The organism is Roseburia sp. OF03-24, from assembly GCF_003463035.1.
Lineage (GTDB): Bacteria > Bacillota > Clostridia > Lachnospirales > Lachnospiraceae > Roseburia > Roseburia rectibacter.
In genome coordinates this window covers 58944-116614 of the sequence record NZ_QSCK01000011.1, presented here as the reverse complement: position 1 = coordinate 116614, position 57671 = coordinate 58944, and the positions used below count along the sequence as shown (strand labels likewise).

Here is a 57671-nt window from a genome sequence, read left to right as displayed (position 1 = left end):
TCAGGCAGGAGTACGGAATGCTTTGTGGTATGGTGGGGATTTTTTTAAACATCCTGCTTTTCTGTGGTAAATTTTTGGCAGGGACGATCAGCCGCTCGATCGCTGTAACTGCAGATGCATTTAACAACCTGTCTGATGCAGGATCTTCGGCAGTCACACTGATCGGATTTAAGTTAGCCGGGGCAAAACCGGACCCGGAGCATCCGTTCGGACATGGACGGATTGAATATGTGTCAGGACTGGTTGTTGCGGCAGCTATCCTTCTGATGGCATATGAGCTGATCCGTGATTCGCTGGTAAAGATCATTCATCCGGAAGAAACCGAGTTTTCTGTAATGGTGGTTGTGATCCTTATTGTTTCGATTCTCGTAAAATTGTATATGTATCTTTATAACAGCGGGGTGGCAAAAAAGATTGATTCTGCGGCAATGAAGGCAACAGCAACCGACAGCCTGAGTGATACCTGTGCAACGGCAGTGGTACTTGCAGCAACTTTGATCGGACATTTTACAGGGCTTTATGTGGACGGCTATTGTGGTGCGCTGGTGGGTGTATTTATCTTGTGTGCAGGCATTGGTGCAGCAAAAGATACGTTAAATCCACTTTTGGGACAGCCACCGGAAGAGGAATTTGTACAGAAAATTGATCAGATCGTAATGGCACATGAGGAGATATGCGGGATTCATGATCTGATCGTGCATGATTATGGTCCTGGAAGACAGATGGTGTCGCTGCATGCGGAAGTTCCGGCAGAGGGAAATATCTTAGAGATACATGATATTATTGATAATGTTGAAAATGAATTAAAAGAAAAGTTAGGCTGTGATGCGACGATACATATGGATCCGATCGTGACATCAGATGAACATGTCAGTGAGATGAAAGCTGCAGTGACATCCATTATCAAGGGAATCGATGAGCAGATCAATATGCATGATTTCCGTGTTGTGACGGGGCTTACACATACGAATATTATTTTTGATGTTCTGATACCATATAAATTTCATATACAGGATGACGAGCTGGTTGCACGCATTACATCACAGGTGAGAGATCGTCTTGGAAATAACTATTATGTCATTATAAAAGTCGATCATTCTTATGTATAAAAGAGCAGGGTAATTCAGGTTTTTACAAAGGAGAAGCGTATGCAGACACAAAACAGGGAACTGATCCTTTTGGTAGATGATGATCCGGGTAATCTGAAAAGAGCACAGACAATTCTTGGGGAAGAATTTCGAATTTCTGCGACTACATCCGGGAAAATGGCATTATCACTTCTTTCAAAAGTGACGCCGGATCTGATCCTTCTGGATGTAAATATGCCGGAAATGAACGGATTTGAAACACTGACAAAGATTCGCGAACTTGAAAATGGGGCTGCGATACCGGTTGTGTTTCTGACCGGTGATAATGATGCGGAGACAGAGACAAAATGTTTTGAAGCAGGGGCGATGGATTTTGTCGGAAAACCATTCGTCTCACAGGTATTAGTAAGCCGTGTGAAACGGATTCTGGAGAATAAACAGTATCAGAATCATTTAGAAGATATGGTTGCATCACAGGTTGCCCAGATCACGCGCATGCAGGATGAGGTGATCACCGGCATCGCAAACCTGATCGAAAGCCGTGACAACAGCACAGGACTTCATGTAAAAAATACGCAGAACTATGTGCGGATTCTGACGAGGGCGCTGCGTGAGCGGGGACTTTATGCAGATATACTTGATTATAATTATGAACTCAATACGGTAAAAGCATCGGTACTTCATGACATTGGAAAAATTAGGACGCCGGATGCAATCCTTTTAAAACCGGGAAGGCTTACTGACGAGGAGTTTGCTGTCATGAAAAAGCATACCGTAGATGGCTGTGAGATCATTGACGGGATCATAGGAACTGTGGAACATGAGGAATATGTGGATATTGCCAGAAAAATAGCAAGACACCATCACGAAAGATGGGATGGTACAGGATATCCGGATGGATTAGCCGGGGAGGAGATTCCGTTATGTGCAAGGATCATGGCGCTTGCAGATGTTTTTGATGCACTTTATCAGGAACGGTGTTACAAAAAAGCAATCCGTCCAGCATCGAAAGTATTTGAAATAATAAAGGAAAACAGCGGTTCCCAGTTTGATCCGAACCTTGCAGAAATTTTTTGTGAATTGCAGCAGGAAATTACGGATATCAGTGAATGAGGGGAAACGTTATGAAAAGAGAAATCGGGAAGGACAGAGCGGGACTGATCCCGTACATACTTTATACCATATATACGGTTTATATGGTAATGGCAGCAGTTTACTTAAAATGGCCTAGCTGGGTAGCTGCAGTGGTAGTCTGCGGACTTTTGGCAAGCATCGGGCTTCGGATTCTGTTAGGACGATCCGCAAAACTGGCAAAATTATTTTGTTCGGTAATGATCTGGATGAACATTATTTTATATACAGTTTTTACGGATGGATCGTCTCTTACCATGGCAACGGTTGCGGCAAGTGTCGTGATGTTGTCTCTTTTTGATCTGATCGAGATTAATTATATTTCGTTGGCAGCAACGCTTCTTTTGTTTGGTCTTGATACATTCCTGTTAGATAAAGTTAATTATGATAATCCGGTACGGGAAATGGAATTTTTTATGCAGTTTCTTGCGATCATCATCCTCGAACTCATGGAAAATAAACAGTTAAAGAACCGTATACAGCATGAAATCGAACTTGACGAGGCAATGCGTGAACTTGAAGAAGCGGAACATGCAAAAGATGATTTTATGGCAAATATTTCACATGAGATCCGCACACCGTTAAATTCGATCATCGGAATCGGCTCAGAGTTACTGGATGCGAAAGTGGATGATACGACCAAAGAGCAGTTATATGATATTACGGTCGCAGGCAGGAATCTGATGTCCTTAGTGTCTGATATTCTGGATTTCTCAGAACTTGAAAATGATACTATGGAGCTTGTGGAGGAGCCTTATAATATCACATCTGTGATCAATGATGTGGTAAATATGGCACATGTGTGGAATAAAGAAAAGAATCTTGAGATCATTGTGGATTGCGAGGCAGATATCCCGAATAATCTGCTTGGGGACAGTCAGAAGATCTACCGTATGATTTTAAATCTGATCAACAATGCGATCAAGTTTACGGATGCCGGAGGTGTCATTTTGTTTGTTGGCGCCCGCAAGGAACCATATGGTATCAATCTCATGGTGAAGGTAAAAGACACCGGAATCGGCATGAGTGAGAAAAATATAGATGCACTGGAAAATACATACAATCAGGTAGATACAACACGCGACAGACGAGCCGGAGGTGTTGGTTTAGGACTTGCGATCTCACGCAAAATGATCGCAAAGATGAATGGACATATGCATATCGAGAGTGTTCCTGATGTGGGGACAACCGTTTCCATTATCATACCGCAGAGAGTACTGACGGATATGCCGCTTGTATCTGTACGTGATGCAGGGGATAAAAAGATCGTTTTTTATATGAATCTCGAAAGATATCGCTTTGGGCAGCTTCGTGACGGTTATCTTGAATGTATACAGAGGATGATCGATCAGCTTCATGTAGATGCTGTGCGCTGCTCTACGATGCATGAGTTAAAGAACCGTATCGAACATGAAACATTTCAGTTCCTGTTTGTTGCGGATGTGGAATATTTTGAGGAACAGAGTTACTTTGACAGCCTGACCGACAAAATGAAAGTAGTTGTCATGGCAAACAGGGATTGTGATCTGCAGAAAGTCGGATCAGAAGTACAGCTTATTTACCGCCCAATCCATGTGTTCTCAATTGCCACTGTTTTAAATGGCGAAAAACTTCAGCAGGATGCTTATGATGAAAGGTGGCACCATGACAGATTCCGCGTAAAGGGAGCAAAAATTCTCGCTGTGGATGACAGTGCCATGAATTTAAAAGTTGTTTCAAGCCTGCTTAGCCATTATGGAATTACGATCGATACGGCACTAAGCGGCAAAGAAGCCATAGAGAAAATAAGTGACAGAAGCTATGATCTTGTGTTTATGGATCACATGATGCCGGAAATGGATGGTGTGGAATGTATGCACAGGATTCATGAACTGCCAGGTTTTCGGGAGAGAAAGATACCGGTCATAGCACTGACTGCCAATGCGATAGGCGGAGCCAGAGAGATGCTGATAAGAGAAGGATTTGATGATTTTGTTGCGAAACCGATTGAAAAGTCAGCAATGGAACGTGTCCTCCGCAAATATTTAAGTGCATTTATTGAAAAAGATACAGGGGAAGCAGAGAAAAATAAAACGGAAGTGGCTGAGAAAATATCTGGTCAGTCCAAAGAGGAACAGAGTAGAAGTAGTGAAGTATCCGGCGAGTCAGAAGAAAGACAGAATGGAAGCAAGAAAGTATCCGGCGGGTTATCAGAAGAAGAGAATTTTGAGGTGGCAGGTATTGACCATAAGTTAGGACTTTCCTATTTTGACGATAATGAAGCGGATTATATGGAGATCGTACAGTGTTTTTATGAACAGGGAAGAAGCCAGATCCAGACACTGCAGGAGTTGTATGATAAAAAAGACTGGGAAAATTATAAGATCAACATACATTCTCTGAAAGGACAGAGCCTGACGATCGGCGCAAAAGATCTTTCTGCAAAAGCAAAGAGAATGCAGGAAGCATGTGAGCATAAAAATGAAAATTATATCATACAAAACCATGTGGAGCTGATAGCAGATTATTGTGCGATTCTCGATGGACTGTCAAAATATGTAACGGCAGAGGGAGAAGAAAAGACCTTGTTACAGAAATTAGCGGCTGCGATCGATAATTTTGATCAGGAGGAGGCAATAAAACTGCTGGAAAACGTAAAAAATGAAGCAGGCAGTTCACTGACGGATTCGGATGCACAGATTATTGCTGATATGACAGAACAGATTGAACTGTTTGATTTTATCAGTGCAGCAGAAACATTAAAAAAATGGAGAGGTGACGTGCAATGAATAAGTTAAGTGACAGAATTATCCGGGTACTGATCCGGAAAGATGTTTCCATTCATGCACAGTTATTCCGGTTTATGTCACTGCTTGGAACGATTGCAATGGCAGTAGGCGGAGTTTATACGCTTGCCGAAGGGATGGAAATAAAAAATGTTATTGCATTGTTTGCCGGGGCATTTTTTATGGGAGTGCTTTTCTGGGCGGGAAAGAAATTTAAGCAATATGATATCTGTTCCTTTATTCTGATGCTGGGACTGAATGGGATTTTCCTGCCGGTTACATTTATGCGTTCCGGGGGTTTAAAAAGCGGTATGCCGCTCTGGTTTGTACTCGGTTTTATCTCACTCTTTTTTCTGCTCCGCGGAAAAGGACTTATTGCGGGAACAGTCATAACGATCATTGCAGATGCGGTCTGTTTTTATATAGCGATGGTTTATCCGGAGAAAATTGTTTATATGGAATCAGAATCTGTGGTTAACGTCGACATTATTGTAAGTACTGTTATAACTGTTTTTCTGACCTGTGCATTTATGTTTATTCAGATCACACTCTATGAGTATCAGCGAAAAGAAAATGAAAAACAGCAGGCAAAGCTAGTTGCTGCAATGAATACACAGAGCCGTTTTCTTGCCAATATGAGTCATGAGATCCGTACGCCGATCAATACGATCATAGGGTTAAATGAAATGACACTGCGGGAGGAGAATCTGTCGGACGATATTATTGAAAATGCCAATAATATCCAGAGCGCAAGTAAGATGCTGCTATCCCTGATCAATGATATTTTAGACCTGTCGAAGATCGAGGCTGGAAAAATGGAGGTTGTTCCGGCACGTTATGAGACAGGTAAGCTTTTCAGTGAGATCGTAAATACGACCTGGATACGTGCACATGAGAAAAATCTGGAATTTTGTGTCAACGTATCCGAAAAACTGCCGTCAATGTTATACGGCGATGAAATGAGGATCAAACAGGTTCTGACAAATATTTTAAGTAATGCGATCAAGTACACGCAAAAAGGATCTGTTACGTTGTTTGTGGAAGGGGAGCAGACAGGGACGGATGAAATCCTTTTAAAAATGTCCGTGATCGATACCGGTATGGGAATCCGGCAGGATGATATGAAATATCTGTTTGACAGTTTTAAACGGGTCAATGAGGGCAATACGAAAGGAATCGAAGGAACAGGACTTGGACTTTCCATCTGCAGCCAGCTCGTAAATCTGATGGGCGGTCAGATCACGGTTGACAGTATTTATCAGAAGGGTTCCACTTTTACGATCACGATTCCACAGAAGATCGTGAATGCTGCACCGCTTGGAAATCTCAACTACAACAGTTCATCGAGACATCAGAGGTCTTCCTACAAAAAGAGTTTTGAAGCTCCGGAAGCAAAAGTACTTGTTGTGGACGATAATGATATGAATCTGCTTGTTGCCAAAAAGCTGCTCCGGGAGACAAAAGTCCAGCTTTCCTTAGCACACAGCGGAATGGAATGCTTAAAGCTGACGGCGAAAAATAATTATGATGTGATCTTTATGGATCATATGATGCCGGAAATGGATGGAGAAAAAACCATGGATCTGATACGCAATCAGGAAGGCGGATTCTGCCGGAAAACACCGATTATCGCCCTGACGGCAAATGCAATGTCAGGAGCGGAAGAGAAGTATCGTAAAATGGGATTTTCCGATTATCTTGCGAAACCGATCAATGGCATTCTTTTTGAGGCAATGCTGCTTCGTTATCTGCCGAAGGAGCGTATTGAATATATGGTTGCTCCGGATGAGATCAGTGAAATGGACGGATTCCGTATTTTAGGGCAGAAGAAAAAACAGAAACTGATCATCAGTACAGATAATGTGGTAGATCTGCCGAATGATGTGGTAAGGCAGCTTGGAATACCGATGATGCATTATTTTGTAAACACGGAATACGGTCATTTTGAGGATATGGTGGAAATCCATTCGGACAGCCTGCTTTCTTATATTGAAAAAGATCAGTATGCAAAATCAGAAGCACCGACAGTCGGGGAGTATGAGACATTTTTTGGAAATCTGCTTGAGGAGGCAGAGCAGGTGCTTCACATCTGTATTGCTTCCGGATCGGGAAAGGGATTTGAGAATGCAGGAAAGGCAGCAGCCGGATTTTCCCATGTGCAGGTCTATGATTCGGGACATTTATCCAGTGGCACAGGACTGATGGTAATGCAGGCGGCAAACATGTCATTGAAAAACAGGGATATGGATGAGATAATACAGAAGTTAGATGAGATGCAGAAAAAAGTGCAGACAAGTTTTATACTTGACAGTTCTAAGCAGCTTTACCGCAGCGGGCTCTTAAATAAGCAGGTTTGGAAACTGACAGAGATGCTGCAGTGTCATCCGGTTTTGTCACTGCACAAAAAGAAAATAGTGCCGTCCGCGATCTTTTTTGGTGATACGGAGAATGTTTATAAAAAATATATTCGTGCGCAGATGGCGCGGTTTGCCTCCATTGATCAGAGAGTTTTGTTTATAACGTCTGCAGGGTGTTCAAAAGAGACGAAAGACATGATCTTAGAGGAAGTGCAAAAATATAAGCAATTCGATCAGGTATACATGCAGGAGGCGTCGGCGGCAATCACGAGTAACTGCGGAGCGGGGTGTTTTGGACTTATTTATATGTTAGAGTAAGATTTTAATGGTGCTGTTTGCATCATAAATATAGTACGAAAGGAAGGATGAGGAATGAAAAGTGTAAAGAAAAAGATAACGGCAATGTTGTTAACAATTCTTCTTATATTTAGCGGGAGCATGATCGCAGTGGATGTTATGCAGCCAGTCACTGTTGCAGCGGCATCTGCTGTAAAGCTGAATAAAACGAGCCTGACGATGACAAAGGGAAAGACATATCAGCTTAAATTAAGACCGGCGCAGAAAAAAGTGAAATGGTCATCTTCAAAGAAAACAGTAGTCAGCGTTTCAAAAAGTGGAAAACTGACTGCAAAAAAAGCAGGAAAAGCAACAATTACGGCAAAGGTCGGGAAAAAGAAATATACCTGCAAAGTAACGGTAAAAAATAAGCCGGCGGCTGTTCTGACAAAAGCAGATAAAGAGAAAGCAGAAGTTCTAAAGCTGATCAACAAGGAGAGAAAGGCGCAGGGAAAATCTTCTCTGAAAATGAATGATACCTTAAATGCTGCAGCAGATAAGCGGGCAAAAGAGCTTACACAGCTGTTTTCGCATACAAGACCAAACGGAGAGAGCTGTTTTTCTATTTTAAGTGAAAAGAAGTATCAGGTAAATTATCGCAGTGCAGGTGAAAATATTGCGGCAGGTTATACCGATGCAGCAGATGTTATGAATGGATGGATGAACTCACCGGGACATCGTGCTAATATTTTAAGCGATTCTTATGATCAGGTTGGAATCGGTTATTATTATGATGCGAATGCGCCATATCGTTATTATTGGGTGCAGATCTTTATGGGAAGCTGGTAAAAAAGTATTGACATTTTAAGAAAGAGTGTTATACTCGGACACATAAAAACAGAATATGATCTTCAGGGCAGGGTGAGATTCCCTACCGGTGGTATAGCCCACGAGCCGCAAGGCATGATTCGGTGTAACTCCGAAGCCGACAGTATAGTCTGGATGAAAGAAGATATGGATAAGCAGGATTGAAAGGATCGTTTTAAACGATCGGTAAGAATGCATACAAGGCTCTGGAATAGTTTTATTTCAGAGCCTTTTTGTTTGTGACAATAGAATTTCGCAGAGCGTGTATTCTATCGTCATGAATCAACAAAGATTGCAGACTCTGTCTTGCAGAAAGGGGAATGTATTCATGCAACAGGAAAGATATATGCGCCGTGCAATGGAACTTGCAGAACTCGGCAGAGGATGGACAAAGACAAATCCGGTGGTTGGTGCGGTTCTTGTAAAAGGGGACAGGATCATCGGGGAAGGCTATCATAAAAAATTTGGCGGACTTCACGCAGAGAGGGAAGCGCTGGCGGATTGCAGGAGCAGGGGAGAAGATCCGGCGGGAGCAGACCTTTATGTGACATTAGAACCGTGCTGTCATTACGGGAAAACGCCTCCATGTACACAGGCGATCATAGAAGCTGGCATCAGCCATGTGTTTGTCGGGGCGAAAGATATTAATCCACTTGTGGCGGGAGGCGGAATCCGGCAGTTAAGGGAGCAAGGCATCCTGGTGACGGAAGGAGTTTTACAGGAGGAATGTGAGTACCAAAATCGGGTATTTTTTCATTATATCCAGACAAAACTGCCCTATGTGAGGATGAAATATGCGATGACACTGGATGGAAAAATCGCGTCGGCATCCGGAAAATCGAAATGGATCACCGGGGAGGCGGCAAGAGAACAGGTACACCGCATGCGACATGAAATGACCGGAATCATGGTTGGGGCAGACACGGTAATCGCGGATGATCCAATGTTAAACTGCCGTTTGCCACAAACGAAAGACCCGGTCAGGATCGTTTGTGATACGACACTGCGGATACCGCTTAAGAGCCGTATCGTGCAGACCGCAGAGGAGCAGAAGACCATCATTGCAACCTGCTGTCAGGATGAAGCAAGGATCAGGGAATATCAGAAATATGCATGCCGGATCATAGTGACAGAGCGTGCGGATGGAAAAGTAGATTTAAAAGAACTGATGCGGCAGCTTGGAGCAGACGGGATCGAGAGTGTATTACTTGAGGGCGGTGCCATGCTGAACTGGTCGGCGTTAGAAGCCGGAATCGTCAATGAGGTGTATGCGTATGTGGCACCGAAACTGTTTGGTGGTGCAGCTGCCAAAAGTCCGGTTGCAGGAATGGGCGTGGATCATCCCGATGATGCGTACCATCTGGTCAATCAGAGGATACAGCAGGTGGGGGAGGACATTCTGATCACCGGGGAGCTGAAAAATAAATGAGAGGGAAATAGATACATAAGGTTTGAACATACCGTAAAAAGGCAGGGAGGGGAGGAAATTTGTTTACAGGAATTGTGGAAGAGGTCGGAAGAATCATAACAGCGGACCGGAAAGGCAATTCTGCCAGACTGAAAATAGAGGCAGAAAAAGTATTGGAGGATATCAAAATTGGTGACAGCATTGCCGTCAACGGAATCTGTCTTACCGTGACATCTTTTGGAAAAAACTATTTTACCGCCGATGTGATGCACGAAACGCTGCGGAGGTCATCGATTGGAGAAGCAGCGTCAGGCAGCCCGGTGAATCTGGAGCGCGCGATGGCGGCGAACGGCAGATTTGGCGGTCACATCGTGACAGGACATATTGACGGAACCGGAACGATCTGTGAAGTCATATCAGATGAGATCGCGATTTATTATTCCATTAAAGCGCCTGAGAAGATCATGCACTACATTGTTGAAAAGGGTTCTGTCGCAGTGGATGGGATCAGCCTTACCATTGCAGAAACGACACAGACCACTTTTATGGTGTCTGTTATCCCGCATACGGCGCAGTGTACGGTTTTGGCTCACAAAAAGGCGGGGGATAAGGTAAATCTGGAAAATGACTGTATCGGGAAGTATATAGAACATTTTTTGAACTGGAAGGAAGAAAAAATAACGGAGAGTAAGATCACGAAGGAGTTTTTATTTTCTAATGGATTTTGAAAACTCAGAAAAATCAAGTGAAAGTTCTTGCATGGAAAGGGAGAAGTATAATGAGAGAATTTGATACAGTGGAACAGGCATTAGAAGAATTGAAAAAAGGAAAGATCATTCTTGTGACAGATGATGAAGATCGTGAGAATGAAGGGGATTTTATCTGCGCGGCAGAGTTTGCAACGACAGAAAATCTGAATTTTATGGCAACACATGGAAAAGGACTGATCTGCATGCCGATGTCAAAGGAGATCTGTGAAAAATTAAGACTCCCGCAGATGGTGGCAGACAATACGGATAACCATGAGACCGCATTTACCGTATCGATCGATTATGTCGGCACAACGACTGGAATATCGGCGGAGGAACGCGGTATGACGGCAAGGCATTGCATCAGTGAGGATGCAAAACCGGAAGATTTTCGCAGACCGGGACACATGTTTCCACTGCTTGCAAAAAAGAATGGTGTGTTAGAACGTAACGGTCATACAGAAGCAACCGTTGACCTGATGCGTCTTGCCGGATTAAAAGAGTGTGGTTTATGCTGTGAGATTATGCGTGAGGACGGAACAATGATGCGTACAACAGAGCTCATGGAATTGGCAGAAAAGTGGAACATCTGTTTTATCACGATCGCGGCAATTCAGGAGTACCGCAAAAAACATGAGAAACTGGTAGAGTGCGCAGCAGTCGCAAAACTCCCGACAAAATATGGAGAATTTAAAGCGTATGGTTATCAGAATATTTTAAACGGGGAACATCATGTTGCGCTGGTAAAAGGTGAGATCGGAGACGGAGAGGATGTGCTATGCCGTGTACACTCCGAGTGCCTGACGGGAGATGTATTCGGATCTTTGAGGTGTGACTGCGGGGAACAGCTTGCTGCGGCAATGGAACAGATCGAAAAAGAAGGCCGCGGAATCCTGCTTTATATGCGGCAGGAGGGAAGAGGCATCGGATTACTGAACAAGCTGCGCGCCTATACATTGCAGGAGAAAGGAATGGATACGTTAGAGGCGAACCTTGCGCTCGGTTTTGCGGGGGATGAGCGGGAGTATTACATCGGAGCACAGATTTTAAAAGATCTCGGTGTAAAAACGCTGCGGCTTCTGACCAATAACCCGGATAAAGTTTACCAGTTGAAAGATTATGGCATGGAAATCAAAGAGCGCGTGCCGATCCAGATGAAGGCGACACCGTATGATCTGTTTTATCTGCGGACGAAACAGGAAAAGATGGGGCATATGCTTCGTTTTGAATAAGAGGATAAATATAATATTAAGTATCTATGGTGTCAACCTGACACCAACGTTATAAAAAGGAGATTAAAAAATGAACGTTTTAGAAGGAAAATTAACAGGAGCAGAGGACATTAAGATTGGGATTGTGGCAGCGAGGTTTAATGAATTTATCGTGTCAAGGCTGATCGGGGGTGCACTTGACGGGTTGAAGCGTCATGATGTACCGGAGGAGCAGATTGATCTGGCATGGGTGCCGGGAGCGTTTGAGATACCGGTGATCGCAGAGAAGATGGCGGCAAGTGGAAAGTATGATGCAGTGATCTGCCTTGGGGCAGTGATACGCGGGGCAACGAGCCATTATGATTATGTGTGCAATGAAGTTTCCAAAGGGATTGCAAGCGTTTCCTTACAGAGCAAAATTCCGGTTATGTTTGGCGTTCTCACGACAGATAATATTGAACAGGCAATCGAGCGCGCAGGCAGTAAGGCAGGAAATAAGGGGTATGAATGCGCTGTGGGTGCGATTGAGATGGTGAACCTGATGCGTGTGATGAAGAACTAAAGAAGAGACCAGGCGGTGCCAGATGTTTCTGGATTCTAAGCTGCCTTAAAAATGGTTCGTTCCCGGATTCTAATTAAAAGGGAGCATCCCAAAGTTTGTGTAAACCTCCAAACTGATGTAAGATAAAATTACTCAGTTTGGAGGTTATTTTTATGGCAAGAAGAAAAGACAGCCCACAAAAAGCAGCAATGAGAGAAATTTGAAGATTTATCTTTAGAAATCATATCATCAATCACGCCAGTCTGCATCTGATTCCCATTTACATTCCGTAATCTGCATATTTGAAAATGTTGCCTTATATGAGCCTTCTGTCGGGCTGCATGCATATATTCCATAAGTAATTTTTTCTGCACCTTCCCACATATGGAAAATACGCATTTGTCTGAAATTTATGCCATCCTCACTGCATTCAATACAGTAGTCACTGTCCCTTCGTGAAAAACGATACCACATACTTTTAATATCAGAGGATATGTCTGTTGTTGCCCAGTCAGAATATCCATGATTGGTTACAACGCTTCCCAATCGCTGTATTTTTTTATTCTCATATTCTATAGATGCCTTAAACCAATTATCACTATTTAAATACATAGCCACACCACACTGGTCAAAACGACAGGTACTCTCGAATTCTGTTTTAACAATAAAAGAAAAGTACTTGTCCGTTGTTTCAACTTGAAATACTGGAGCATTATCATTTTGAAAACCATAATAAGTGCGTGCCCATAAGTCGGTACCCCTTTCTGTAAGAATTACAACTTTATCCTCACTAATTTGTACCTGCTTTGGTTGACGTATCCATTTAGGATTGTTTTTCAAAAATTCCATCTTTTTTCTCACTTTCTTTTTTATTTTAATAAGCAGCTATATTTAGTGCCTACTTTTCACTGTATTATAATTAGTAATTTTCTTTTGTCTTCTGCAAAGAATGACTCCTATAAGTAGCAACACTGGAAAAATAATTCCTGCCAAAATTCCCATCTTTAGGTTATCCCCAAAAGCTCCTGATACCATTCCAACCAATGTAGGACCTCCTGAACAACCTATATCTCCACCTAATGCCAGCAATGCAAACATGGCTGTTCCCCCTTTGGGCAAAGCTGCTGATGCCTTGCTGAAAGTTCCAGGCCACATGATTCCCACTGAAAGCCCACAGACAGCGCAGGCAATCAGATTTAATAGCGGAATCGAGAATAATGAAATCCCTAAATAGGATAAAATACATAAAAAACTACTATAAATCATAAAGTGTTCCAAATTGATACGGTCACCATACTTACCATAAAACAATCTTGATATTCCCATTAGAACCGCAAATGCCATCGGCCCTGCTAAGTCGCCGGCTGTCTTTGAAATTCCAAGACCTTTTTCTGCAAAAGCAGAGGCCCATTGACTTACTGCTTGCTCACTTGCTCCTGCACATATCATCATAATCAACAAAATCCAAAAAATTTTCATCCGAAACAATTCCTTTAATCCAAGTCCGGTATCTCCATCCTCAAGCAATGGTGCAATGGGAACCTTTGAAAAAACAAAAGCATTTCCAATTGGAATAACCGCCCAAATAATGGCTAATATTTTCCAGTTATCTATACCGACTACATAAAAGAACACTGTTGATATGAGTACAACTCCGGCGTGTCCCCAGCAATAAAAAGAATGCAACAGGCTCATTGCTTTTTCCTTATTGTCGGATGGACAAGCCTCAACAACTGGACTGACTAGGACTTCCAAAAGTCCACCACCTACCGCATAGATCATTACAGCAATCAAAATTCCAATAAAGGAAACTGGTAAAATCTCTGGTAAAACTGTAAGAAGGAATAATCCTGCCGCTGCTAGAACATGAGCTATAATCATTGATATCCGATATCCTATTTTATCAACAAATCTGACAGAAAGAAAATCAACCAGTAGTTGTATCCCAAAATTAAAAGTCACTAACAATGTAATTTGGGAAATTGGAATATGATAGCATTTCTGAAAAAACAAAAAAAGCAGTGGTGTAAAATTATTAACGATAGCTTGTACAATATAACCTACAAAACAGGCTGTAATTGTCTTATTATATTGGCTTTTCATTTTGTCCTCCTCTAATAAATGTGATTATATCGTAAACTTTATATCTAGTCATTGTATAAAATCATATATTTATGGTACAATATAACAAATTTTATTATTTATGAGGAAATATAGCATGGAGACTTTTAAGATAATTACAGATGAAACACTACGAGAAACCATCCAGCATGGCAACAATCGTTATCCATTTGCATACTATCCTGATAATATTTGGAAATTTGACTTCCATCGCATTGACTGGCATTGGCATCATGAATTAGAATTTCTTTATACTGCTGAAGGTACTGCGCTCTGCCTTATAGGTACAAGTAAAATAGAACTACATAAAGGTTGCGGCATATTTATCAATAGCGGTGTCCTGCATCGTTTTGAAGCACAAAGCAGTACATTTGCACCTAATATTGTTTTTTCGCCAACCCTATTAGCACCCGAAAACAGCCTCATTTACGAAAAATATATTCTTCCTGTGATAAGCTCGTCTGTTCCATATCAAGTTTTCAGTCCATCCAACACATTTGGAAAACAGGTGCTACAACTTTTGTCGCAAATTTGTACTATTCAGGAAACTAAGCCGGATAATGAATTATGTACTATACAACTTTTATTTCAGCTTTGGAACATATTGCAAAAAAATATGGACTGGACTTCTGATTCTAACAGTATTCATCGATTAAATCACAAACAAGCAAGATTACAAGCTATGATGCAGTATATTCATGATCACTACATGGAAGAGATTACATTGGAGACGATTGCGGCATCGGCATCTATCAGCAAAAGTGGAGCTTTACACATTTTTCAAACTGGCATCCACTGTTCTCCGGTAGCATATCTAATTCAATACAGACTAGCACAGGCTGCTGAACAACTTTATATCACTCAAAAATCGGTTTCTTCCATTGCAGAAGAAACCGGATTTACAAGTTCCGGATATTTCTGCCGGAAGTTTAGACAATATTATCATATGAGTCCAAATGAATACAGAAAGAAGAAAACAGAGGAAATTTCTTAATTTCTACTTTCTGTAATCATACAATATTTGGAGATGATGTTGTTTTTCGTTTTATTATCTGTATCAATTATGCTGACAATATACTATTTATGCATCATATTTACAATGTTCAAAAGATAAAAGTATTCTATATGCAAATGGATAGATTTATATATTTAATCTATCTGTTTGCAATTTTAATAATAACTCCTTGTATCCCGCCAGCCTTTCATATACCCGGGAGTTTGACAGTTGAATATTAGAAAATATACTCGCAGGTCGCATAAAACCTGCTTTTTTTGCGTCAATTTTCTTGTTTTACTATATTGCAATGTGTTGTATAATAAGCTATGGGAGGATTTTTGTATGCGAGTTACGACATCTAAATCAAAAAATTGGAGGGTATCTTTTTCCACAAGCTTTTTATTATCAGCTTCAGTTGGATAAGGCCTGCCGAAAACTTAGGGATAAGCATAAATTCAAATACGATATCAATGCCATTCTTTCTGACTTGATTTATGCAAGGATTTTAGAACCAGCCAGCAAACGTTCTTCTTTTAAAACGGCTTCTGAATTTCTGGAAAAACCTTCTTATCAACTGCACGACATATATCGTGCTCTTGATGTATTAGGAAACGAATGCGATTTTATCCAGTCAGAAGTATATAAAAACAGTCATCTTCTTGGAAAACGAAATGATAAGGTGCTTTATTATGATTGCACAAACTATTTCTTTGAAATCGAGCAGGAAGATGGGGATAAGAAATACGGAAAAGGAAAAGAACATCGTCCAAATCCCATCATACAAATGGGAATGTTCATGGATGGAGACGGGATTCCTCTTGCTTTTTCACTTTTTCCAGAAAATGCGAACGAACAGACTTCATTAAAGCCATTGGAAACAAAAGTTCTTCAGGACTTTGGCTGCACTAAATTTATTTACTGCAGCGATGCAGGACTTGGTTCAGAAGCCATCAAAAAAATAAATCATGCCGGCGAAAGAGCATTTATCGTTACCCAGTCGATCAAAAAATTAAATAAGGATGATAAAAGATGGGCGTTGGATAAGACTGGATTCAAACGGGTTTCCGATGATTCTCCTGTTGATCTTTCAAAAATCCCGGAAGATGATATGGGATTATATTATAAAGATGAGCCATATACGCCCCACTCGCTGCACCAGCGTCTGATTATTACATACTCTCCTAAATATGCGAAATATCAAAAAACAATACGCAATGAGCAAGTGGAACGTGCAGAAAAGATGCTCCATTCCGGAAAAACAAAAAAAGAACGAAGGAATCCAAATGATCCAGCAAGATTTATAGGTAAGACTGCCGTTACAGAAGATGGTGAAATTGCTAAGATTGAAAAATATCTGGACGTCGATAAGATTGAAAATGAAGCACTTTATGATGGAATGTATGCGGTAACGACAGACCTTCTGGATGATGATGTAAAAGATATCTTAAAAGTAAGCGAAGACCGATGGAAAATCGAAGAATGCTTCCGCATCATGAAAACTGATTTTGAAGCCAGACCGATATATCTCCAAGAGGATATGCGTATCAAAGCACACTTTCTCATCTGTTTTCTTGCGTTAGTAATCTATCGTTACCTGGAAAAGGGGTTAGGAAATACCTATACTTGTGAAACAATTTTAGACAAACTCAAGACCATGAATTTTGCCGATGTACAGGAACAGGGATTTATGCCCCTGTACACACGTGATAAATTAACCGATGCTTTGCATCAGGTATGTGGTTTTGAAACAGACTTTCAGCTTATTACCAAAAGTCAAATGAAAACAATTCAGAAAAAAAGTAAGGGAAGGAAATAAATTACCATACTTCAAAACGAGAACAAAACACCTCGCAACCAGCATAAACACTGGATTTGCGAGGCGTTTTAGTCTACTCAACTGTCAAAGACAGGATTTTAACACAGGACATAATGTAATCAAAATTATTTTGCAAAAAAACAAGCCCAATAGCAGCATCTTGCCACATATCGGACTTGTCTGTTATTTTGATTTTTTAATAAAGCTATCTGCCAAGTGCGTCAGAGATATTTTCGGAAGATTTCACTTCCGTACTTTCAGAGGATTTCACTTCTGTACTTTCAGAGGATTTTACCTCAGTGTTCTCAGACGATTTCACTTCAGTACTCTCAGACGATTTTACCTCCGTATTTTCGGACGATTTTACCTCCGTATTTTCGGAAGATTTCACCTCCGTATCTTCGGAAGATTTCACTTCCGTGCTTTCAGAAGATTTCATATCTGTCTTTTCCGAAGAAGGCATGTTCAGATTCCATGTGGATGCAGGGACTGGTACTTCGGTTGTCTCGGTTGGATCTTCCGTCTCTGTCTCATGGATCACATCTGGATCTTCATAAACAACCTCATCAACTCCGGCACGAAGAAGGATTCCCTTTGAACCGAGAATATTTACGCTGATCATATCTCCATCTTTTACGTTATCGAGACTGGTTGTAACAAGTGCAGAAGAAATGTAGTTGGTAGGAACTTTTTCACCATTTACAAAAATCTTTGTATTCTTGGTAAATCTTGAACCATAAACAGCAAGGATGTTACGGTCAGAGTTTTTGCGGAGATTGGAAATCGTAACATCCTCCACATCCATCTGAAGGTCAGTAGCAGGATAGAGATCCTCGCCGCTGTAAGTATATCTTTTGCCGTAAAGTAAATCATACTGCAGATTCTCAAGACCATTTAAGTATGTCTCGGAATTGCGCTGTGTCTGATGGTAATTAAACATGGTTCCTTCGTGGATACCTGCCTGATCTGTGATCTGGGAAAGAAGCTGGTAAGCGGTCAGATCAGCATCTTCTTTCGGAAGTCCCATATTATTCCAGGTGATATATTTTGTCTTGAAAATATCACCGGATTTCATATCAGAATCAGAAAGTCCCATGGTCGGAAGATGATCGCCGAACATTACGACGATGGTATCCTCACCACGACGGTCAACAGCGGAGATCAGATCGCCGATGAAATCATCTACCTCATGGATCATATTTACGTAATATTCCCACTGATTGTTTGATTCTTCTGTTGCTGCGCCGGTAACTTTGATTGCCGGATCAGTTAAAATCTTTTCGGTCGGGTAATCACCGTGGCCTTCTACGGTGATCGTATATACAAAATCGGACTGATCTTTTGTGGAATCCAAGGCTTTTACAGTTTCCTGAACCAGTACATCATCCGTTGGCCAGTTGCCGTTTGGTGTGTACTGTGAGATGTTCATCAGCTCTTTACTGGTAAAGGTATCGAATCCCATCATGGAGAAAGCATTGTTTCTGCTGTAAAAAGTAGCTGTATTATTGTGAACTACATGTGTTCCGTAACCGATCTTTGATAAGTCAGATGCGATACTCTCACAGTCAGTCTGTTTTAAGATGGTTTTATAAGGATACTCGCCGGTTCCAAAATACTGCATGCTCATACCGGTTAAAACTTCAAATTCTGTGTTTGCAGTACCTGCACCGACAACCGGAACGGTCAGATATCCGGTGGAGTAATTGCGCTCTAAATTATGGAAATTCGGAATCGGATCTTCGGACATATTTAAAAAGTTTACTTCGTAAGGATCTGTGAATGACTCTAACAGTACACAGATGATATTTGGTTCGCTGCCTTTAGAAACAGTGGTCTGTTCTTTGGAAGAATTAACCAGGGTTTCGATCGCATCGACCGTTTCCTCAGAATAATCATCCGGTTTGCTCATACCGCGACCAACCACACTGGTGGAAAAACCGTATACAAAACCATAATCGGCATAACCCTGAGCGATATTGGAAAAATAGGAAGCAAGGATGTTAGAACCCTGTGCAGCCTGTGTAGTAATCGGAAGTCCGACTAAAAGTAAAGCAGCAATCGAAACCGGACCTAATACAAAATGACGTTTTCCCTGATATTTTGGCCCTTTTGCAAAAAAGAAACCTAAAAATACAAAAAATGCAACAACAACACCGACTACAAGAGTTGCCTCTTCTGCGGTAAAATAGTTTGTATTCTGCATTGCGAACAGGTCAGAGATACATTTTAGATCGGTGTAGCTGAAAGGTGTGACACGGTTTGAAAGGATCAGACCGTTGATCGTACCAAGAAACAGCCATAAACCACTGATCAGTACACGTAGCTGCGCCCTGCACCGGAACAGATATACGATCGAGAGCGATGCAAATACGATAAATGCATTGTAAAGGTATGCAAGTGTGTGATTATGTAAGAAAGAGATGGTTGAAAGAAAATCTCTTCTTGAAATCACTTCGATCGCAAATGTCAGCATGCATGCTAAGATAAAATGAAATACTAATGAGTACTTGTTTAAAAATGCTATCATTTTATAATATTTTTCGCCGTGTGGCTTTTTCTTTGGTAATTTTGAACGGATAAGAGAAATCTTATCAAGACAAAGATGTAATTTTTCTTTCATGGTGACCTCCCAAAGTTTCGTATAATATCAAACTGTCTATCTTTAAATGGAAATGCTGTTGTTTTTGGTATTTTGTAAAAGGTACGTAAACCCTGTGTAAAAATATTATTTTTGACACTAAGAGAATATATCGCTTCTCAGGTAAAAAATCAATCGGAAAGATGAATAAAAAAGAATGAACAATCTGTGTTTTTCTATTGAATATGAATAAAAAATGAACAAAATATGTCCAAAACAGGTAAAAACAGGAAGAAAATTGGGATTGCAAGTGTGCAAATCTCCTATATAATAAGGAAAGAAGGTAATCAGATAAGCCCCAGATATTATAAAGTGCTGTCTGCACAGGCATATCAGGAAAATGTTGCGTCGGGAAAGGAGAGCCACATATGGGAGAGTTTACTCATTTTAATAAGGAAGGAAATGCGATCATGGTGGATGTTCATGCCAAGGATGATACCTACCGTGTGGCAGTGGCAGCCGGAAAGATATATGTCAATGAGGAGGTGTATGCGGCAATCAAGGGACATACCGCAAAAAAAGGAGATGTTCTTGGGGTGGCGCGCATTGCAGGAATCATGGCAGCAAAGAAAAATTCGGAACTGATCCCCCTATGTCATATCATTGCACTGACAGACTGTGAAGTCAGCTTTAAGATGCATGATGAGGAAAGTGCTATTGAGGTAATCTGTAAGACCTCCTGTATCGGAAAGACAGGTGTTGAGATGGAGGCGATGACAGGGGTGAGTGTGACACTTCTGACCATTTACGATATGTGCAAGGCGATGGACCGTGGGATGCGGATCACCGACATTCATTTGCTGGAAAAGGATGGCGGCAAGAGTGGACATTATGTCTGTGGAAAATAAGATTGGTGCCCGCCAAATGATGGTTTGGGTGTGAGTTGAGTTCCCCGGTGAAGGGTGGTTCCGGGGTTTTTGATTGGCAAATTGCATCAAGCCGGGACTGTTTTGTTCCGTTGTACGAAAATAAGAAAGTCTAAGTATGCCTGAGTTAGGTTGTGGCTGAGTGACGTGTGCGTCTTAAATGTGCCATCCGGGCACATTAAGACTTGTGCTGCCGTCCGTGGCAGCACAACACTGTATTTCGGGCAGGCATACTAAGACTTTCTATTTTTCTCCCAAAGTCACAAAACAAGTTCCGGCTTGATGCGTTTTGCCAGCCACAAGGTTGTGAACCACCCTTCGCCGGGGAACGCATTTTACAGCCTTGGTGGGCGTAAATTTTTAGTGTTTTGTGTCTGAATCTGATAAAAAAATATTTCCAAATAACTATATTCAATAATTTATTATTTGTTTGATAACGCTGGCAAAAACTTCAATGTATTCCACTATGCCCATGCTTATTGACATACATATTTGAAGAACATTTTGTGTTATTGGTCTGGCAATTTATGAAACAATTCATGTAGTATAATGTAGCAGATAAAAATTCTAGCAATTCATTAGGATAAATATTAATGATACAGCACATTAGCATTTTAAGCATATTTTCATTTGTGCGAATATCGAAAATTCGCACCAACGCCCCAATTCTGAGATGAACCGCCCGCCCAAATGGTGTTCACAACCCGACGATTGGCATTTTGCGCAAAGCCGAAGTAATTTTGTGACTTTGGGAGAAAATTAGAAAATCTTAGTGTGTCTATAGGTACACAGTGATGTTCTGCCACGGATGGCAGAACAAGGCAGCATCGAGTCATGGATGACTCGTTGTTGCCGTTCACGTCACTCCGAAAAAATCTAACTCAGACACACTTAGACTTTTCTTATTTTCGTACAACGGAACCAAAATTAACTCCGGCTTTGCGTAAGATGCCACTCACAAGCCTGCGACACACCATTTGGACGGGCGACGCATATCACCCACAAACCATCATTTGGCGGGCAGGTTCATGGAATTATTAACAGTTATCAACAAGCATGGATATTATTGAAACAAATCAGCATAGAAATGGAGAGTAAGATGAATAATAAGTACACAGTCGGAATCATAACAGCAAGCGACAAAGGTTCAAAGGGAGAGCGTGAGGATATCAGTGGAAAACGGATCAGAGAAATACTGCCGTCTGAAAAATACGAAATTATATCCTATCGGGTGCTGCCGGACGAGCAAAAAGAGCTGGAACAGGAAATGATAAGGCTTGCGGATGAATGTAAATGCAGCCTGATCTTAACGACAGGCGGAACCGGATTTTCCCTGCGGGATGTGACACCGGAGGCAACGCTTGCCGTTTGTGACCGGAATGCACCGGGAATTGCGGAGGCAATCCGGGCTTACAGCATGACAATTACGAAGCGTGCCATGTTAAGCCGTGGTGCAAGTGCGATCCGGGGGCAGTCCCTGATCGTAAATCTGCCGGGCAGTCCAAAAGCGGTCGAGGAAAGCCTGACTTATATCTTAGATTCGCTGGAACATGGGATGGATATTTTGTTGGGGAGAGATGGGGAATGTGCGCAGAGAGGATAGCTGTGTGGTGCTGAATGAGGTATGTCTGCCGGTTAAAATTTGAGTGATATTTTTAAAATACTATTTTCAAGCTGAGAAAATAATGTTATACTTATAAAAGAATAACGAGGGTGTTACTGGAGAGATTCCGTAATGCCCTTTTCTGATTCATATGGTTTCCCGTATTATAAGGCAGTTCAAAATTGATGTAGCAGGAAGTTAAGAGTTGCCTATGGTATATGGAATCTTTATAAGAATAATGAAAAAATTTAGCAGAAAGGCTGGAAAAAAGATGATCACAGTAAATGCAATGGGCGATACCTGCCCGATTCCGGTAGTAAAAACAAAAAATGCAATCAAAGAGCTTAAAGGTTCTGGTGTTGTGGAGACACTGGTGGATAACGAGATCGCGGTTCAGAATCTGACGAAGATGGCAAAACAGAAAGGCTATGGCGTGAAGTCCGAGAAAATCGCAGAGGGACAGTATAAAGTGACGATGGAGATTGAAGATGGAGCAGCAGACCAGAGTGATGCAATGTCCGTAACAGACACAGAAAAAGAAACCTGTGCTCCGAATGCAATCCATGGCAACACGGTTGTTGTGATCTCTGCAGATCATATGGGTGAGGGCGATAATGAGCTTGGAAAAGTTCTGATCAAGGGCTTTATTTATGCGCTGACAGAGCAGGATGTATTACCGAAAACCATGCTTTTTTATAACGGAGGTGCAAAACTGACCTGTGAGGAATCACCGACACTTGAGGATCTGAAATCATTAGAGGCACAGGGCGTGGAGATTTTAACCTGTGGTACATGCCTTAATCACTATGGACTTACGGATAAACTTCAGGTGGGAAGTGTAACAAATATGTATGTGATTGCTGAGAAAATGACACAGGCAGGAAATATTGTAAAACCATGATTTATTTAGATAATGCGGCAACTACATTTCCAAAACCACCGGAGGTAGAACAAGCCGTCACGGAGGCATTTCATACACTTGGAAATGCAGGAAGAGGAGCGCATGCGGCAACACTTGATGCATCCAGGATCATTTATGGAACCAGAGAGCGGATTGCAGAATTATTTCACGCGGAAGATGCATCACGTATTGCATTTACCTGTAATGTGACAGAAGCGTTAAATATTGCGATTCAGGGTTTATTTGAACCGGGAGATCACGTGATCACATCGGTATGTGAACATAACTCTGTCCTGCGTCCATTGTATCTGATGGAGCAGCGTGGTGTGAAAGTAACGTATCTTCCCGCAGATTCTAAGGGGCGGATTTTGTATGATGAGCTGGAACATGCATATCAGTCGGATACGAAAGCAGTTGTGATCACACATGCGTCAAATCTGACAGGAAATGTGACAGATTTAGAACGTATCGCTGCTTTTACAGAAAAACATCATCTTCTGTTAATTGTGGATGCTGCTCAGACCGCCGGAGTACTTCCAATCGATGTGCAGAAACAGAATATCGATGTACTCTGTTTTACCGGTCATAAAGGATTACTTGGCCCGCAGGGAACCGGAGGAATTTATGTGCGGAAAGGTGTGGATATCCGACCGCTTTTAGCGGGAGGAACCGGAGTCAAAAGTTACAGTAAAGCGCAGCCGGAAGAAATGCCGACCGCGCTTGAAGCTGGGACATTAAACGGACATGGGATTGCCGGATTGTACGCTGCTTTGGGTTATCTGCAAAAAATGGGCATTGGTATGATCTATAAACGTGAGATGGCTCTGGCAGATCGGTTTTATAATGGCGTAAAAGATATTTCCGGTGTAAACATTTATGGAGATTTTACAACGGAAAACAGAGTGGCAGTTGTCTCATTAAATATCAGGGATTTAGATTCCGGCAGTGTAAGCGACTGGCTCTGGGAAGATTATGAGATCGCAGTCCGTGCGGGGGCACATTGTGCGCCTATGATGCATGAGACGCTTGGAACAAAAGAGCAGGGGGCAGTAAGATTCAGCTTTTCCCATTTTAATACGGATGAGGAAGTGGATGCTGCGGTGCGAGCTGTGCGGGAGATTGCGGAGGAAGCATGACGGAAAGAGTCTGCATAATAAGCGGCAAAGAAAAGAGGATAGATATGAGTTTGGGAAAAAGAAAGCTTCATGAACAGGTGAGGCTGCGTATTTATGGAGATGAGCTTATATTCGGACCTGGCATTGCACAAATTATGGAACTTGTGGAGAAAACGGGATCTCTTTCTGAGGCGTGCCGTCAGATGCAGATGGCATATTCGAAAGGCTGGAGAATTGTAAAACGCGCTGAAAATGAACTTGGCTTTTCACTTATGACCGGAAATAGTGGTGGAAAAGGCGGCGGCAATATGACATTGACAGAACAGGGAAGGAATTTCCTGGAAAAGTATCAGGCGATGGATGCGGAGTTAAAGAAGGATGCACAGACGTTGTTTGAAAAATATTTCACAAATTAATTTATAGAAAATGTCAATAACTCTCATCCTTTCAGGCATAAAACAGAGTGCGCACAGATCACGGAGGTGTAAGACAGATATGGAACAAAATCAGGAAAAAATCATATTTTGCAAGGGTGGCGGATGCACTGCAAAGCTCGGTGCAGGCATTTTAAGCAGAGTGTTAGAGCGTTTGCCGAAAGGCCCGGCAGATGAGAATCTTCTCATCGGATATGACAGCAAGGATGATGCAGCAGTCTATCGTATTTCCGATGATACGGCAATCGTACAGACCCTTGATTTTTTCCCCCCAATGGTGGATGATCCGTACACCTTTGGAAAAATTGCGGCGGCAAATGCGCTCAGTGATATCTATGCGATGGGCGGCGAAGTAAAGACAGCATTAAATATCGTATGTTTTCCGGAGAGTATGGATTTGAATATTTTAGGTGAGATCATGCGGGGCGGCTCCGAAAAAGTCATTGAGGCGGGAGGAACTCTTGCAGGCGGTCATTCCATTGCCGATACAGATGTGAAGTATGGACTTTCTGTCATGGGAACTGTGCATCCGGACAAGATATATCCGAATAATCAGGGAAAACCGGGTGACAAACTGATCTTAACAAAGAAACTCGGAGTTGGAATTGTCTGTACGGCAAACCGTGTAAAAGAGGCATCTGATGCTGCAATGGAACAGGCAGTTGCATCTATGACAATGTTGAATAAATATGCTTCCCATATCTGTCATCCATATGAGATCCATGCATGTACAGATGTGACAGGCTTTGGTTTTTTGGGACATCTGCATGAAATGATGGATGGGAAGTTATCCTGCCGTATTTTTGCAGACCAGGTACCTGTGATAAAAGAAGCACTTGATTATGCAGATGAGTTTTTGCTGACGGCGGCAGGTCAGAAAAACCGGAATCATGTGGGTGAATCTGTTTCATTTGAAAATGTCACTTTTGCAATGGAAGAGGTTTTATTTGATCCACAGACTTCTGGCGGACTGCTGATTGCAGTGCCAGAAAAGCAGGCAGAGGCACTTTTAGCAGATCTAAAGAAGGAAGGGCATCCGGCTGCCATAGTTGGGGAGATCCTTCCAAAATCTGAAAAGGAAATTTATGTGTGTGGATAATTGGAAAATCTGCCTGACAATTCATTACATTAAGATATTTTATAATAATTCCGGACAAAATTTAAATAGTGATATTGGCTCCAACATCACGAAATAAGGTTAGCAGGGATGGAGATCATGAGAGAAAAGAAAAATTACAGAATCATCACATTTCATACCACATCAGCGGCAATGGCAATGGAAAAATATTGCAATGAGAATTCCATCAAAGGACGGCTGATCCCGGTTCCAAGAGAACTTTCTGCAGGGTGTGGACTGGCGTGGAGAATGGAACCGGGAGATTATGAAGGGTCCGGTAAAGAAATTGAAAAATCAGGAATTGAGATGGAACAGAGTGTAGAAATATATATCTAAATAAAAAAGTATCATTCTGTTGGAAAAGACAAAATGAGACTGGAAGCCTATGAAAAGGTAAATGGTATGAATATCGCAAATATTATGGGATGTGGTAATCAAAAAGGAAATCTTAGATCGACCAGACAGTATGAGTTTTCTGTTAATCTGCTGCCAAAGATTAAAGTAGAAACCGTTGTAACGGATGAACAGGCACCGGCGATCGTGGACGAGGTTGTAAAGGAGATTCAGACAGGAAACTTTGGCGATGGTAAGATTTTTATTTATGACGTAGAAGATGCGGTCAGAATCAGAACTGGTGAGCATGGTGGTGATGCACTATAAAATACGTCAGTATTGACTTGACAAAAATTATAAGTATGGTTATTCTTATAAAAGATAGCAATGTGTAAGCTGAATGAAAGATAGCCAATGTGGGTAGAGTCCCCACATTGGTTTTCTTTTTTTCTTAATGATAATTGTCTGAAAGGCAGATGAGAAATATTGAAGAAACCATTCATTATAGTAAGAGGCGGTGGCGATCTTGCCACCGGAACTATTCACAGACTCTGGTCGGCAGGATTTCCGGTTCTGGTGCTTGAGACAGAGCATCCGGCAGCAATCCGGCGTCAGGTAGCCATCTGTGAGGCTGTTTATGAGGGCAGTGCCACGGTAGAAGGCATGGAGGCTGTTTTGATCAAAGATGTTACAGAAGCAGAAAAAGTGATCGGCGCTGGAAAAGTTCCGTTACTGGTAGATCCGGACGGAGCAGCCATTGCAGCATTAAAGCCCGATGTGGTCGTTGATGCAATCCTTGCAAAGAAAAATCTCGGAACAACACGCAATATGGCAGCACTTACGGTAGGACTTGGTCCCGGATTTACTGCGGGGGAAGATGTGGATATCGTTATTGAGACAAAGCGAGGACATAATCTTGGCCGGATCATCCGTGAGGGATCAGCTATTCCCAATACCGGAATACCGGGCAATATTGGCGGCTATGCGGCAGAGCGTGTGATTCATGCAGGCGCACCGGGTATTCTTTATAATGTGCATAAGATCGGCGATATTGTTGAACAGGGCGAGAAAATTGCGTATATCATGAATGAGGATGAAAATGCCAGATATTCTGTAACCGCCACGATCCCCGGTATTATCCGCGGACTGATCCGTGATAGATATCCGGTTACAAAAGGCTTTAAGATTGCAGATATCGATCCGCGCAAAAGCGAACTTTCGAACTGTTTTACCATTTCGGATAAAGCGCGCTGTATTGCAGGCAGTGTGCTTGAAGTTGTCTGTGCTTTTGACACTGACAATTTATCATAAAAAGAAAGGAGCATATGCTTCATGAAACTGATAAAGACAGAAGATGCAGTCGGTCAGGTTCTCTGCCACGATATCACACAGATTATTAAGGGTGTTACAAAAGATGCGGTTTTCCGCAAAGGACATATCATCACAGAAGAAGATATTCCGGTGCTTCTAAGTGTTGGAAAGGATCATATTTACATCTGGGAAAAAGATGACAAGATTCTTCATGAAAACGAGGCGGCACAGATTCTTTATGAGATGTGCAGAAATGACTACATGCATCCATCGGATGTCAAAGAAGGTAAAATTGAACTGATCGCGGATTGCGACGGACTGTTAAAAGTTGATAAAGAAAAATTAAAAAAGGTGAACAGTTTCGGGGAAATGATGATCGCCAGCCGCCATGGAAATACACCAGTGAAGGCAGGGGACAAGCTTGCGGGAACCAGAATCATACCACTTGTCATTAAAAAGGAAAAGATGGAACGCGCAAAAGAAATATGCGAGGATGCTCCTATTTTTACACTAAAGCCATTTCACAAGAAAAAAGCTGCGATCATCACGACGGGAAATGAAGTTTATCACGGAAGGATCGCAGATACTTTTACACCGGTCATCCGGGAAAAATTAGCAGAATATGATACGGAAGTCATTTTTCATGAGACCTTTGATGATGATAACGAAAAGATTACGGACGGCTGTCTTGCGGCGATCGAAGCAGGAGCAGATCTTGTGATCTGTACCGGGGGCATGAGTGTGGACCCGGATGATAAAACACCGCTTGCCATCAAAAATACCGGGGCAGAGATCATTTCTTACGGTGCACCGGTATTGCCGGGAGCAATGTTTCTGCTTTCTTATTATAAAGAAAGCATTCCGATCCTTGGACTGCCGGGCTGTGTGATGTATGCAAAGCGTACGATTTTTGATCTGGTGCTGCCGCGCATTATGGCAGATGACAAAGTGACCGCAGAAGAACTTGCAGCACTTGGCGAGGGTGGGCTTTGCTTAAACTGTGAACACTGCATTTTCCCGAACTGTGGATTTGGAAAAGGATGGTAGCAGTAGCATAAGCTACAGAGCAGATTTTGAAATGAGATTTATGGAAAGGCATGAGGAAGTATTTGAATGAAAGATCAGACAGGCAGAGAGATTGATTATATGAGAATTTCGATTACCGATCGCTGCAATCTGCGCTGTAAGTATTGTATGCCTGGCGATATAGAGACAACGGATATGGCGAATCTGCTGACATACGAGGAAATTGTAAAAGTGACAGAGACTGCCGTGTCACTTGGAATCCGGCATGTCCGTCTGACCGGTGGAGAGCCGTTAGTGCGCCGTGGCTGTGTAGAGCTGGTCAAAAAAATAAAAAATATATCCGGCATTGATACGGTTGGAATGACCACAAATGGGGTTCTGCTTGCAGAGTATGCAAGGACTTTGAAAGAAGCAGGACTTGATAGTGTAAATGTCAGCCTGGATACTTTAGATGAGACAGAATTTCAAAGACTGACGGGACGGAATGAATTAAAAGCAGTGTTAGCAGGAATCAGGGCGGCACAGGAAGCGGAAATTCCGGTAAAGATCAATACGGTTCATTATAAAAATCTGGACTGGAGAGCCGTTCTTGCTTACGCAGATGAAAGGCAGATACCGGTACGTTTTATTGAGATGATGCCGATCGGATATGGTGCAGATTATACCGGAAGATCCAATGAAGAATTGTTCCGGCAGATCGAGGACATATATGGAAATGCCTGTGCGATGGAACCGGATCGAAAAGTGGAATCTGAAAAAGCCGGAGAGCAGGAAGTTACAGTGAAGCTGCCATATAAAAACTATGGCGCAGGACCTGCAGTTTACTGCCATTTTCCGGGATTAAATATAGATGTCGGCTTTATCAGCGCCATACATCATAAATTTTGTAAGAACTGTAATCGTATCCGTCTCACCTCCGAAGGATATTTAAAATTATGCCTCTGTTATGAAAAAGGTGTTGATCTAAGAGCAGTCCTCAGGGATCCCCAAAAGGAACAGACCTTACAGAAAGTGATGAAAGAGGCAGTTTTAGAAAAACCTATGGAACACTGTTTTGAACAGATTTCAGAAATGACAGAGCATAAAGCGATGGTACGCATTGGTGGATGAAAGAAACAGACGAAAATTATTTAGAAAGCAGAGCAGTCATATATGGGAATCATAAAAGGAATTTGCATCAGCAAAGAAAGAGGAACAGAAAAGCATGAAGTGCCTGAGGCTGAGTTTATCAGGGACTGGGGCATTCAGGGTGATGCGCATGCAGGAAAATGGCACAGACAGGTCAGTCTGCTGTCCTTTGAAAAAATAGAAGAATTTCGTGCAAAAGGCGCGGATGTAGCGTTTGGAGCATTTGGAGAAAATCTGATCGTGGATGGATATGATTTTAAAAATCTTCCGGTCGGTACGCGGTTTCGCTGCGGGGATGTGCTGCTTGAGATGACACAAATCGGAAAAGAGTGTCATTCCCATTGCCAGATTTATCAGCGGATGGGAGAATGTATCATGCCGCATGAAGGCGTTTTTGCTGTCGTGTTAGAAGGCGGTACGATTCATGTGGGGGATGAATTGACACTGCAGGAATCATGAGCTGGTTTTGCACATGCTATAAGGAGGACACATTATGAGAGAAATTGTGGAAGTTCTTAAGAAAAGAATCAATGAAAAGAAAAATAGTATGCTCATCACTGTGGTAGCGGGACGCGGCTCAATACCGCGAAAAGCAGGTGCTTATATGGTAGTCGGTGAGGATGGCAGGGTGACCGGAACGATCGGTGGCGGTAATCTGGAATATCAGGCAATTTTGCTGGGACAAAAGCTTCTCGCCGAAAAGAAGAATTATCTGCATGAGTATAATCTTGGTCAGGAAAAATCAGCAGAACTTGGAATGGTATGCGGTGGAAATGCGACCGTCTTATTTTACTATGTGGACGCGGTGGAAGATGCTGTATGGATCGGACAGATGGAAGCGGCAGAAGAAAAAAGAAAACCATTCTGGATCCTTATGCCGTTAGAGCAAGGAAAGGTAAAAATACTGCCGGAGTTTCAGACATCTGCACATCAGTCGGTGACAGAGATTGATGGAGCGCGTTTCTATGCAGAACAATTCTCCTATGATGGAAAAGTTTATATTTTTGGAGGCGGACATTTAGCACAGGAACTTGTCCCGGTGCTGTCACATCTGGGGTTCCGCTGTATTGTTTCGGATGACAGGGAAGAATTTACAAAACCGAAACTGTTTCCGGGAGCGGAAGAGATACGGCTGATCGATTTTGGAAAACTGGAAGAGACATTTACGATTCATCCGGAAGACTACATTGTGGTCGTCACAAGAGGACATCTCTGCGATACGGATGCAGAGCGTTTTGGACTGCAGACTTCTGCCGGATATATCGGTGTTGTGGGAAGCAGGAAAAAAACAAAATTTGTATATGATAAATTGATCGCGGAGGGATTTACCGGGGAACAGCTTGCACGCGTGACAGCACCGATTGGAATTGAAATCGGAAGTGAGACTCCGGCGGAGATTGCGATCAGCATTGCGGCACAGTTGATCGAAGTGCGTGCGAGAAAAAATTATCATAAAATTAATTTTTAACATAAATGGTATAGAAACAGAAGTTAGGTTTATCTGATTTAAGAAGCTGCTTTTTTAGAGCTTTTTAAAATAAAAAAGAAAAAGGGAAAAACAAATGAAACAAAAATGTGTGTGTGTATTACTTTCTGCAGCTATGGCAATGACAATGTTTGCCGGATGTGGAAACAACAAGGATCAGGCGGCAGGTGAAACCGAAGCTGCAGCAGCAGAGCCGTTTGAAGCAACAACGGTAACTGTATTTGCTGCAAAGAGTTTAAATACGGTTATGGAAGAGCTGATCGCAGAGTATAACAAAACACAGCCGAACGTATCGATCGTGGGAAGTTATGACAGTTCAGGAATCCTGATGACACAGATTGAAGAGGGAGCAGCCTGTGATGTATTTTTCTCCGCAGCACAAAAACAGATGGATCAGCTTCAGGATCAGGACGGACTGGTTATCAACGGAACCAGACATAACGTTGTAAACAATCAGGTTTGTGTCGTTACATACAAAGGCAGCGGCACGACGGTAACCGGACTTTCCGATATCGGAAATGCAAAAAGCATTGCACTTGCCGATGGTTCTGTTCCGGTTGGAAAATATACCAGACAGGCAATGGTAAATGCGGGTATGTTAGACAAAGTGGACGATGTTTCACAGATTACGACAACGGAAATCCAGAATGCACTTGGTGGTGTGGATATCAATGAGTGTGCCAATGTAGGAGCTGTAACATCTGCAGTTGCAGAAGGTTCTAATGAAGTCGGAACCGTATATTATTCAGATACTTACAGTTTTGAAGACCGTCTGGAAATCCTAGAAAAAGTTTCGTATGACCTTACCGGAAATGTTATTTATCCGGTGGCACAGATTGTAAATAACGAAGCAGATGAGTTAGAGCAGAGTGCAGCAGAGGATTTTATCAATTTTCTGGTTTCGGATGATGCAAAAACAATTTTCCAGAAATACTACTTTGATACGGATGTTGAATAAAAGGTAAAAATGAAAACAGGAGGCAGTTATGAGTCAGTTGACAGCATATTTAAGTGGACTCGACTGGAGCCCGCTTCTGATATCAATTAAAACCGGAATTGTAGCAACCATTATTTCATTTTTTTTAGGCATCTATGCAGCACGAAAAGTAGTGAAAGCAGGACCGCGCATAAAGGCAGTGGCAGATGGAATTCTGACACTGCCAATGGTGCTGCCACCGACGGTGGCAGGCTTTTTTCTGCTGTTATTGTTCAGCCTGAGGAGACCGTTTGGAGCATATCTTTATGATACGTTTCATTTCAAAGTGGTACAGACCTGGCTTGGCTGTATTTTAGCGGCAACCGTGATCGCATTTCCACTCATGTACCGGAATGCCAGAGCTGCGTTTGAACAGATTGATGTAAATCTGATTTATGCGGCGCGGACACTTGGGATGCCTGAGATCAAAATTTTCTGGAAAGTGGTGGTTCCTGCGGCGGGGCCGGGTATTGCATCCGGAACAGTTTTAACCTTTGCAAGGGCACTTGGTGAGTACGGTGCGACCTCAATGCTTGCAGGAAATATTCCGAAAAAAACAAGTACAATCTCACAGAAAATTGCGATGGTCATCCAGGACGGAGACTATGCGACAGCGGGATTCTGGGTGCTCGTGATATTGATCATTGCATTTTTGGTCATATTTTTGTTAAATATCATCACGGTAAAGAGTATAAAACATGTGAGCAGGTGGTAGCATGAAAAGTACTTCTAATTACTCAGAGCAGAGGCTCTTTCGTGAAGAAGTACTAAGTTTCATGCGGAAAAACGCAGGCGTTTTTCATGTGATCGATGGAGAGTATAGGCAAGTGCATTATTTTAAATGGAGATTGGAATGAGTCTGAAAGTAAATATAAAAAAGAAGTTTGGCAGCTTTTGTTTAGACGTCGCGTTCGAGACAGAGCGTGGCGTATTTGCGATTCTTGGGGCATCCGGATGTGGAAAGAGTATGACACTAAAGTGCATAGCCGGAATTGAGACACCGGACGAGGGACGGATCGAATTAAACGGCAGGGTATTATTTGATTCTGCAAAAAAGATCAATCTTACGCCACAGAAACGTCGTGTCGGCTATATGTTTCAGGATTATGCCCTGTTTCCCAATATGACAGTGGAACAGAATATCAAAGCTGGTATGGGAAAATGTCCGGATGAAGAGAAAGTAAAGTCTTATATCAGACGTTTCCGCTTAGAAGGACTTGAAAAACATTACCCCACGCAGCTTTCCGGTGGACAGAAACAGCGTGTAGCGATGGCGCGGATGATCGCTTCAGAGCCGGATATTCTGCTTTTGGATGAACCGTTTTCTGCGCTTGACAGTTATCTCAAGTGGGAGTTAGAGCAGGAAATGCGTGATATGTTAGCAGAGGTGGAAAAGCCGGTACTTTTTGTATCGCACAATCGTGATGAGGTTTATCGTCTGTGTAATATGGTAAGCTGTATCGATCATGGAAAAATGGAAGTCATTGAGGAGACAAAAGAGTTTTTCCATAATCCGAAAACAAAGACAGCGGCTGTGTTATCCGGATGTAAGAACATTTCTGCAGTGGAAATTGTGGATAATAGTCATATAAAAGCGGTGGACTGGGGGATAACTCTGTGCGTTCCGGAAATTCCAAAGGACACAAAAGCGGTTGGTATCCGGGCACATTCGTTTTATCCTGTGGATGCAGAGCCTGTTCAGGATATGAATATTTTAAGGATAGAGGAATACCGCATCATTGAGGATACGTTTGAGTGGAATATTTCATTCCGCCCATCGAAAGAGAGTGGATGGCTTCAGTGGAAAATAGCAAAAACAGAGCAGGAAGATTCGCCAGGACCAATCCCTTCTGGTCTGGCAGTGGATGCAAAAGATATTTTATTGTTGAGGGATAATGCCTATGAATAACCGACAACTGACCATTTTCCGTACAGTATGTGAAGAAGGAAGCATGACAAAGGCAGCCGAAAAACTTTATATGACACAGCCCGCAGTCAGCCAGACCATCAAGGAGTTAGAGCAGGAGAGCGGTGTCTGCTTTTTAGAGCGCTATAACCGCAAAGTAGTACCGACGGAGAGCGGCAGGCTGCTCTATCAGTATGCGTGTCACATCCTTGGACTGTATCATGATTTAGAACAGCATTTGAAAGAAACGGAAGGTGTGCGGACGATCCGTATCGGTGCAAACCTTTCGGTTGGAGTAAAAATGCTGCGTGGATTTATCCGTACATTTGAAAAAAAATATCCTGACATTCGTGTGAAAGTGACTGTCAGTGGATCGGTAAAGCTGATGGAACTTTTAAGAACGCATCAGATCGATCTGGGTATCATGGAAGATCTGCCTGGTGAGACGGACTATATACAGGAGCCGTTTGCAAAGGACAGGACTCTTGTTGTTGCAGCACCCGGTCATCCGTTGGCGGGCATGGAGCATGTCAGGTTCGAGGATCTGAAAAAAGAAAATTTTCTTTTGCGGGAAAAGGGAGCCGGTGTACGTGACCGGTTTGAAGCTATTTTAAGGACAAAAGACTGCGTAATCGAACCTTTATGGGAGAGCCGGAGCACAAAAGTACTCGTACAGGCGGTGGAAGATGGATTTGGTATTTCGGTACTGCCATATTTTCTGATCGAGGAATATTTAAAGGCTGGCTGTCTGGTGGAAATAAAAGTAGAAGATATTTGTCTTGAAAGAAACTTAAATCTGGTATATCATCCACATAAGGTTTGGAATGATCCACTGCGTGATTTTATGGATATTGTACGTCAATATGGGAATGATGAGAGGTAGAGTAAAATTTCCTATTACATAAAAAAAGAACAGGATTTCTACGGTGGAAATACTGTTCTTTTCTATGCTATAAATGTGTGTGTGTATATAGCAATTAAAATGTATCATGAATTTGATATAACTTCAAGTAGGATAAAATTATAGAAAACATAAGTAAATACTTATGAGAACGGAGATAAGATATGAACCTGTTAGATATCATCGGACCTGTAATGGTCGGCCCGTCCAGTTCGCATACGGCGGGAGCCGTCAGAATCGGGAGAGTCAGCCGTAAACTGCTGGCGGAAGAAGTAAAAGAAGCAAAAATATACTTTCATGGTTCGTTCCTTGCGACGGGCAAGGGACACGGCACAGATAAGGCGCTGATTGCCGGATTATTAGGAATGCAGGTGGATGATCCGGCAATACCGGACAGTTTCAGGATTGCGGAGAAGAGAGGAATGAGATTTTACCTGGAGGGGATCGACCTCGGTGATGTTCATCCAAATTCGGTGAAAATGGATCTGACAGGTATTTCCGGGCGTACACTTGAAGTGATTGCAGCTTCGATCGGAGGCGGGCGGATACAGATCTGCGAGCTTGACGGGATCACTGCCAATTTCAGTGGCGATTATCCGACACTGATCGTGCATAATATCGACCAGCCGGGACATGTTACCGAGGTAACATCCATGCTTGCCCATAAAGGCGTCAATATTGCCACAATGCAGCTTTACCGGAAAAGCAGAGGCGGCAATGCTGTCATGGTCATAGAGTGTGACCAGGAAGTGCCGAAAGAATCACTTGCATGGTTAGAGCGCTTAGAGGGTATATTAAAGGTAACGTATTGCAGTCTGGTGGAAGAGTAGAGATTAATACACCTTTTGATACATTAATCAAAATATATCATAGAAAGTTGGAAGTGGTGTGAAAAATAACATTTTTCACACGCAGGAATGGAGATTTTTATGTATGGATCATTACAGGAATTATGTGAATTAGAAGAAGCATCCAGGAAACCATTTTGGAAGATCGTGCAGGAGGATGACTGCCAGGAACAGGGAATCACGGAGGATGTGTCTTTTGGGCAGATGCGCGCGATGTATCAGGCAATGAAGGATGCGGACGAGCGTTATGATGAAAAATTAAAATCCGAGAGCGGGCTTGTCGGCACAGAGGGCAAAAAAATGATGGATGCAAGGGCTGCGGGAAAGCTGCTCTGTGGCGATTTTATCGGGAAGGTCATGGAAAAAGCGTTAAAAACCAGTGAGTCGAATGCATGCATGAAGCGTATTGTTGCAGCACCGACGGCAGGTTCCTGCGGAGTCGTACCAGCAGTATTTTTAAGTTTGCAGGAAGAAAAAGGGTATTCTGAAGAAAAGATGGTGGAAGCGTTGTTCGTGGCAGCGGGAGTCGGCGGAGTGATCGCGGAGAGGGCTTTTCTGGCAGGGGCAGCGGGAGGTTGTCAGGCGGAGATCGGTTCCGCATCTGCGATGGCAGCAGGAGGAGTCGTGCATTTATTAGGCGGCAGTGCAAAAGAAATCGCCAATGCAGCGGCACTTGCATTAAAAAATCTGCTTGGTCTTGCCTGTGATCCGGTTGCCGGACTGGTGGAAGTGCCGTGCGTCAAACGAAACGTGATGGGTGCAGTCAATGCGTTGACCTCGGCAGATCTGACAAGTGCGGGAATCTTCAGCAAGATTCCGCCGGATGAGGTGATCGATGCGATGCGAAACATCGGAAGAAGCATGTCCGAGGATATCCGTGAAACAGGAAAAGGCGGACTTGCCGGAACACCGACCGGAGTGGAGATCCGTGAGCGGATGGACGGGGGCAGACTGTAAGAATGGAATAAAGTTTCAGGGAAAAGTAACCACATGATTACCTGTTTGTACAGGCTGGTAGTTATGTGGTTACTTTTTTTGAATAAAACAGTTGACAACATCACATCATAGTGCTATGGTTAGTTACATAAGTGATGAACCATATAACAAACCAACCATATAATAGAATAAGACATACAGGAATATTCTATTATCACGAAATAAAAATTTGCGAGAAAGGAGCAGCCATGCATGAATGAAATCTTAACGCAGGAGAAATCCATCTATCTGCAGATCGCAGAAATGATTGAGACAGATATTTTAAGGAATATTCTTCTGGAGGAAGAGCGCGTGCCGAGTACGAACGAACTGGCGAAGCTATATGCGATCAACCCGGCGACAGCGGCAAAAGGTGTAAATATATTGGTGGATGAAGGAATCTTATATAAGAAAAGGGGAATCGGCATGTTTGTAGCAGAGGGAGCAAAAGAAAACATTTTAAAACGCAGACGAAATGAATTTTACGATCATTATGTCAAAAAATTATTAGAGGAAGCGGCAAGCATCGGACTGGATAAAGAGGAAGTGATCAAGCTGATACAGTCCGCAGAGTAAGGAATAATACTGGTCACACAGGTGTGTGGACAAATGTAAAAAAAGGAGGAGCAGAATGGAAACAATCGTTTGTAATCATATCAGCAAGAATTATGGGAAAAAGGAGATTTTAAAAAATATAGATTTTACACTGGAAAAAGGAAAAATCTACGGTCTGATCGGGAGAAACGGTGCAGGAAAAACAACACTGTTATCGATCTTATCGGCGCAGAATCCGGCGACAGAGGGAAGTGTAACCTGGAATGGTGAGACCGTCTGGGAGAACAGAAAAGCGTTAGATCACATCTGCTTTTCCAGAGAATTATCGACCAACCTGTATGGAAGCGGTGTCAGTGCATTAAAAGTAAAAGAATACTTAAAAAATGCATCTTATTACTATCCAAACTGGGATCAGAAAATGGCGGATGAGCTGATCGAAAAATTTGAGCTGAATACCAAACAGCGCATCAACAAAATGTCAAAAGGTATGCTTTCTATGGTAACGATCATTGTGGCACTTGCGAGCAAAGCGGATTTTACCTTTTTGGATGAGCCGGTAGCAGGACTGGATGTTGTCATGCGCGAGTATTTTTATCACAAACTGATGGAAGAATACACGGAGACAGGACGTACTTTTGTGATCTCCACGCATATCATTGAGGAAGCGTCAGACCTGATGGAGGAGGTCATCATGATAAAAGATGGCAGACTTTTGCTGAAAGAAAATACACAGGATCTGTTAGAGAAAAGTTATCATGTGAGCGGACTTGCAGAGGTGGTAGATCAGGCAACGGAAGGTTATGAAAAACATCACGAGGAAAAGACGGGACGCAGCAAGAGCGTAACGATCCTTTTAAAAGAAGGTCAGACGCTGCCAGAGGGATATGATGTGACGATCCAGCCGGTCAGCCTGGAGAAGTTATTTGTATCACTGTGTGGATTAACGGATTAATAATCGTTTTATCCGGTGTAGTGATTTAGAAATCAATGTACCGGGAAATGGCGGGAGGAATGAAAAATGGAACAATCTAAAATCATAAAAAGGAATTTTCTTTTCTGGGGCAAATATGGTATTCAAATGACAGCAATCCTCATTGGTTTTGTCGTAGTGTATGGTATATTTTTTAGCTTTGGTGACAGTTCGGATGGGGGATTCTGGACGAGTGCAAATTATTTTGCCATTCTGATCGGTATTCTGTTTAACTATATCGGACCGATCAGTTATGGAGGAACATATATCCCGATGGTGCTTTCCTTTGGTTCCGGCAGAAAGGAAGCAGCGTGGGGAGCACAGCTTTTATATGGAGTCTACGCGGTTACTGCATATCTGTTTGTTCTTCTCACAGGGTATCTGTCAGCAGGAAGAGTGGATGGTTTTAAAAACATACTGATCGCGGAAGGATTTGTTCTCTGTGTGGCATTTGGTCAGATCTGTACCGTACTGCAGATGCGTTATGGAAAAAAAGGAATGGTATTTGGAATCTTAATAACAGTTGCAGTCATAGTTTCTATAGGTGCTGGTTTTGTTATGGGAAGCGGTTTGATCGATACGCTTACCGCATGGATCGGAAATCTGTCAGGCAGGGTTATTTCGGGAGCACTTTTTGCCGGTGCAGCAGTGGCAATTGTACTTTATGTAATCAGTCTTATCCTGCAGCTTCGTGTGGTATCGAAGTATGAAGTGCGTGTGTGACAGTGTCATACAGGAAATGGATAAATCAAGGTGTTTGTATAGAAAGCTACAACAATATGAAAGGGGTAGAGTGAGAAAATGATTGACAATTTTTTGATACAATGCAAGACAAGAAGGGCAGAAGTGCTGGAGTTTCTTGCTGTTGCGCTGGGCGGTTATGTGTTGGGGATCATTGTTATGATGGTCATCCGCGCAAATACCATGGAAGAGAATGAGTGTGTTACGCTTGGAGTGCTGATCGCTGCGATCATGCTGGGGTTTGTACATTTATTTGGTATCATATTTTCTTTTATCGGGGAATTTAACATGGCGTTGTCAATGGGTGCAACGAGAAAAGCCTATGTGGGAAGTTATGCGTTATTTAACATGGCAGAACTTGCAGGACTGGAACTGCTGTTATTTGTATTTGGAAAGATAGAATTTGCCATCATGGGAGTGATCTATCCGCAGTGTGATGTCATACTGGATCTCACACAGTACTTTCAGTGGAAATACCTTCTGGCGGTTATCATCGGAATGACGATCGTGGAATTGTTTGCAGGAGCTGTGATTCTGCGGTTTGGAATGAAAGCACTCTGGGGTATCTGGGCAGTCTGGATGTTTATCATGCTTGTACCGGTAAAACTGAGTGAAAATGAAATGATAGCAGCAAAAATGCATCAGATTGGTATGCAGATCGGATTCGGAAATATTGCGCAGTATCTGTTCCTTTTGGGTGTGGTCGTGGCAGCCATCATGGCAGTACTGGCATGGAAGATTCTGAGAAAACAGAGGGTGACGGTGTAAAATAACAAGGCGAAACAAAGAAAGTATCACGACTTAAGAAAAGGTCGGAGAAAGACAGAATAGAATGTATAACAAAGGCAGAACCGGGGATGAAGCGGTTCTGCCTTTGTTTGGTGTAAAATGGATGTGCAGGTTATTTGTTGCTGCGTCTCCAGATGTGCATTTTCTCAGCCTCTTTGATCAGCTCGTCACGGAAATCCGGATGAGCGATGGAGATTAAGGCTTCTGCTTTCTGCCATGCGGAAAGTCCTTTGACATTTACTTTACCATATTCCGTTACAACATAATGTGTGTTGGCACGGGTATCAGTTACGATGGAACCGTTTGCCAATGTCGGGCGGATTCTTGACTGTACCTGTCCGTCTTTGGTCTTAAATGTAGAGGACAGGCAGATAAAGCTCTTGCCGCCTTTTGATAGGTAAGCACCTAATACGAAGTCTAACTGTCCGCCGGCACCACTGATCTGCTTGATACCTGCTGACTCTGCATTGACCTGACCGAAGAGGTCGATATCAACGGCGTTGTTGATGGAAATAAAGTTATCGAGTGCAGAGATGGAACGGATATCGTTGGTGTAGTCAACCGGAGCGCTCATTAACTCTGGGTTGTCGTCTAAGTAATCGTACATTTTCCTGGTACCTGCACCGAAAGCGTAGGTCTGACGGTAGCGGTCAATATTTTTCTTTGCACCGGTGATCTTTCCGGCTTTTGCGATGTCAACGAATGCATCTACATACATCTCTGTGTGGACACCAAGATCTTTTAAGTCGGACTCCGCGATCAGGGAACCGACAGCGTTTGGCATACCGCCGATACCAAGCTGCAAACATGCACCGTTCGGAATCTCGTCTACGATCAGTTTTGCAACCGTTTTGTCGATATCTGTTGCAGGACCGCCGGCACCAAGCTCGCCGATCGGAGGATTAGAACCCTCTACGATATATGTTACATCGGAAATGTGAATTCCGCATTCTGTTCCGCCAAGGCAGCGCGGCATATTTTCATTTACCTCTACGATGATGTGTTTTGCTCTCTCACACATTGCACCGAGATGGGAGGCACTTGGTCCGAAATTGAAATATCCATGGGAATCCATCGGAGCTACCTGAAACATTGCTACATCATCCGGGCAATCAAGCTCACGGTAGTAACGCGGCAGTTCGGAGTAACGGATCGGTGAATAGAAAGCGCATCCGCGGCTGATCATTTTACGCTCGATACCGGACATATGCCAGGAGTTCCATGTAAAGTGCTCACCGGCATCCTCACGTGCGAAAGTAGCTAACGGTTTTAAAAGGATACCACCGCGCAGGTTTACGTTTGTCAACTCATCGGTACGTTTTGCCAATGCCTGATCAAGGGCATCTACGGTGTTTGTACACCATCCGAAGTCAACCCAGTCCCCGGATTTGATCAATTTTACCGCCTCATCGGCAGATACAAGTTTCTGTTTGTATTCCTGTGAATAATCCATCACAAATACCTCCTCATAATTGTAAAAATCATGATATAAAAAGATTGTTAAAAAATTACCATAGTCTTATCCTAACACTTTATGGAGGGTTTGACAAGTTAATTAATCTGGCATGATATAGTCTTTGACGCACAGCTTGACAACAAGTGTCAAGCTTGCGAGTGAACAGTAACTCAATTAATTCTCCACCGGCATCGTCCAGCTCTGCGACTCACGGCGGTATTTATCCAACGCTTCCTCATAGCTTGAAACCAGCATGGTATCCGAAGGGATATTCGATTTTGCCTCGGCGAGAAGCAGTTCATAACATTCGACCAATCCGTATAGTGGGAGATCGCCGTTGGTGTGGACATCTAAGATGCTCTCCGTCTCGTAGGCGGCATTGTAAAACCAGATAACAGCCTCATTTAAATCCTTCTGTGCAAGAAAATAGGTGCCAAGTTCATAACAGATCTCGGAACATGGAGTGGTCAGCATATCCTTCATCGTCAGCTTGAAAAATTCATTTTTGTTGTCCTCTAGGCGGTATACATGTGCGAGTACGCAGGAGGCTTCTTTCATCGCATCATCGGAGAGGTCATGCTCTAAGATATACTGAAAGATCGGTTTGGCATCCCAGAAATCTTTTGTATCACCAGTCTTTAACAGCTCTTTGGCATACATGGTGCGGATTTTTGGAGAAAGCTCGTGACCACTCTGGAAGTTTTTGATGAAAATAGAGAAGTCACGTTTGCTGTGAAAGTTCTGTGGTTTATGTAAAATTTCAACATCACTGTCAAAAATCACGGGAGTAAGTCTTACTGTCTCGTGCACCGGATCGACCCAGATAAAGGTGCGCAGACGTTTGAACAGCTTCGGACGGTATTCTTTTTTTGCATTTAAAACGGTGTCAAAATCAGCGTCCGTCACATATTTCATCTGAACGATCTCGATTTCCGGCAGCAGTGCATTTTTCAGACGCAGAAAACGCTCATGGTTAAATTCATCTAAAACCTCGTCTGCATCGGCGGTATAGATGTAATCCATGTTTGCCTTGGAAAAAGAAAAATTTCTCGCCGCGGAAAAATCGCTTGTCCATTTAAAATCATAGATCTGACTGGTGTATTTTGCAGCGATCTCCTTTGTGTGATCCGTAGAACCGGTATCTACGATGATGATCTCATCCATAAGATCTGCAATTGAATCGAGGCAGCGGGCAAGAACCGCTTCTTCATTTTTTACGATCATGCATAAACTTATCGTAGCCATGGAAAGTCCCCCTGTTTGTGTATGTTTTTTATAATGATTCACAACAGATATATGTAGTGCTGTATATGTCGTATGAAAAAATATAGTCTGCTTTTTTATAGTATTTATTATATCGGACATGGCAGGCAGTTACAAGAAACAGTTTTTGTTTAAAAAATATTTTATAGGCAGCATGGAATGTGCTACAATGGGTAAATGCAAAAATCAGGAAATGAGGAAAACAAATGAAATTAAATGAACAATGGATGCAGAAAACCATTGTGGTGTGGATCGGTGCACTGCTTTGCTGTGCCTGGTGGCATTGGTGCTGGTCTGCGTGGAGATTTATGTTGTAAATTATGGAAAAGAAAAAGCGTGAGAAAGGTGGATGGAAAATGAGTGCAGTTGTGACATTAAAAAAGGGTGAAGGAAGAACGATCAAGGCAGGCGGTGCATGGATTTTTGATAACGAGATTGATACGGTCATGGGAAGTTTTGAAAACGGAGAGATCGTAGTTGTGCATGATTTTGACGGCTATCCGATGGGAAAAGGATTTATCAATACCAATTCAAAGATCCGCATCCGCATGCTGACGAGACATGTGGATCAGGAGATCGACCGCGCATTTTTACAAATGCGTGTAAAAAATGCATGGGAGTACCGCAAAACAACGGTCGATACATCATCCTGCCGTGTAATCTTCGGGGAAGCAGATTTCCTGCCGGGACTTGTCATTGATAAATATGAGGACGTACTTGTGGTAGAGTGCTTAGCACTTGGCATGGAGCAGTTTAAGGAGACGATCGTTTCCTTATTAAAGGAAGAACTTGGAAAAGACGGCATCAAAGTGCGTGGCGTCTACGAGAGAAGCGACGCCAATGAGCGCACCAAAGAAGGACTTCCAAAGGTAAAAGGATTTATCGGGGAAGAATTCGACACCAACGTTGAGATCACGGAAAACGGAGTCCGTTATCTTGTCGATGTTGTAAACGGACAGAAAACCGGATTTTTCTTAGACCAGAAATATAACCGCCTTGCGATGCAGCGGATCTGTAAAGGGAAAAAGGTGTTAGACTGCTTTACCCATATGGGAACATTTGCCTTAAATGCCGGAATTGCAGGGGCAGCGGATGTCACAGGTCTTGACATTTCCGAGTATGCCGTGCAGCAGGCAAACGAAAATGCGCGCAGAAACGGACTGGAGGATACCGTTCATTTCCGCTGTGCGAATGTGCTCGATGAACTGCCGAAACTGGCGCAGAGCGGCGAGCAGTATGATGTTGTCATCTTAGACCCGCCGGCATTTACCAAGTCGCACCAGGCAACGAAAAACGCGATCAAAGGTTACCGTGAGATCAACATGAAAGGCTTAAAACTGGTAAAAGACGGCGGCTATCTTGCAACTTGTTCCTGCTCCCATTTCATGACACAGGAACTTTTGGCAAAAACAGTCAAAGAGGCGGCAAAGGCAGCACACAAGAGACTCCGCCAGGTGGAATTCAGAACACAGGCGCCGGACCATCCGATTCTCTGGGCAAATTCTGAGAATGTGCCGGAGAGTTATTATCTGAAGTTCTATATCTTCCAGGTCGTAGACGAACGCTAGGCGTTCGTCATGAGAAGTAAGGACTGGGAAGTGGTGGAAATGCTTGATTTATAAGGGATGGAAGGTGTTTGATGTTTACAGAAAAAACCTCGTAAAGTATCGCAAAATATCACAAAACCGTGATTCAAAGTGGTAAGAAAAGTGGTAAGCACCTGAATAGAAAAGTGATAAAGAAATTGCCAGGGCAATGTACAACCCCGGAAGTCAGATTAAAATCTGACATTCGGATGCTGATGCATGATCCTGGCAATTTTGTGATTACTTAAAATCACAGGTTTGTTTGTGGTGCATGCTATTTGTTTTAAAGGTAGGAAACCAGCTCATCCATGCCAATGCGCATATCTTTATGACGCTCTGCGGATGCATCCGGTTCATCACTGTATCCAAGAGCTAAGATATTGACCGGTTCTAAGTTTTCCGGAAGGTTCAGTTCTTCTTTTAATATGTCCGGGTTAAAGTAGCAAATCCAGACACTGCCAAGACCAAGCTCGGTTGCCTCAAGCATCATATGGTCGGTCAGGATCGAGGCATCGATGTCGGTTGTGATCTTGCCGTCAAACGGACGCTTCCAGGCTTTTGTCTTATTGGCACAGACGACAATGGCAGCCGGTGCCTGATAAATATTTGCTGCTTTTCCGACTTTTTCCAGTCCTTCTTTGCTTTTTACGACTATAAGGCGTACCGGCTGCATGTTCGCGGCGGTCGGTGCTACGTGGGCAGCCTCTAAGATTTTATCCAGTTTTTCCTGTTCAATTTCTTTTCCTGTGTACTTTCGTACAGAATGTCTCTTTTTTGCAATCTCTAATAATTCCATGATAATCTCCATTCTTGAGCTGTTTTTTGCGCATCTTGAGTTTGTGTGTAAGCACGGATCTTGCGTGTGAAAAATCTTATTTTTCACGTTAATCCTCCATGCTTGAGCTGATTTTTGCACATAATTGAATTTCATGCGGTTTCGCTGGGATAATCCTGTTTATTTCGGATTCTATCTTGTGTTTCTGAACGTTCATGTCTATAATTATATGGAAATGCAGAATATAAGCAAGTATGCACTTTTTTGATATATACTTCCGAAAAAGTAAGTAAGGAGAAATAGATCTATGAATAAGGAATTTAACTGTCCGGTGGAGGCGACGATCTCCCTGATCGGCGGCAAATACAAGTCGGTCATTTTGTTTCATCTGATGGGAAAAACGCTCCGCTACAGTGAACTTCATAAAAAGATACCGAAAGCCACCGATAAAATGCTCGCACAGCAACTTCGGGAACTGGAAAAAGACGGACTTATCAAAAGAACCGTCTATCCGGTTGTCCCGCCCAAAACAGAGTACAACCTGACGGAGTTTGGAGAGAGCCTGTCACCGATCCTAAATGCCATGTGTAACTGGGGAGAGTCCTATCTGAACATTCCGAGTCAGTGTGTGGAAGAGTCGTGAGGCAGAAAGGTTTGAGGGACAAGTGAAAAGCAGGAATACTGTGTCTTGGTGCAGAGCGAGGAACAGAGCACGATGAGAGATTGAGGATTGTGCGCAGGATTTGTGCTTGTGCGTAAACATGAGGTGTCAATGAAAGTGTTGTTTTTATTGAAAAGAATGGAGGATTGAAATGGCAGATAAAAATGCAATGAAAAATAAAAGTGCAATGAGGAACAAAAGTAAAGTTAAAAATAAAGACATAGCGAAAAATAAAGCTGCAGGCAAGAAAAAGTATGCAGTTGATAAAACAATGAAGCAGGAGGCAGAAAAACGAACCGCCGGAAAAATGGGCAAGAAAAAATATGCGGTTGATAAAACAGTGAAGCAGGAAGCAGAAAAGCGAACCATCGGAAAAATGGAAAAGAAGTATGCAGTGACTAAAGCATTTACAGAAAAAACGGATCATGGAAAATCGGTAAAAGAGAAAAAAGTATCAGGAAAAAACACGTCGGAAAAAATGATCACGAAGAAGCAGAACGCAGACATGTGCCAGTATGCAAAAAAATGCGGTGGCTGCGATTATCAGGGACTTTCCTATGAAAAACAGCTCAAAGAAAAGCAGGAATATGTTAGAAAAAATGTCGGAGAATTCTGCAAAGTACTGCCGATCATCGGGATGGAACATCCCTATCATTACCGCAACAAAGTGCATGCGGTATTTGACATTGCAAAAGGCGGATCTGTCATTTCCGGCGTATACAAAGCAGGGACACATGATGTTGTAAACATTGATTCCTGCCGGATCGAAGATGAGACGGCAGATGCGATCATCCACGATATCCGGGGACTTTTACGTTCCTTTAAAATCAAGACTTATGATGAGGATACTGGATATGGTCTGCTGCGTCATGTACTGGTGCGTCGCGGTTTTCACAGCGGAGAAGTGATGGTAGTATTAGTGCTCGGATCTCCGATCCTTCCGTCCAAGAATAATTTTGTCAAGGCACTGCGTAAACTTCACCCGGAGATCACAACGGTTGTTCTCAATGTCAATGACAAAAAGACCAGTATGGTTTTAGGAGAAAAAGAGACAGTTATTTACGGAAAAGGCTATATTGAGGACACACTCTGTGGCTGTACATTCCGTATTTCCCCGAAATCTTTTTATCAGGTCAATCCGGTGCAGACAGAGATACTTTATACCAAAGCAATCGAATATGCCGGACTGACAGGAAAAGAGCGGATCGTGGATGCTTACTGCGGTATTGGAACGATTGGTCTTATCGCAGCGTCAAAAGCCAAAGAAGTCATCAGTGTAGAATTAAACCGTGATGCAGTGAAAGATGCCGTGACCAATGCAAAACGCAATGACATCAAAAATGTCCAGTTTTACAATGCCGATGCAGGACAGTTTATGGTGGAGATGGCGGAATACCGTGCCGATCAGAAAAAAAATCAGGTGCCGGATGCCACAAAATCGGGAAAAAAGGAAACACCGGATGGCAATGTGGATGTCGTATTCATGGACCCGCCAAGAGCAGGAAGTGACGAGGCATTTTTATCTTCGGTTGTCCGTCTTGCACCGAAACGCGTGGTGTATATTTCGTGTAACCCGGAGACACTTGCAAGGGATTTAAAGTATCTGACGAAACATGGGTATCAGGCAAAGGAGTGTCAGCCGGTGGATCTTTTTCCGTGGACGAAACATGTTGAGACGGTAGTTCTTTTGTCCCACAAAAAAGCCGACAGTTATATCCACATTGATGTGGAGTTTGGAGAGGGCGAGGGCAAGATTCCGGTAGATAGTATTGCTAAAAGAGCCGAAGCGTACAAGCCCAAAGAAAAAGTGACCTACAAAATGATTAAGGAGTACATAGAAGCGAAATACGGCTTCAAGGTACATACCGCATATATCGCAGAGGTAAAGCGAAATTTGGGATTGCCGATGTATGATGCTCCTAATGCGGTAGAAGAATTGAAACAGCCGAGGAAACATCCGACACCAGAAAAGGTAGAAGCAATCAAAGATGCACTTCGTTATTTTGCAGTGATATAAAACTTTACTTACAATCGAATATTTCTTACATAGCCGTTTATTCATTTATTTGAGTAAGCGGCTTTTTTCATCCCTATTTTTCGGAATAGGGATATTTTTTGTAGAAGGAGGAGGTTTATTTGAACACGCAAATCATCGCCATCGCCAACCAGAAAGGCGGCGTTGGCAAAACAACAACCTGTGCGAACTTGGGAATAGGTCTGGCACAGGCCGGAAAGAAAGTGCTTCTGATTGACGGGGACCCGCAAGGAAGCCTGACAATCAGCTTGGGAAATCCGCAACCGGACAAGCTGCCATTTACACTGTCGGATGCAATGGGCAAAATTCTGATGGATCATCCTATACGCCCCGGAGAAGGTATTCTGCATCATGCAGAAGGCGTTGACCTGATGCCTGCGGATATTCAGCTTTCCGGTATGGAGGTATCTCTGGTAAACGCCATGAGTCGTGAGACTATCTTGCGGCAATATTTGGACACGCTGAAGGGGCAATATTCTCATATCCTCATCGACTGCCAGCCCTCCCTTGGGATGCTCACAGTCAATGCGCTGGCCGCTGCAAACAGGATCATAATTCCCGTTCAGGCAGAGTATCTGCCCGCCAAAGGGCTGGAACAGCTGCTCTCCACGGTAAACAAGGTAAAGCGGCAGATCAACCCCAAGCTCCAGATAGACGGTATCCTGCTGACGATGGTGGACAGCCGAACCAACTTTGCCAAAGAGATCTCCGCGCTCCTGCGTGAGACCTATGGCAGCAAGATCAAAGTATTCGGCACAGAGATTCCCCACTCTGTCCGGGCAAAGGAAATTAGCGCAGAGGGAAAAAGTATTTTCGCCCATGACCCTGGCGGCAAAGTGGCAGAGGGGTATCGAAATCTGACGAAGGAGGTGTTGAAACTTGAAAAGCAGCGCGAAAAAAATAGAGCTGGCCTCGGTAGATGATCTATTCTCCACCGAAGAAGGCCGTCAGGATGCAAAGCTGGAAAAGATTCAGGAGATTCCGCTGTCTGAACTGCATCCCTTTAAGAACCACCCATTCAAAGTCAAGGATGACGAAGCCATGATGGAGACCGCTGACAGTATCAAGCAGTATGGCGTTCTGGTTCCGGCGATTGCTCGACCGGACCCGGAGGGCGGTTATGAGCTGGTAGCCGGACACAGGCGGCACAGAGCCAGTGAGCTGGCAGAAAAAGAGACCATGCCGGTAATTGTCCGCGATCTGGACGATGATGCAGCCACAATTATTATGGTTGACAGCAATCTGCAACGAGAAAGTCTCCTCCCCAGTGAAAGAGCATTTGCTTATAAAATGAAGTTGGAGGCTATGAAACATCAAGGAGAGCGAGTGGATTTAACTTGTTCCCAAGTTGGGAACAAGTTGGCTGGAAAGAAATCAAGTGAGCTTTTAGCTGAACAGGTTGGTCAAAGTAAAAATCAGATTTTTCGCTTTATTCGCTTGACCGAGCTGATTCCCGAACTGCTGGATATGGTGGATGAAAAGAAAATTGCCTTAAATCCCGCCTATGAACTGTCTTTCCTCAAAACAGAGGAACAGAGGGATTTGCTTGATGCGATGGACAGCGAACAGGCTACCCCTTCTCTTTCTCAAGCCCAGCGGCTCAAGAAATACAGTCAGGAGGGGCATCTGACCCTCGATATGATGCGTGTCATCATGGGTGAGGAAAAGAAAAGCGATCTGGATCGAGTGACATTTACCTCTGACACCTTGCGGAAGTATTTCCCTAAAAGCTATACGCCCCAGCGGATGCAGGAAACCATCATCAAGCTGCTGGAGGCATGGCAGAAAAAGCGTCAGAGAGACCAGGAACGATGAAAGGAGCCGCCTATGATGGATATTTCAGCCCGTGAGCTGAAAGGACACAACATTCTCGCCGTGGAGAGGTTTTGGGATAACACACGCTGGATGATTGAGTTTTCCGTCCTGCGTCCCAGCACAGCTTACGGCAGCTCCGGAGAGGAAATGCGGCTGTTTTTGACCGAGGACGGGTATCAGGCTGCCCTGCAAAGCCAGCAGCGCCGGGAAATCAAGATCAAGCGTTACGCTCGTGTGATTGAGGGACATATCCTCGATTTCAAACCGGGAAAACGCCGCCGCTCATAAACCCATACAACGAAAGGAAAGGAATGACTATGTGTACGGTAAAGGAAATTCAAGAAGCAATCCGGGAAGATTGCAAATCTCAGCATGACATGGATTCAACGGATATTGACCGAGTGATGCAAACACTTCCTTTCGCCCAGGAGGAGCCATTTACAGAGGCGCGTCCTCGAAAGCCGCTGTTTTGGTTCTATGCAAGAAAATTTGAAAAGTGTTGAACACCGCAATTCTTTGGAATGAGGATTGCGGTGTTTTTGTACCAAAAATTCGGAAGGAGTGAGGTCGATGGCCGTTTTTCGCATTGAACGGACCCGTGATTATACCGTGATGAGCAATCATCATTTACGAAATGCAAACCTGTCGTTAAAAGCCAAGGGACTGCTTTCCATGATGTTATCTTTGCCAGAGGACTGGAATTACACCACCCGTGGTCTTGCAAAGATCTGTAAGGAGGGCGTGGATGCCATAGGCGCTGCGTTGCGGGAATTGGAGGCTGCCGGTTACATTGTGCGGCACAAGCTGCGTGACCGGCAGGGACGCATCAGCGATACAGAGTATGTCATATACGAGCAGCCACAGCTTAGAAAACCGGATACGGATTCACCAGATACGGAAAACCCGTATATGGATAAACCGGATACGGAAAAGCCCGCAGAATTAAATATAGAGAAATCAAATACTCAAAAACAAAATATTTATGGATCAAGTACCGATTCCATTCCCTTCCGGGATTGCGCGGCAGATTGTCTGCCGGAACGGAAAGGAAGGGATGCGATGTCACTCACAGAGATAGAGAGTTATCGGGAATTGATTCAGGAGAATATCGGGTATGAATACCTGTGTCAGCAGTATGAAACTTATCGGGAGGATTTGGACGAAATTGTGGAGTTGATCGTGGAAACGGTCTGTGCAAAGCGAAAGACCACCCGTATTGCAGGAAGCGATTTTCCGCATGAAATCGTTCGTTCCAGGTTCTTGAAGCTGGATAACTCGCACATTGAGTTTGTCATGGACTGTTTACAGAAGAACACCACGGAAATTCGTAACATGAAGCAGTATCTTCTGACCGTTCTGTTCAATGCACCGATCACGATAAGCAATCATTACACCTCACAAGTAAATCACGATCTGTATGGCGGCTGGTAAATGGTCGCTTTTTTATTGCCCGGAACTGCCGGGAGAAAGGAGCAAGCATGATGTCTGAGGGAAAGACCATAGGGCAGCTGATGGAAGAAATGCGGGAAAAGGCAGGAGCGCAGAATTATCACGGTCATGGATATATGGACCTCCAGCGTTTTGCGGAGGACACCCGGCACATGATTATTTTTGATGTGCTGACGAACGATTCCCCTGTTGGCTGGAAAGGCGAACGAACCCGCCTGTTCCTGTCGGATACCGGTTATGAAAAAGCATTGGATAGTCAGGAAAAGGGGCAGATTAAGATTTTGAGCCACGCAAAGGTACGTCAGGGCAATCTGCACTATGACCGTTCTGACCAGTTACGCTAAGGAGGGCGGTATGAAGCGTTATCTTTTGCGGCGGCTGGTGGTTCCGCCTTAGCAAAAAAAGAGATTCCCTGCAAACTTCGTGGAAAGGAGGCGAGAAAATGCAGGAAGAAGTGGAAAACAGAACTTTGACGCTGGTTGTCAGTGGAACAAAGTTTACCGGCAGAATGTTTAAGGCTGCCATAAGCAAGTACATGGCACATCGGAAGGAAAAGAAGCTGGAAAAACAGAGAAGCCGTGATGCGCCGGTTGTTCCGCATGGAAAACAGACTGTGAAGCAGCTTGTCGGGCAGAATCAGGGAATATCCAACATTGAGATCACAGACCCCTCTATCAAGGAGTTTGAGAAAATCGCCCGGAAATATGGTGTGGATTATGCGGTGAAAAAGGATCGCAGCAGTTCTCCGCCAAAGTACCTGATTTTCTTCAAGGGTCGCGATGCGGATGCGCTGACAGCAGCTTTTACAGAGTACACCAACAAAAAGGTCAAAAAGGCAACGAAAACAGAGCGCCCGTCCGTACTGGCAAAACTTAACCAGTTCAAAGAGATGGTTAAAAATGCTGTGGTGGATCGCACCAAGCGAAAGGAGCTGGAACGATGAAAAAGACATTGGACATCAAAAAGCTCATTTTGCTGAATATGCCGTATATCCTGCTGGGGCTGTTTGCTACCAATTTTGGAGAGGCATGGCGAATGGCACAAGGGGCGGATGCTTCAGAAAAGTTTCTTTCGCTGGTTGCGGTTCTGCCTGGGGCGTTGCAAAGTTTCTGGCCAAGCCTGCATCCATTGGACTTGTTGGTAGGGCTGTGCTGCGGTGTTGGTCTGAGGCTGGCGGTGTATCTTAAAAGCAAGAACGCCAAGAAATATCGACATGGTTTGGAATATGGTTCGGCCCGCTGGGGAACCCGTGAGGATATTGCACCTTACGTTGATCCTGTATTTCAGAACAATGTGATTCTGACGAAAACGGAGAGCCTGACCATGAACAGCCGCCCCAAGGACCCCAAGACTGCCAGAAACAAAAATGTACTGGTGATTGGCGGCTCCGGTTCCGGTAAGACCCGATTCTGGCTCAAACCGAATCTGATGCAGATGCACAGTTCCTATGTGGTCACAGACCCGAAGGGAACCATTTTGGTGGAGTGCGGAAAAATGCTCCAAAGGGGTGCGCCCAAGCTGGGGAAGGACGGAAAGCCCATGAAGGATAAGCACGGCAAGGTCATTTATGAGCCGTACCGAATCAAGGTCCTAAATACCATCAACTTCAAAAAATCCATGCACTATAATCCCTTTGCGTATATTCACAGCGAAAAGGATATTTTGAAGCTGGTAACAACGCTGATCGCCAATACCAAAGGCGAAGGCAAGGCCGGAGACGATTTCTGGGTAAAAGCAGAAACCTTGTTGTACTGCGCGCTTATTGGCTATATCCATTATGAGGCTCCGGTGGAGGAGCAGAACTTCTCCACCCTCATTGAGTTCATCAATGCCATGGAAGTCCGTGAGGATGACGAGGAGTTCAAAAACCCCGTAGACCTGATGTTTGATGCACTGGAATCGGAAAAGCCAAACCACTTCGCAGTGCGGCAGTATAAGAAATATAAGCTGGCAGCCGGCAAAACCGCTAAGTCGATTTTGATTTCCTGCGGTGCGCGTCTGGCCGTATTTGATATTGCGGAGCTGCGCGAGGTTACATCCTACGATGAGTTGGAACTGGATACGCTGGGAGACAGAAAAACGGCTCTGTTCCTCATTATGAGTGATACGGATGACAGTTTTAACTTTCTCATTTCCATGTGCTACACCCAGTTATTCAACCTGCTTTGTGAAAAGGCCGATGATGTGTATGGCGGCAGGCTTCCGGTTCATGTGCGCTGTTTGATTGATGAGTGTGCTAACATCGGGCAGATTCCGAAGCTGGAAAAGCTGGTGGCCACCATCCGAAGCCGTGAAATCTCTGCCTGTCTGGTGTTGCAGGCACAGAGCCAGCTCAAGGCAATTTACAAAGATAATGCCGATACCATCATCGGCAATATGGATACTTCCATCTTCCTGGGTGGCAAAGAACCAACAACGCTGAAAGAGCTGGCGGCTGTTCTGGGAAAGGAGACCATAGACACTTACAACACCGGAGAGAGCCGGGGACGGGAGACTTCCCACTCGCTCAACTATCAGAAATTGGGAAAAGAGCTGATGAGCCAGGACGAGCTGGCAGTTATGGATGGCGGCAAGTGCATCTTGCAGTTGCGCGGTGTGCGTCCGTTTCTTTCAGACAAGTATGACATTACCAGACACCCTAATTTCAAATACACAGCTGATGCAGACAAGCGAAATACCTTTGATATTGAAGCATTTTTGTCTGCCAGACTAAAACTCAAGCCTGATGAGGTCTGCGATGTATATGAAGTAGACACGGAGGGCGTGTAATACGGTTCCGCTGAGAAAGGAGTGATCGTATCTATTTGCCGCAACTGCCTCTGTTGAGGCCATTGGCGTACAAAGCGGACAATCGCAAGAAAAATAATGAAAAAGGAGGACAGCCGGAATCATGCCCCCGGAAACCGGGCGGCAGATTGTTCCGGCTTTTGTATGCCTATGAAACATGACAAACCTATTTTTTAATCAGATTCCGGCTAACAAACTATATGGCATTTTTTGAACAGGCAATTACCGTTCTTCAGACTCTCGTTATCGCTCTGGGCGCTGGTCTTGGTATCTGGGGTGTCATCAACCTGTTGGAAGGTTACGGCAACGACAACCCTGGCGCCAAATCTCAGGGCATGAAGCAGCTCATGGCCGGCGCTGGTGTAGCCGTAGTCGGCATGGTCCTTGTACCTCTGCTCTCCGGGCTGTTCTCTGTCTAAGCGTTCGTGCATGAAATCCTTGCCGCTCCCGCAGTTCTGCGGGGGCGGCGGAAAGGAGGTTGACACCGTATGGATTTCTTACTTGAAGCCCTGACAAATTGGCTGAAAGAAATGCTGGTGGGCGGTATTATGAGCAACCTTTCGGGGATGTTTGACAGCGTAAACCAACAGGTCGCGGATATATCCGTACAGGTAGGACAGACCCCACAGGGATGGAATGGCAGTATTTTCAATATGATTGAGAATCTGTCAAACTCCATCATGGTGCCGATTGCAGGTGTGATCCTGGCTATCGTTATGACCATAGACCTGATCCAGATGATTGCAGACAAGAACAACCTGCATGATGTGGATACCTGGATGATTTTCAAGTGGGTGTTCAAATCAGCTGCCGCCATCCTCATTGTCACAAACACATGGAATATCGTGATGGGCGTCTTTGATATGGCGCAGAGCGTGGTGGCGCAGGCGGCAGGGATTATCAATTCGGATGCGTCCATTGACATTTCCTCAGTTATGACCGATCTGGAACCGAGGCTGATGGAAATGGATTTGGGACCGCTGTTCGGACTGTGGTTCCAATCCCTCTTTATTGGCATTACCATGTGGGCGTTGTATATCTGTATCTTTATCGTTATTTATGGCCGTATGATCGAGATCTACCTTGTAACTTCGGTGGCTCCTGTTCCAATGGCTGCAATGATGGGCAAAGAATGGGGCGGTATGGGACAGAATTACCTCCGATCTCTGCTGGCACTGGGCTTTCAGGCGTTTCTCATTATCGTCTGCGTGGCAATTTATGCTGTGCTGGTGCAGAACATCGCTCTGGAAGATGACATCATCATGGCAATCTGGAGCTGCGTGGGCTACACCGTACTGCTATGTTTTACGCTGTTCAAAACAGGCAGTCTCGCCAAATCAGTCTTTCAGGCACACTAAAACGGAAGGAGGTTTCCACATTGGCTTATGTACCCGTACCCAAGGACTTAACAAAAGTCAAAACAAAGGTCATGTTCAATCTGACCAAGCGGCAGCTTATCTGCTTTACGGGCGGAGCGCTTATTGGCGTACCGCTTTTCTTTTTGCTCAGAAAACCTACCGGAAACAGTGTAGCGGCTATGTGTATGATGCTGGTTATGCTGCCCTTCTTTATGCTGGCTATGTACGAAAAGCATGGACAGCCCCTGGAAAAGATCGTGGGCAACATTCTCAAAGTAGCTGTGATCCGTCCCAAGCAGCGTCCCTACCAGACCAATAACTTTTATGCCGTATTAAAGCGGCAGGAAATGCTCGATAAGGAGGTGTATGACATTGTTCACCGCAATAAAAAAATGGCTGCATCGGATGTTCGGAAAAACCGAGGAAAAAACTGTGCAGCCGGTAAAGACAAAGAAAAAGCTGTCTCGCGCCGATAAGAAGCAGATCGAAGCGGCCATTGCCCGCGCTAACCGCACGGACAAAAAAGGAAAATCTGCGCAGGACAGTATCCCTTATGAACGGATGTGGCCGGACGGAATCTGCCGCATATCGGACAGCCACTACACAAAGACCATCCAGTTTCAGGACATCAACTATCAGCTCTCCCAAAACGAAGATAAGACGGCAATCTTTGAGGGGTGGTGTGATTTCCTCAATTATTTTGACAGCTCGATTCATTTCCAGCTGTCTTTTTTGAACCTTGCGGCATCGGAGGAGACCTTTGCTAACTCCATTTCCATCCCGCCCCAGAGGGACGCCTTTGACAGTATCCGCGAAGAATATACCACAATGCTGCAAAATCAGCTGGCCAGAGGTAACAACGGTCTCATCAAGACCAAATACCTGACCTTTGGTATCGACGCGGACAGCATCAAAGCCGCCAAGCCCCGTCTGGAGCGTATTGAGACCGATATACTTAATAACTTCAAGCGTCTTGGTGTAGCTGCCAGAACGCTGGACGGTAAAGAAAGGCTTTTTCAGCTTCATGCGGTATTCCACATGGATGAACAACTCCCGTTTCAGTTTGAATGGGACTGGCTGGCTCCTTCCGGTCTGTCCACAAAGGATTTTATTGCACCAAGCTCCTTTGAGTTCCGCACCGGCAAGCAGTTCCGTATGGGTAAGAAATACGGAGCTGTTTCTTTTTTGCAGATCCTCGCACCGGAGCTGAATGACCGTTTGCTGGCTGATTTTCTGGATATGGAAAGTTCGCTCATTGTGAGTATGCACATTCAGTCGGTGGATCAGGTGAAAGCCATCAAAACGGTAAAGCGCAAGATTACCGACCTTGACCGCAGCAAGATCGAGGAACAGAAAAAAGCAGTCCGTGCCGGATACGACATGGACATCATTCCATCTGACCTTGCTACCTACGGCAGTGAAGCGAAAAAACTCTTGCAGGATTTGCAGAGCCGCAACGAGAGAATGTTCCTTTTGACCTTTCTGGTGCTGAACACAGCGGACAATCCCCGTCAGCTTGGCAACAACATCTTTCAGGCAGGCTCTATTGCCCAGAAGTATAACTGTCAGCTGACCAGGCTGGACTTCCAGCAGGAAGAAGGGCTGATGAGCTGTCTGCCTCTGGGGCTCAATCAGATTGAGATTCAGCGAGGACTGACCACCAGTTCCACAGCTATCTTTGTGCCCTTTACTACGCAGGAACTGTTCCAGAACGGGAAAGAAGCTCTGTACTACGGCATCAATGCTCTGTCCAACAACCTCATCATGGTGGACAGAAAGCTGCTGAAAAACCCCAACGGCCTGATTCTGGGTACGCCTGGTTCCGGTAAGTCCTTCAGCGCAAAACGAGAAATTGCCAACTGCTTTTTGCTTACCAGTGATGATGTTATTATCTGTGACCCGGAAGCGGAGTACGCACCTCTTGTTGAGCGTCTGCATGGGCAGGTCATCAAGATCTCACCTACTTCAACCAACTATATCAATCCGATGGATCTGAATCTGGACTATTCGGATGATGAAAGCCCGCTGTCACTCAAGTCTGACTTTATCCTCAGCTTGTGTGAGCTGATCGTGGGCGGTAAGGAGGGCTTGCAGCCGGTGCAGAAAACCATCATCGACCGCTGTGTGCGTCTGGTCTATCAGACTTACCTCAATGACCCGCGCCCGGAGAATATGCCCATACTGGAGGACCTATATAACCTGCTTCGGGAACAGGAGGAAAAGGAAGCCCAGTATATCGCTACGGCTCTTGAAATCTATGTAACCGGCTCCCTCAATGTGTTCAATCACCAGAGCAATGTGGACATCAACAACCGCATTGTCTGCTATGACATCAAGGAGCTGGGTAAGCAGCTCAAGAAAATCGGTATGCTGGTGGTGCAGGACCAAGTGTGGAACCGTGTTACCATCAACCGTGCCGCCCACAAGTCCACCCGCTACTACATCGACGAGATGCACCTGCTTTTGAAGGAGGAACAGACCGCCGCCTATACGGTGGAAATCTGGAAGCGATTCAGAAAATGGGGCGGTATTCCGACAGG

The 57671-nt window shown here is 43.8% G+C and carries 54 protein-coding genes, 1 pseudogene and 1 riboswitch (2 of these 56 cut by a window edge); of the genes and pseudogenes, 49 read left to right on the top strand and 6 right to left on the bottom strand.

What is annotated here, in order from left to right:
- The 9 genes from DXA60_RS07515 to ribH all read left to right on the top strand — a co-directional run.
- Positions 1 to 1109, top strand: the 3' portion of a protein-coding gene (locus DXA60_RS07515; protein WP_117920685.1) for a cation diffusion facilitator family transporter. 55 nt of this gene lie to the left of the window's left edge; the window shows 1109 of its 1164 coding nt (coding positions 56–1164); the start codon falls outside the window, past its left edge; it ends in the stop codon at positions 1107 to 1109.
- A 39-nt stretch (positions 1110 to 1148) separates the two neighbouring features.
- Positions 1149 to 2201, top strand: coding sequence for a response regulator (locus DXA60_RS07510; protein ID WP_117920684.1), 1053 nt, complete (start codon positions 1149 to 1151; stop codon positions 2199 to 2201).
- Between the two features lie 11 nt (positions 2202 to 2212).
- Complete coding sequence (locus DXA60_RS07505; protein ID WP_243006809.1) at positions 2213 to 4987, top strand: hybrid sensor histidine kinase/response regulator; 2775 nt, start codon at positions 2213 to 2215, stop codon at positions 4985 to 4987.
- Positions 4984 to 7659 (top strand): DegV family protein, encoded by a 2676-nt coding sequence (locus DXA60_RS07500; protein WP_117920682.1) that lies wholly within the window; start codon positions 4984 to 4986, stop codon positions 7657 to 7659. The genes DXA60_RS07505 and DXA60_RS07500 overlap by 4 nt, the downstream gene beginning before the upstream one ends.
- Positions 7660 to 7713: 54 nt before the next feature.
- Positions 7714 to 8466 (top strand): CAP domain-containing protein, encoded by a 753-nt coding sequence (locus DXA60_RS07495; protein WP_117920681.1) that lies wholly within the window; start codon positions 7714 to 7716, stop codon positions 8464 to 8466.
- Positions 8467 to 8520: 54 nt separating this feature from the next.
- Positions 8521 to 8635, top strand: a riboswitch (FMN riboswitch).
- Positions 8636 to 8812: 177 nt separating this feature from the next.
- Positions 8813 to 9913, top strand: a complete 1101-nt coding sequence (ribD, locus tag DXA60_RS07490; RefSeq protein ID WP_117920680.1) for a bifunctional diaminohydroxyphosphoribosylaminopyrimidine deaminase/5-amino-6-(5-phosphoribosylamino)uracil reductase RibD — start codon at positions 8813 to 8815, stop codon at positions 9911 to 9913.
- Between the two features lie 59 nt (positions 9914 to 9972).
- On the top strand, positions 9973 to 10620 hold the full coding sequence (locus DXA60_RS07485) for a riboflavin synthase (RefSeq protein WP_117920679.1): 648 nt from the start codon (positions 9973 to 9975) through the stop codon (positions 10618 to 10620).
- Between the two features lie 50 nt (positions 10621 to 10670).
- Complete coding sequence (locus DXA60_RS07480; RefSeq protein ID WP_117920678.1) at positions 10671 to 11873, top strand: bifunctional 3,4-dihydroxy-2-butanone-4-phosphate synthase/GTP cyclohydrolase II; 1203 nt, start codon at positions 10671 to 10673, stop codon at positions 11871 to 11873.
- Positions 11874 to 11943: 70 nt separating this feature from the next.
- A complete protein-coding gene (ribH, locus tag DXA60_RS07475) occupies positions 11944 to 12414 on the top strand; it encodes a 6,7-dimethyl-8-ribityllumazine synthase (protein ID WP_117920677.1) in 471 nt (156 codons plus the stop codon).
- 228 nt (positions 12415 to 12642) lie between these two features.
- Here ribH and DXA60_RS07470 read toward each other — a convergent pair whose 3' ends face one another.
- On the bottom strand, positions 12643 to 13242 hold the full coding sequence (locus tag DXA60_RS07470; protein WP_015559396.1) for a DUF1349 domain-containing protein: 600 nt from the start codon (positions 13240 to 13242) through the stop codon (positions 12643 to 12645).
- 42 nt (positions 13243 to 13284) lie between these two features.
- Positions 13285 to 14496, bottom strand: a complete 1212-nt coding sequence (locus DXA60_RS07465) for an MFS transporter (RefSeq protein WP_117920676.1) — start codon at positions 14494 to 14496, stop codon at positions 13285 to 13287.
- 115 nt (positions 14497 to 14611) lie between these two features.
- Here DXA60_RS07465 and DXA60_RS07460 point away from each other — a divergent pair, with 115 nt between their 5' ends.
- Both DXA60_RS07460 and DXA60_RS07455 read left to right on the top strand, forming a co-directional pair.
- Positions 14612 to 15508, top strand: a complete 897-nt coding sequence (locus DXA60_RS07460; protein ID WP_243006808.1) for an AraC family transcriptional regulator — start codon at positions 14612 to 14614, stop codon at positions 15506 to 15508.
- Positions 15509 to 15884: 376 nt separating this feature from the next.
- A pseudogene (locus DXA60_RS07455) lies at positions 15885 to 17327 on the top strand (IS1634 family transposase); the annotation flags it as partial.
- A 205-nt stretch (positions 17328 to 17532) separates the two neighbouring features.
- Here the strand turns inward: DXA60_RS07455 and DXA60_RS07450 are convergent.
- Positions 17533 to 19947: a sulfatase-like hydrolase/transferase gene (locus DXA60_RS07450; RefSeq protein WP_117920674.1), complete on the bottom strand. Its 2415-nt coding sequence runs from the start codon at positions 19945 to 19947 to the stop codon at positions 17533 to 17535.
- Between the two features lie 386 nt (positions 19948 to 20333).
- On the opposite strand from DXA60_RS07450, the gene moaC reads away from it, so the two are divergent.
- From moaC to DXA60_RS07330, 23 genes are all read left to right on the top strand, one after another.
- Entirely contained in the window at positions 20334 to 20813 is a 480-nt protein-coding gene (gene moaC / locus DXA60_RS07445) for a cyclic pyranopterin monophosphate synthase MoaC (RefSeq protein WP_117920673.1), read from the top strand.
- Positions 20814 to 21930: 1117 nt separating this feature from the next.
- Positions 21931 to 22434: a MogA/MoaB family molybdenum cofactor biosynthesis protein gene (locus DXA60_RS07435; protein WP_117920671.1), complete on the top strand. Its 504-nt coding sequence runs from the start codon at positions 21931 to 21933 to the stop codon at positions 22432 to 22434.
- Positions 22435 to 22705: 271 nt separating this feature from the next.
- Entirely contained in the window at positions 22706 to 23335 is a 630-nt protein-coding gene (yedF, locus tag DXA60_RS07430; RefSeq protein WP_117920695.1) for a sulfurtransferase-like selenium metabolism protein YedF, read from the top strand.
- The gene (locus tag DXA60_RS07425; RefSeq protein WP_117920670.1) at positions 23332 to 24471 is read left to right on the top strand and encodes an aminotransferase class V-fold PLP-dependent enzyme; all 1140 of its coding nucleotides are present in this window, start codon (positions 23332 to 23334) and stop codon (positions 24469 to 24471) included. Before yedF ends, DXA60_RS07425 begins: the two co-directional genes overlap by 4 nt.
- Positions 24472 to 24515: 44 nt before the next feature.
- Positions 24516 to 24866 (top strand): winged helix-turn-helix domain-containing protein, encoded by a 351-nt coding sequence (locus DXA60_RS07420; RefSeq protein ID WP_117920694.1) that lies wholly within the window; start codon positions 24516 to 24518, stop codon positions 24864 to 24866.
- Between the two features lie 79 nt (positions 24867 to 24945).
- A complete protein-coding gene (gene selD, locus DXA60_RS07415; protein WP_117920669.1) occupies positions 24946 to 25983 on the top strand; it encodes a selenide, water dikinase SelD in 1038 nt (345 codons plus the stop codon).
- 117 nt (positions 25984 to 26100) lie between these two features.
- Positions 26101 to 26337 carry a DUF3343 domain-containing protein gene (locus tag DXA60_RS07410; protein ID WP_117920693.1) on the top strand — a complete coding sequence of 79 codons (237 nt, stop codon included), beginning with the start codon at positions 26101 to 26103 and terminating at the stop codon, positions 26335 to 26337.
- Positions 26338 to 26370: 33 nt separating this feature from the next.
- Positions 26371 to 26661, top strand: coding sequence for a P-II family nitrogen regulator (locus DXA60_RS07405; protein WP_117920668.1), 291 nt, complete (start codon positions 26371 to 26373; stop codon positions 26659 to 26661).
- Positions 26662 to 26817: 156 nt separating this feature from the next.
- Positions 26818 to 27645 carry a selenium-dependent molybdenum cofactor biosynthesis protein YqeB gene (gene yqeB, locus DXA60_RS07400; protein WP_117920667.1) on the top strand — a complete coding sequence of 276 codons (828 nt, stop codon included), beginning with the start codon at positions 26818 to 26820 and terminating at the stop codon, positions 27643 to 27645.
- Between the two features lie 21 nt (positions 27646 to 27666).
- Positions 27667 to 28692 carry a molybdopterin-binding protein gene (locus DXA60_RS07395; RefSeq protein ID WP_117920666.1) on the top strand — a complete coding sequence of 342 codons (1026 nt, stop codon included), beginning with the start codon at positions 27667 to 27669 and terminating at the stop codon, positions 28690 to 28692.
- Positions 28693 to 28758: 66 nt separating this feature from the next.
- Complete coding sequence (gene moaA / locus DXA60_RS07390; protein WP_117920665.1) at positions 28759 to 29781, top strand: GTP 3',8-cyclase MoaA; 1023 nt, start codon at positions 28759 to 28761, stop codon at positions 29779 to 29781.
- A gap of 42 nt (positions 29782 to 29823) precedes the next feature.
- Positions 29824 to 30258: an MOSC domain-containing protein gene (locus DXA60_RS07385; RefSeq protein ID WP_117920664.1), complete on the top strand. Its 435-nt coding sequence runs from the start codon at positions 29824 to 29826 to the stop codon at positions 30256 to 30258.
- Positions 30259 to 30292: 34 nt separating this feature from the next.
- On the top strand, positions 30293 to 31267 hold the full coding sequence (locus DXA60_RS07380; RefSeq protein WP_117920663.1) for an XdhC family protein: 975 nt from the start codon (positions 30293 to 30295) through the stop codon (positions 31265 to 31267).
- A 94-nt stretch (positions 31268 to 31361) separates the two neighbouring features.
- Positions 31362 to 32243 (top strand): molybdate ABC transporter substrate-binding protein, encoded by an 882-nt coding sequence (gene modA / locus DXA60_RS07375; protein WP_117920662.1) that lies wholly within the window; start codon positions 31362 to 31364, stop codon positions 32241 to 32243.
- Positions 32244 to 32271: 28 nt separating this feature from the next.
- The gene (gene modB / locus DXA60_RS07370; protein ID WP_117920661.1) at positions 32272 to 32976 is read left to right on the top strand and encodes a molybdate ABC transporter permease subunit; all 705 of its coding nucleotides are present in this window, start codon (positions 32272 to 32274) and stop codon (positions 32974 to 32976) included.
- Between the two features lie 138 nt (positions 32977 to 33114).
- Positions 33115 to 34170 carry a sulfate/molybdate ABC transporter ATP-binding protein gene (locus DXA60_RS07365; RefSeq protein ID WP_117920660.1) on the top strand — a complete coding sequence of 352 codons (1056 nt, stop codon included), beginning with the start codon at positions 33115 to 33117 and terminating at the stop codon, positions 34168 to 34170.
- Positions 34163 to 35050: a LysR family transcriptional regulator gene (locus DXA60_RS07360; RefSeq protein WP_243006807.1), complete on the top strand. Its 888-nt coding sequence runs from the start codon at positions 34163 to 34165 to the stop codon at positions 35048 to 35050. The genes DXA60_RS07365 and DXA60_RS07360 overlap by 8 nt, the downstream gene beginning before the upstream one ends.
- Positions 35051 to 35232: 182 nt before the next feature.
- On the top strand, positions 35233 to 35898 hold the full coding sequence (gene sdaAB, locus DXA60_RS07355) for an L-serine ammonia-lyase, iron-sulfur-dependent subunit beta (RefSeq protein WP_117920659.1): 666 nt from the start codon (positions 35233 to 35235) through the stop codon (positions 35896 to 35898).
- Between the two features lie 99 nt (positions 35899 to 35997).
- Positions 35998 to 36873 (top strand): L-serine ammonia-lyase, iron-sulfur-dependent, subunit alpha, encoded by an 876-nt coding sequence (gene sdaAA, locus DXA60_RS07350; RefSeq protein WP_117920692.1) that lies wholly within the window; start codon positions 35998 to 36000, stop codon positions 36871 to 36873.
- Between the two features lie 231 nt (positions 36874 to 37104).
- Positions 37105 to 37467 (top strand): GntR family transcriptional regulator, encoded by a 363-nt coding sequence (locus DXA60_RS07345; RefSeq protein ID WP_117920658.1) that lies wholly within the window; start codon positions 37105 to 37107, stop codon positions 37465 to 37467.
- A gap of 55 nt (positions 37468 to 37522) precedes the next feature.
- The gene (locus tag DXA60_RS07340; protein WP_117920657.1) at positions 37523 to 38398 is read left to right on the top strand and encodes an ABC transporter ATP-binding protein; all 876 of its coding nucleotides are present in this window, start codon (positions 37523 to 37525) and stop codon (positions 38396 to 38398) included.
- A 66-nt stretch (positions 38399 to 38464) separates the two neighbouring features.
- Entirely contained in the window at positions 38465 to 39139 is a 675-nt protein-coding gene (locus DXA60_RS07335; protein ID WP_117920656.1) for a membrane-spanning protein, read from the top strand.
- Between the two features lie 78 nt (positions 39140 to 39217).
- On the top strand, positions 39218 to 39925 hold the full coding sequence (locus DXA60_RS07330) for a hypothetical protein (RefSeq protein WP_117920655.1): 708 nt from the start codon (positions 39218 to 39220) through the stop codon (positions 39923 to 39925).
- Between the two features lie 133 nt (positions 39926 to 40058).
- Here DXA60_RS07330 and DXA60_RS07325 read toward each other — a convergent pair whose 3' ends face one another.
- Together DXA60_RS07325 and DXA60_RS07320 are read right to left on the bottom strand one after the other, a co-directional pair.
- Complete coding sequence (locus tag DXA60_RS07325; protein ID WP_117920654.1) at positions 40059 to 41399, bottom strand: butyryl-CoA:acetate CoA-transferase; 1341 nt, start codon at positions 41397 to 41399, stop codon at positions 40059 to 40061.
- A 177-nt stretch (positions 41400 to 41576) separates the two neighbouring features.
- On the bottom strand, positions 41577 to 42647 hold the full coding sequence (locus DXA60_RS07320; protein WP_243006806.1) for a glycosyltransferase family 2 protein: 1071 nt from the start codon (positions 42645 to 42647) through the stop codon (positions 41577 to 41579).
- 374 nt (positions 42648 to 43021) lie between these two features.
- Between DXA60_RS07320 and DXA60_RS07315 the strand changes: the two genes are divergently transcribed.
- Positions 43022 to 44233, top strand: a complete 1212-nt coding sequence (locus tag DXA60_RS07315; protein WP_117920690.1) for a class I SAM-dependent rRNA methyltransferase — start codon at positions 43022 to 43024, stop codon at positions 44231 to 44233.
- A 301-nt stretch (positions 44234 to 44534) separates the two neighbouring features.
- On the opposite strand, the gene DXA60_RS07310 is transcribed toward DXA60_RS07315, so the two are convergent.
- Positions 44535 to 45047 (bottom strand): nitroreductase family protein, encoded by a 513-nt coding sequence (locus DXA60_RS07310; RefSeq protein WP_044999051.1) that lies wholly within the window; start codon positions 45045 to 45047, stop codon positions 44535 to 44537.
- 286 nt (positions 45048 to 45333) lie between these two features.
- On the opposite strand from DXA60_RS07310, the gene DXA60_RS07305 reads away from it, so the two are divergent.
- The 14 genes from DXA60_RS07305 to DXA60_RS07240 form a co-directional block, all read left to right on the top strand.
- Entirely contained in the window at positions 45334 to 45669 is a 336-nt protein-coding gene (locus DXA60_RS07305) for a winged helix-turn-helix transcriptional regulator (protein WP_006857229.1), read from the top strand.
- Positions 45670 to 45838: 169 nt separating this feature from the next.
- The gene (gene rlmD, locus DXA60_RS07300; protein WP_117920653.1) at positions 45839 to 47704 is read left to right on the top strand and encodes a 23S rRNA (uracil(1939)-C(5))-methyltransferase RlmD; all 1866 of its coding nucleotides are present in this window, start codon (positions 45839 to 45841) and stop codon (positions 47702 to 47704) included.
- A 119-nt stretch (positions 47705 to 47823) separates the two neighbouring features.
- The gene (locus DXA60_RS07295) at positions 47824 to 48645 is read left to right on the top strand and encodes a ParA family protein (protein ID WP_117920652.1); all 822 of its coding nucleotides are present in this window, start codon (positions 47824 to 47826) and stop codon (positions 48643 to 48645) included.
- Positions 48602 to 49537 carry a ParB/RepB/Spo0J family partition protein gene (locus DXA60_RS07290; protein ID WP_117920651.1) on the top strand — a complete coding sequence of 312 codons (936 nt, stop codon included), beginning with the start codon at positions 48602 to 48604 and terminating at the stop codon, positions 49535 to 49537. Before DXA60_RS07295 ends, DXA60_RS07290 begins: the two co-directional genes overlap by 44 nt.
- Positions 49538 to 49549: 12 nt before the next feature.
- Positions 49550 to 49825: a DUF5720 family protein gene (locus DXA60_RS07285; RefSeq protein WP_117920650.1), complete on the top strand. Its 276-nt coding sequence runs from the start codon at positions 49550 to 49552 to the stop codon at positions 49823 to 49825.
- A 23-nt stretch (positions 49826 to 49848) separates the two neighbouring features.
- Complete coding sequence (locus tag DXA60_RS07280) at positions 49849 to 50040, top strand: hypothetical protein (RefSeq protein ID WP_005335946.1); 192 nt, start codon at positions 49849 to 49851, stop codon at positions 50038 to 50040.
- 67 nt (positions 50041 to 50107) lie between these two features.
- A complete protein-coding gene (locus DXA60_RS07275; protein WP_117920649.1) occupies positions 50108 to 50968 on the top strand; it encodes a DUF6017 domain-containing protein in 861 nt (286 codons plus the stop codon).
- A gap of 50 nt (positions 50969 to 51018) precedes the next feature.
- Positions 51019 to 51330 carry a DUF5720 family protein gene (locus DXA60_RS07270; RefSeq protein ID WP_117920689.1) on the top strand — a complete coding sequence of 104 codons (312 nt, stop codon included), beginning with the start codon at positions 51019 to 51021 and terminating at the stop codon, positions 51328 to 51330.
- Positions 51331 to 51428: 98 nt separating this feature from the next.
- The gene (locus DXA60_RS07265) at positions 51429 to 51929 is read left to right on the top strand and encodes a PcfB family protein (protein ID WP_007886614.1); all 501 of its coding nucleotides are present in this window, start codon (positions 51429 to 51431) and stop codon (positions 51927 to 51929) included.
- Positions 51926 to 53755, top strand: coding sequence for a VirD4-like conjugal transfer protein, CD1115 family (locus DXA60_RS07260; protein WP_007886616.1), 1830 nt, complete (start codon positions 51926 to 51928; stop codon positions 53753 to 53755). Before DXA60_RS07265 ends, DXA60_RS07260 begins: the two co-directional genes overlap by 4 nt.
- Positions 53756 to 53973: 218 nt before the next feature.
- Positions 53974 to 54192, top strand: coding sequence for a Maff2 family mobile element protein (locus tag DXA60_RS07255; protein WP_003525154.1), 219 nt, complete (start codon positions 53974 to 53976; stop codon positions 54190 to 54192).
- Between the two features lie 69 nt (positions 54193 to 54261).
- Entirely contained in the window at positions 54262 to 55131 is an 870-nt protein-coding gene (locus tag DXA60_RS07250; RefSeq protein ID WP_117920648.1) for a VirB6/TrbL-like conjugal transfer protein, CD1112 family, read from the top strand.
- A 20-nt stretch (positions 55132 to 55151) separates the two neighbouring features.
- Entirely contained in the window at positions 55152 to 55607 is a 456-nt protein-coding gene (locus tag DXA60_RS07245) for a PrgI family protein (RefSeq protein WP_117920647.1), read from the top strand.
- Positions 55564 to 57671, top strand: partial view of a VirB4-like conjugal transfer ATPase, CD1110 family gene (locus DXA60_RS07240; protein ID WP_117920646.1) — the 5' portion only. Its footprint extends 295 nt past the window's final position; 2108 of the gene's 2403 nt are visible here — the first part of the coding sequence; the start codon lies at positions 55564 to 55566; the stop codon falls past the right edge of the window. The genes DXA60_RS07245 and DXA60_RS07240 overlap by 44 nt, the downstream gene beginning before the upstream one ends.

Bases quoted from the DNA above. Each gene is read 5' to 3' on its own strand.
- DXA60_RS07340 (WP_117920657.1), top strand. From the start codon at position 37,523: ATGGAAACAATCGTTTGTAATCATATCAGCAAGAATTATGGGAAAAAG.
- DXA60_RS07285 (WP_117920650.1), top strand. From the start codon at position 49,550: ATGATGGATATTTCAGCCCGTGAGCTGAAAGGACACAACATTCTCGCC.
- DXA60_RS07250 (WP_117920648.1), top strand. From the start codon at position 54,262: ATGGATTTCTTACTTGAAGCCCTGACAAATTGGCTGAAAGAAATGCTG.
- ribH (WP_117920677.1), top strand. From the start codon at position 11,944: ATGAACGTTTTAGAAGGAAAATTAACAGGAGCAGAGGACATTAAGATT.
- DXA60_RS07435 (WP_117920671.1), top strand. From the start codon at position 21,931: ATGAATAATAAGTACACAGTCGGAATCATAACAGCAAGCGACAAAGGT.
- DXA60_RS07410 (WP_117920693.1), top strand. From the start codon at position 26,101: ATGAGAGAAAAGAAAAATTACAGAATCATCACATTTCATACCACATCA.
- DXA60_RS07385 (WP_117920664.1), top strand. From the start codon at position 29,824: ATGGGAATCATAAAAGGAATTTGCATCAGCAAAGAAAGAGGAACAGAA.
- DXA60_RS07280 (WP_005335946.1), top strand. From the start codon at position 49,849: ATGACTATGTGTACGGTAAAGGAAATTCAAGAAGCAATCCGGGAAGAT.
- DXA60_RS07345 (WP_117920658.1), top strand. From the start codon at position 37,105: ATGAATGAAATCTTAACGCAGGAGAAATCCATCTATCTGCAGATCGCA.
- DXA60_RS07325 (WP_117920654.1), bottom strand. From the start codon at position 41,399: ATGGATTATTCACAGGAATACAAACAGAAACTTGTATCTGCCGATGAG.
- DXA60_RS07420 (WP_117920694.1), top strand. From the start codon at position 24,516: ATGAGTTTGGGAAAAAGAAAGCTTCATGAACAGGTGAGGCTGCGTATT.
- modB (WP_117920661.1), top strand. From the start codon at position 32,272: ATGAGTCAGTTGACAGCATATTTAAGTGGACTCGACTGGAGCCCGCTT.
- sdaAA (WP_117920692.1), top strand. From the start codon at position 35,998: ATGTATGGATCATTACAGGAATTATGTGAATTAGAAGAAGCATCCAGG.
- DXA60_RS07260 (WP_007886616.1), top strand. From the start codon at position 51,926: ATGAAAAAGACATTGGACATCAAAAAGCTCATTTTGCTGAATATGCCG.
- DXA60_RS07425 (WP_117920670.1), top strand. From the start codon at position 23,332: ATGATTTATTTAGATAATGCGGCAACTACATTTCCAAAACCACCGGAG.
- DXA60_RS07365 (WP_117920660.1), top strand. From the start codon at position 33,115: ATGAGTCTGAAAGTAAATATAAAAAAGAAGTTTGGCAGCTTTTGTTTA.
- DXA60_RS07470 (WP_015559396.1), bottom strand. From the start codon at position 13,242: ATGGAATTTTTGAAAAACAATCCTAAATGGATACGTCAACCAAAGCAG.
- DXA60_RS07310 (WP_044999051.1), bottom strand. From the start codon at position 45,047: ATGGAATTATTAGAGATTGCAAAAAAGAGACATTCTGTACGAAAGTAC.
- ribD (WP_117920680.1), top strand. From the start codon at position 8,813: ATGCAACAGGAAAGATATATGCGCCGTGCAATGGAACTTGCAGAACTC.
- DXA60_RS07380 (WP_117920663.1), top strand. From the start codon at position 30,293: ATGAGAGAAATTGTGGAAGTTCTTAAGAAAAGAATCAATGAAAAGAAA.
- moaC (WP_117920673.1), top strand. From the start codon at position 20,334: ATGGGAGAGTTTACTCATTTTAATAAGGAAGGAAATGCGATCATGGTG.
- DXA60_RS07510 (WP_117920684.1), top strand. From the start codon at position 1,149: ATGCAGACACAAAACAGGGAACTGATCCTTTTGGTAGATGATGATCCG.
- DXA60_RS07500 (WP_117920682.1), top strand. From the start codon at position 4,984: ATGAATAAGTTAAGTGACAGAATTATCCGGGTACTGATCCGGAAAGAT.
- DXA60_RS07305 (WP_006857229.1), top strand. From the start codon at position 45,334: ATGAATAAGGAATTTAACTGTCCGGTGGAGGCGACGATCTCCCTGATC.
- DXA60_RS07255 (WP_003525154.1), top strand. From the start codon at position 53,974: ATGGCATTTTTTGAACAGGCAATTACCGTTCTTCAGACTCTCGTTATC.
- modA (WP_117920662.1), top strand. From the start codon at position 31,362: ATGAAACAAAAATGTGTGTGTGTATTACTTTCTGCAGCTATGGCAATG.
- DXA60_RS07460 (WP_243006808.1), top strand. From the start codon at position 14,612: ATGGAGACTTTTAAGATAATTACAGATGAAACACTACGAGAAACCATC.
- rlmD (WP_117920653.1), top strand. From the start codon at position 45,839: ATGGCAGATAAAAATGCAATGAAAAATAAAAGTGCAATGAGGAACAAA.
- DXA60_RS07395 (WP_117920666.1), top strand. From the start codon at position 27,667: ATGAAACTGATAAAGACAGAAGATGCAGTCGGTCAGGTTCTCTGCCAC.
- sdaAB (WP_117920659.1), top strand. From the start codon at position 35,233: ATGAACCTGTTAGATATCATCGGACCTGTAATGGTCGGCCCGTCCAGT.
- yedF (WP_117920695.1), top strand. From the start codon at position 22,706: ATGATCACAGTAAATGCAATGGGCGATACCTGCCCGATTCCGGTAGTA.
- DXA60_RS07330 (WP_117920655.1), top strand. From the start codon at position 39,218: ATGATTGACAATTTTTTGATACAATGCAAGACAAGAAGGGCAGAAGTG.
- DXA60_RS07320 (WP_243006806.1), bottom strand. From the start codon at position 42,647: ATGGCTACGATAAGTTTATGCATGATCGTAAAAAATGAAGAAGCGGTT.
- DXA60_RS07360 (WP_243006807.1), top strand. From the start codon at position 34,163: ATGAATAACCGACAACTGACCATTTTCCGTACAGTATGTGAAGAAGGA.
- DXA60_RS07405 (WP_117920668.1), top strand. From the start codon at position 26,371: ATGAGACTGGAAGCCTATGAAAAGGTAAATGGTATGAATATCGCAAAT.
- DXA60_RS07315 (WP_117920690.1), top strand. From the start codon at position 43,022: ATGAGTGCAGTTGTGACATTAAAAAAGGGTGAAGGAAGAACGATCAAG.
- DXA60_RS07450 (WP_117920674.1), bottom strand. From the start codon at position 19,947: ATGAAAGAAAAATTACATCTTTGTCTTGATAAGATTTCTCTTATCCGT.
- DXA60_RS07265 (WP_007886614.1), top strand. From the start codon at position 51,429: ATGCAGGAAGAAGTGGAAAACAGAACTTTGACGCTGGTTGTCAGTGGA.
- DXA60_RS07335 (WP_117920656.1), top strand. From the start codon at position 38,465: ATGGAACAATCTAAAATCATAAAAAGGAATTTTCTTTTCTGGGGCAAA.
- selD (WP_117920669.1), top strand. From the start codon at position 24,946: ATGGAACAAAATCAGGAAAAAATCATATTTTGCAAGGGTGGCGGATGC.
- DXA60_RS07270 (WP_117920689.1), top strand. From the start codon at position 51,019: ATGTCTGAGGGAAAGACCATAGGGCAGCTGATGGAAGAAATGCGGGAA.
- DXA60_RS07505 (WP_243006809.1), top strand. From the start codon at position 2,213: ATGAAAAGAGAAATCGGGAAGGACAGAGCGGGACTGATCCCGTACATA.
- moaA (WP_117920665.1), top strand. From the start codon at position 28,759: ATGAAAGATCAGACAGGCAGAGAGATTGATTATATGAGAATTTCGATT.
- DXA60_RS07275 (WP_117920649.1), top strand. From the start codon at position 50,108: ATGGCCGTTTTTCGCATTGAACGGACCCGTGATTATACCGTGATGAGC.
- DXA60_RS07480 (WP_117920678.1), top strand. From the start codon at position 10,671: ATGAGAGAATTTGATACAGTGGAACAGGCATTAGAAGAATTGAAAAAA.
- DXA60_RS07465 (WP_117920676.1), bottom strand. From the start codon at position 14,496: ATGAAAAGCCAATATAATAAGACAATTACAGCCTGTTTTGTAGGTTAT.
- DXA60_RS07495 (WP_117920681.1), top strand. From the start codon at position 7,714: ATGAAAAGTGTAAAGAAAAAGATAACGGCAATGTTGTTAACAATTCTT.